This is a genomic window from Ereboglobus luteus, assembly GCF_003096195.1.
GTDB lineage: Bacteria > Verrucomicrobiota > Verrucomicrobiia > Opitutales > Opitutaceae > Ereboglobus > Ereboglobus luteus.
Window position 1 is genome coordinate 3,314,375 of sequence record NZ_CP023004.1, and the last position, 56,662, is coordinate 3,371,036.

Consider the following 56,662-nt stretch of genomic DNA (forward strand, 5'->3'; position numbering starts at 1 on the left):
ACCCGCATCTATCGCGGCACGCCGCGCAATCTTGCCATGCTTGCGTCGGCTCTTCAACGCGGCGAGCTCGTCGCCGTGCCCACCGAAACGGTTTACGGGCTCGCGGGCAATGCGTTCTCCACTGATGCCTGCGCCGCCATTTTTCGCGCCAAGGGCCGCCCCGCAAACGATCCCCTCATTGTTCACATCCACGACCTCGCGCAACTCGATCAACTTGCGCACCGCAATCCCGCCGTGGAAAAACTCGCCCGCGCCTTCTGGCCCGGCCCGCTCACGCTCGTCCTCCCGAAAAAGGACACCGTGCCCGACCTCGCCACCTCCGGACTGCCGAGCGTTGCCGTTCGCATGCCCGCGCATCCGCTCTTCCGCGCGCTCCTCAAAAAGTGCGGCCTGCCGCTCGTCGCCCCGAGCGCAAACCCCTTCGGTTACATCAGCCCCACCTGCGCGGCGCATGTGCGCGACGGCTTGCGTGGAAAAATTCGCCACATTCTAAACGGTGGCGATTGTGACATCGGGCTCGAATCGACAATTGTCGACCTGCGCGATCCGCGCCGCCCGAAAATCCTGCGCCCCGGAAAAATCGGCGCCGCTGAAATCACCCGCGTCCTTCGCGTGCCCGTGACCGCGGCGGCAAAAAAACGCCCCGCCAAAACCGCCCGCGCCGAACTCGCCCCGGGAATGTTGAGCAAACACTACAGCCCGAAAACCCCTGTTGTGCTGCACGCCCGCATCACGCCCGCGCTTATCGCTCGCATTCCCAAGAACGAAGCCGTTCTCCCGCTCTTCGCCTCCAAAAAACTCCGGGGCGAAAACATCTTTCCGCTCTCGGAGAAACAAGACCTAGGCGAAGCCGCGCACAACCTCTTCGCCGCCCTACGAGCTCTCGACGGTCCTGAAAAAACTTGGAAAAAAATTCACGCCGAGCTCGCCCCTGCCAGCCCCGCGTCAAAAGACCGCGCCCTCGCCGCCGCCCTCAACGACCGCCTGACCCGCGCGGCGGCTTAGGGGTGACCGGAGTCTTTGGAAGAATGTCCGAATCCACGGCATCTACTGCGTCCATCACCTTTTTTGTCCACCGCTCATCATGCGGGCTGACGACAATCACGCGAAAGCCGTGATCCCGTCCCTCCATCAAAACGCCTTCGGAATCATCAATGTGCAAATCTATGCCAAATGCAGGCGGGAACTTTGATGGCATGCGAATAAACCGGTGTTTGCTCAAATTGCGCCGATGTCGTTCGTCGTTGATCACTCCATCAATTCGAATGCCATACAAAAACATCCACAAGCGAATGCCAAATGGTGTGCGACCTGATGAAGTATAAATCCAAATGCTACATCCGCGACGGCGCAGCCCGGCCATCAGTGAACAAGTGCCTCGGCGAAGAGGCTCGCCAAACCAACGGTGAACGAAGACTGGAAAGCGTCGGGGTTCCGTCGGCGTGTTCGGGGCGTGGATGACCAAAGTGTCATCAATATCGAAAGAAATACGCATCAGGTATCCGAGTTAAACGGGTTCTTGATCCAATATTCCTCCAAGACCTGGCAGGCGGCAGCCGCAAACCCCGATTCGCTGTCAAACGCCAGAAACTCCAACACGCTGACCACAGTCCGCCGTTGCTGGTCGTTGAGCGTGTTGAAACGCGCTGGAATCCTGTCTGGTGGCCGAAGATTGCCGAGACAGGCATGAATTACGAGCGATTCGCCGCAGGACATGTGTCGAATTGAATATGCAAGGAAAGCAGGCAAATAGAAGCGCCAAGAATCGGTGTCGAGATGCGTGAATCCCCAATGGTAGGCCTCCAGATCGCCATCAGGAATATTACGCCAGTCAGCTGGCACGATATCCGGGGGAGGTGTGTTATATGAGTCAATCTCGTCGCCCTGTCGCAAGGAAAGTGTTGCATGTGTTGCACATGCAGGAAACGCATCTGAAATTGAGGCAAGAAGCCTTGTCTGCTTGGAACGCATGATGCTTAATATTCAGGTTTTTGGGAAAACAGTCTGCCAAGTTTCAAAATGAAGAATTTTTTCGTTTCGAGATCGTGCGCTACTCTGCCTCTGCGGTTTGAAATTGTGTCGTTCTTAAGCACCTCGGAGTTTGTGTCCCAATGTTTTTATTTTGAAAGATAGAGATGGGCGCTTGTGAAAGGAAGCATCCCAGCCGTCACGAAAAAGAGCAAAATTCCGGCGCCAATAAACAGCGTGGCGGATGTATGGAGTTGAATCCAATCGCCTCTCTTTTCCGGATTTCTCTTTAGAGCCGAAATGAGCAGGACGCTAACGATGATCCAGACCAACGGCAGCGTATAAATCAGCCAATATCCCTTGAGTGCCAGATGGCTTATCTGCGGAAGCAAATCCATGGGACGTGAATCATCCGGATAATGTAGGTAATTATTCCGAAGACGCTTCTGGGATGCGGAAGCCCCAAGGCTCATAATGCCAAGGATCGCTGTGTTGAGAATTATAGTGACGCGCCACATCTCATATTTTTTGAAATTAATGAAATATTATATATAAATATAAAAGAGGCAGGGTAAAACTTAAAACCGAAAGTATGAGGGGTTTTTCCCATCTCAAAAATGCTATAAATCCGAAAAATGCGGCGATGGAATATCCATAAATACGGATGACAACATGAAATATCCCCAGTCCCATTAAAGTAAACCCTTGGGATTTATTTATTTCGTAGGAAAAAAATAACGATAATCCAAAAACGGCCAGTGAGAACAGGGCTGAAATTGTTAAAAAAATGGGCCTCCTTATGGGGTCCTCCATATCGCATATTTCATCTTTGTCCAAAGGTGTTGTCTTTTTAGTCATTAATATTCGATTTATTCCACCAGCACCGGTGCGGGGCAGTTCAGCGCGGCGGCGATGGCACGGAGGAGGTTTTGCTCTTCCACCTCGATTTTTCCGTCGTCGGAGATGGTTCGCACGAGCGCGTTGATCACGGTGCGTTTTACGGCGGGCGTGCAGATGTCGAGGCGGTCGAGCGCGCGGGTCAGGGTTTTGGCGCTCATGCCGGTTGCGCTTGCCATTGAGAGCGCGATGTCCGGTTGCGTTTCGCGGATGGCGGACGCGCCCGTTTCAAATGCGTGTTGTTGCGAGGCTTCCGCCGAGCTTCCGGCGCGCGCCGCCGCGCTCAATATGAGCGCGATTTCGTCCGCGACGGCCGCGCACGCTTTGATGAGCACGCCGGGGTTTCCGGGCGGGCGCAGATTGCGGTGGATTACCTTGCGCAGGGCGTATTCGTGCAGGCTCACCTCGCCGTCGGCTTCGATGAAGGCGTCCACCGCGTCGATCGTGGCGTTGATCAGGCGCGCGTCCACGTGCCGGATCGCCGAGAGCGCAAGGTCGCCGAGTGCGATGCGCGTCCACGAGGGAACGGTTTCGATGCGCGCCACCAGGTCAATGAATGCCACGCGTTCCGTCGTGCTCAGCGCGCGCGCGACCGCGGCGTCCTGCTTGGCGGCTGCCTCGGCGTTGGTCTTGTCATACAACGTCGCCAGTAGCACTGCGCGCGCGCGTTCGGGATCGCGCGCGGCCTCGCGGAAATCCTCCGGGATTGCCGCCAGTATTTCCGCGCCTTTCTGCGCGTCGGGAGCCTCGGCGGAGGCGATTGCCGCCAGAAACGCCGCCGCGCCGACTGCCGCGGGCAATGGCGGGGGCGTGCCGGGAACGCGCGGCGGGTGCGATGCGTTTGCGCTGGCGCGGGTTTGCGCCGCCTCGGTTGCGATTGATGTTTTTTTTGCCGCTTTGAAGTTTCCGTCGAACGAGGGATCAATGGCCTTGATGCGCGCGTCGAGCGGCGGATGCGTGGCGAAGGCGCCGCCGAACGATGAGCGCAGCGCGCTCGCAAAATACATGTGGCTGGTCTCAGTGGCGTGCGGACTTTCGATGCGCGAGCCCGATGTCGCGGCGCCGATTTTTTTCAGGGCTCCCGCGATGCCGTCCGGATTGCGTGTAAACTGGACGGCGGACGCGTCGGCCAGGAATTCCCGCTGGCGCGAAACCGCCGCCTGAATCAGCCGCCCGAAAATCACGCCGATGTAACCGATGATGATGAGCGCGAGGCCGAGCAACGCCATCACGACCACGCCGCCGCTTTTGTTTTTTGACGAGCGTCCCCCCGACGAGAAACCGATTCGCACAATGACGCGCCCGATGATCGTCAGGAGCAGGATGCCGAAGAGCAATCCGATCAGGCGGATGTTGAGCCTCATGTCGCCGTTGAGGATGTGGCTGAACTCGTGCGCGACCACTCCCTGCAATTCGTCGCGAGAGAGCGAGTCGAGCGCGCCTTGCGTGACGGCCACCGCGGCGTCGTCCGGCGAGTAGCCGGCGGCAAACGCGTTGATGCCCTCCTCCGGCAGCACGTAAACTTCCGGCATGCGCACGCCGGCGGCGATGGACATTTCCTCGACGATGTTGACGAGCCGGCGGCGTTGCGGATCGCTTGTGTTTGGCGAGACAAGCTGCCCGCCCAGCGAGCGCGCGACGACGCCCCCGCCCGAGCGCAGCGACAGCGTTTTAAAAAGGCTGCCGAGCCCGATCACGGCGATGGTGATGCCCGCGGTGCCAATAAATACTTCCGGCTGCCAGATTGGAAAATACAAATCGGGATTGTTGCTCTCCGAGATGAGCAGGCGCATGCCGAATACTATGGCGAAATAAATCGTGGCGATGATCGCGATTACCGCCGCGATGTAGAAAAACACGAGTCGCGCCGATTTTTTGCGCGCGTTATCCTGAGCCTGAAAGAAGTCCATGGTGATGAAAGCGAGCATGGATAGGTTTGCGCGGGCAATCCAAGAATTGTTGGGGCGAAAATTTCATGGGTTGCGCGCGTTGCTTGCGAGACCCCTGCGCAACGAGAGTTTCGCCCGCCCGCGCACGCGTCGCAACCCGCGGACTAGGTTGCGCGGCGCCCTTGGCGCCGTGCTCGTATTCAATCATCCTGCCCGCAGCGCGATCAACCGTTGTGCGACGGTCACGGCGTTGGTGAAACTTCTCGGGTTTGCCTCGCCTTTGCCCGCGATGCCGAAGGCGGTGCCATGGTCGGGGCTGGTGCGCACGTGCGGCAGGCCGAGGGTGACGTTCACCGCCTCGTCGAAGTCGATTGTTTTCAACGGGGCGAGCCCCTGGTCGTGGTAGAGGGCGACGAGCACGTCGAATTCGCCGCGCAATGCGCGTCCGAAAATCGTGTCGCTCGGTTCGCAGCGCGAGAGTTTTGGGAAATCGCCGTCGCGCAGTGTGTCGAGCAACGGGTCGATTGTGTCGCGTTCCTCGGCGCCGAGCATGCCGCCTTCGCCCGCGTGCGGGTTGAGGCCGCACACGCCGATGCGCGGCGCGGCGATGCCGTCGGCGCGCGCGAGTTCGTCCGCGGCGCGCACGGCGCGCGAGATTTCCCCCGGCGTCAAATGTTCCGGCACTTCGCGCAGCGGGATGTGCCATGTCAGCAACACAACGCGCAGCCGGCCTCCGCAAAACGCCATCGTCGGAACACCGCCCCAGCGCGCCGCGAAAAACTCCGTCTGCCCGGGAAACGGGTAGCCCGCTTTTTGCAGCCAGCTTTTGCTGACGGGGCCGGTGACGACGCCTGAGAACTCGCCATTTCGCACACCCTCGGCGGCGCGCTCCATGGCGGCGAGCGCGATGCGCGCGCCTTCCACGGATGGGCGGCCCGGCGTCATTTCGAATTGTCCGGAGTCCGCGCTCACGAGCGTCGCATCCTTCGCGGCGGGTGTGTGCGAGGGCAGGGCGCGCAGCCATTGCGCGGGGCCGATCACGGCGACATCGCGCGCCCGCGCTGGATGCGCGGCAAGCCACGCCGCTATGATTTCCGGGCCGACGCCCGCCGGGTCTCCGCATGTGAAGGCAAGTTTCGCGCTCATTGTTGTTGGCGGATTTTTGCACGCCCTCCGTCGCCGCCGCAAAAGGAAAAGCGCGGGGCGTGCCGAAATTTCCCGATGCGTGTGACATCCGGGCGGACAACTTTTCACAGGTGTCCCAGCGCTCGAAAATCAAGTCTTTGAAAGTGCGCGTGTTGCGCGTTTCGCACATTCGGCACCGTTTCAGCTTAACAAGGAGGCATCACGGCCACGGGGCCATTCATCACATGAACAACTTTTCACCAACAACCAAAAACAGAAAGGCAACAACCATGAAAATGACACGTTACGCATATCCTTACACACTCCGCCCGGCCTCCGCGTTCGGCACCGAACTGGCGCGCAGGATGGCGGGTGATTTCGATACACAATTCGAGGATTTGTTCGGCTTGTTCTGGGGTGGCAAGGGCAACTCCTGCAACGGCGAATTCTTCCCTCTCGATATCTACGAGGACAAGGACAACAGCTATGTCCGCGCCGAGCTTCCCGGCATCGCCCGCGGCGACATCACGGTCGAGGTGGTCGATGGCTCGCTGGAGATTTCCGCGGCGCGCAAGACCGGCGACGGCGACAATTCGCAAACCGTCACGCTCAAGCGCAGCGTCCTTCTCCCCGAGAACACGCAGGCCGACAAAATCAGCGCCGCGAGCGAGAACGGCATCCTCACGATCACGCTTCCAAAACAGGAGCAGGCGAAACCGCGCAAGCTGACAATCTCCGTCAACTGACCGCGAATGAACATTAACCCGCATTTCAAACAGAAAGGAAAACACATCATGTCACTCATCAAATCCATATTCCCGGCTGCAAATCGCGCCGAGTCCGCGAACCACAACACGACCGCCGTAGTGCGGCCCCGCTACGACATTGTCGCCAACGACACATCGTGGACGCTGAAAGCGTTCCTGCCGGGCGTCGCCAAGAAGGACCTCTCCATCACCGATGAAAACGGGGTGTTGGGCATTCGCGGCGAGCGCGCGTGGAAAAGCCCGAAGGAGTGGACCACGCTCCATCGCGAAACCGGCGACGAGGCGTTTGCGCTTTCGTTCCAGCACGAGGGCCGGATCGACGTGGAAAAAATCCATGCCGAGTTTGCCGACGGCGTGCTGACCGTCACGCTTCCGAAGGCCGAGGCTCTCAAGCCGCGCAAAATCGAAATCAATTAACCGGCCATGCCGGTTTGGTTAGGAAACGATACGATCATGACAAAGGTCCCGCCTCGCGAGTGGTGGGGCCTTTCTTTTCGACAGAGAGGCGCTTTGAATAACGCCCTTCTGGATCGAAAATAATCTGCATTTTACACGACGACGGGCTTGCAGGGCATTTGTGAAAACGGCCAGTGTATGTCCGATACTGCAATTTTATGACAGATGCGCAAACATCCCGGGCTTACTGGCTGCGGGCGATCTCGGGAGTGAGACGCCGCGTAAATGCCGTTGCGTGGATGGAATGGTTTGCGCCGGGCGTGTTCGCGTGCGGAACGCTGGCGGGGCTTTTGTTTTACGCCATGCGCAGGGTGCGGGTGGACGCGACCGGCTGGATCTGGCTTGCGCTGGCGGTTGCGTTTGCGATTGCCGCGGTCGCGGCGTGGCGCATCGCGCGCGGCGCTTTTTTTTCGCGGGACGACGCGCGCGCGTTTTTGGAATACCAGTTGCGCATCAACTCGGGTCTTAGCGCGGCGGAGGCGGGAATGGCAAAATGGCCGCGGGCCTCCGCGTTTTCCTTGCGGGTATTGCGCTGGAAGCCGCGGATTGTTCTGGGCTGGCTCGCCGCCGCGGTGGTGATGTTCGCCGCGGGTTTTTGGCTGCCGGTGCCCGCGCAAAACATACGCGTGGTTCCCGTGGAAAAACCGCCCGCGCTCGCGCAAACCGAGGAATGGTTGAAGGATCTCGCGCAGATCAACGCCGTCGATCCGCAATCGCTCGAAAACATGGAGTCGCAGGCGCGCGAGCTCGCCTCAAAGCCGGCGGAGACGCAATATTCGCACTCGTCGCTCGAGGCGGCGGACGCGTTGCGCGAGCAGGCGGCGCAGGCCATGCAATCGCTTTCGCGCGAATTCGAATCCGCGGAATCGACACTTTCGTCGCTGGCATCCGCCCAGAATTCACTTTCCGAAACCGGCGAGTCGCTCTCCGAGGAACAACTGAAAAACGCCGCCGGGCAACTCGACAAGGCGTTGCACGGTTTGAGCGAGGGCAATCTTACCGCGAGCCAGGAATTGCGCGAGGCGTTGCAAAAACTCGACGCGTCGGCATTGCGCGAACTCACCGCGGAGGAGGCCGCCAGGCTCGCGCAACAACTGGGCGAGGCCGGGCGCGCCGTCCGTCTCGTCATGGGCAACGAAAACGACGACGACTCGGAGAGCATGGCCGCGTTGCTCGCTGCGCTCGACGGCCCCGGCGGCACCCCGATGCGCATGCGCGGCACCGGCGATGTTTCGCGCGGCCGCGGCGACGCGCCGCTGGAGTTTGACCAGCGTGAAAGCGACGCGGGCGGCGGCAATCTGCAAACAGTGCGCAACGACGACTATTCGCGCGCGGCGCTTGGCGACAAACTCGGCGTGCAAGTCGGCGAGCACACCGTCGATCCCAATGCGGCCCAGGGCCCCGTCAGCGCGGGCGCGATGGCGGGCTCGGCGCGGGGCGGCGAGGCCGTTTGGGTCAACAAGCTCACGCCCGCGGAGCGCGAGGCGCTCAAGGAATTCTACAAATGACACCCTCAACACCCACACTTCTCAACGATGCCGAGCTCGCCTCGGCCTCGGCGTCGATCAACCGCCTGGTCACCGCGCTTGACGGCGTGCTCTACGGCCAGCACGAGCTGATCGAGCTCGTTGTCGCGGGCGTGCTCGCGCGCGGGCACATCCTGCTTGAGGGCCTGCCGGGCCTTGGCAAGACGGAGCTCGTCAAGGGGCTTGCGCGCACGCTCGGCCTCGACGCGCGCCGCGTGCAATTCACGCCCGACTTGCTTCCGGGCGACATCACGGGAAACCCCATTTTGCAGGAGGTGGACGGCAGGCGCGCGTTTGTTTTCCAGCGCGGCCCGATTTTTGCGAACATCCTGCTCGCCGACGAAATCAACCGCGCGTCGCCCAAGACGCAATCGGCGCTCCTCGAGGCGATGCAGGAGCGGCGCGTGAGCGCGGGCGGCGAAACGCACGCGCTGCCCGATCCGTTTTTCGTGCTGGCGACGCAAAACCCGATCGAGCTCGAGGGCACCTACCCGCTGCCGGAGGCGCAGCTCGACCGTTTCCTTTTTAAGATCGAGGTGCGGCGCAACTCAGCCGAGGTGCTGCAGCGCATCGTGCTCAATCGCGAGATCGGCGTGGAACCGCGCGTGGAGCCGGTGCTGGCGCGCGAGGAGTTCACCGCGCTGCTCGGCATGGCGCGGCGTATCCACATGCCGGATACAGTTGCGAATTACATCGCGCGGCTGGTGACTGCCACGCATCCGGGCGAGTCGGCGGCGTCGGCGGGCGTGCGTTATGGCGCGAGTCCGCGCGCGGCGCTTGCGCTGGCGTCGGCGGCAAAGGCGCTCGGTTTGCGGCACGGGCGGGGGCATGCGAGTTTTGAGGATGTGCAGGCGGTGGCGCGTCCCGTGCTCGTGCACCGCGTCCTGCTGGAGCACTCGGCGCGGCTCGACGGCGCGACGCCGGCGGGCGTGATCGAAAAACTGCTCGCGGAAATACCCGCGCAGGCAAAACCGCTTCCCACTTCACTCGCCTCGGCAAAGATCAAATGAGGCGCGAACGCAATTTCAGTTTCCGCCACGGAAAGGCCGCGCTCGCCTGCCTTTTCCTCGCGCTGTTTGCGGCGGCGTCCTTGCGCGCCGATCCCGTCACGGAGCAGGTGCCGCTGGATCCGGCCCGGAAGGCGGCGTTGAGCGTGTTTTTGCCGGTCAATGAGTGGGACGGCTTCGGCTTTTTGCCGGTCATGGTGCATGCCGAGAACAAGTCGGACGCGGAATACACGTGGCGGTTTGGCTTCACCCATGGAATATCGCGCGGGCGGGATCGCGCGCTTTCATTTCAGTCGGAATTCACCGTGACGGCTCCGGCGCACACCTCGCGCTCGACGGTGTTATGGGTGCCGGGAGGGCGCGCCACGGCGGATGGAATTTGCGTTTCACTTCACATGGCCGTGCAGGGGCCGGGAGTGCAGGGGCTTCGCTGGGGCACCTCACTTATGAGCGGCTGGCGGGGGAAGGGCGTGTGCTATGCCGTCTCGCCGCAACTGGAGCGCAATTATCGCGTGAAGCACGACGACATGAAAAACACCAACACGATCGTGCCATGCACAACCACGATACGCGCGGAGGAATGGCCGGCGGACTGGCGCGTGTGGTCGCCGTTCACCGTCGTGGTGATGACCGAGGGCGAATTCAACTCGCTCGACATGGCGAGGCAGGCGGCATTGCGCGACTGGGTTTCTCTTGGGGGGCGTTTGTTTTTAAAGCCGCAGGGGAGTGTGCTGGCGCTCTGGAGCTCGACCGCGGAGAAAATCCGTCATGGCATGGGCGTCATCACAATGTCCGAGTTGCCGACGAGCATGTATGTGATGGATGACAGCCAGCGGCCCCTTTCGCGCGGGCAGCGGGTGCAGCCGTGGAAATCGCTCATAAAGCTGCTTGATCTGGAGGACGCGGAGTTGATGCGGTTGTCCTCGGTCGTGTGGTGGATGATGATCTTTTTGCTGCTCTTCGGAGTGACTGTCGGCCCGGTGAATTTGTTTTTGCTGGCGCCCGAGGGAAAGCGGCACCGGTTGTTTTTCACAGTGCCGGTGATTTCGATCGGCGCGTCGCTGCTGTTGGTGGGCGTGATTGTGTTTAGCGACGGTTTCGGAGGGCAGGGCATGCGGCGTTCGCTGGTCGTGCTGATGCCCGGTGAAAACAAGGCCGTGGTCGCGCAGCAGCAGGTGTCGCGCACGGGCGTGTTGATCGGGAAAAAATTCTCACTGGCGGACGACACGGTGATGGGAAAGGTCGGGATCGATTCCGATGGCGACATCCCAGGGAAAAGCGCGGCGCGCGACACTGGCGCCGCCTCGGGCGACTGGTTCACTAGCCGCGCGGTGGAGAGCCATGTGTTGATGCGCGTGACGCCGACGCGCGAGCGCGTGGAGCTAGTCGCCGGCGGCAAGTCGGGCGTGGCACCCATCGTGCAATCGAGCATGTCGGGCGTGTTGCGTGACTTTCTTTACATGGATGAATTCGGGCGCGTATGGAGGGCGGCCGAGGTGTCCCCTGGGCGCCGCGTGGCGCTTTCGCCCCATGGCAAGCACGAAGGCGCGCTCGAAGTCTTGCGCTCACTGGCGAGGAAGGACGGGCGCGGTTGTTTTCACGCCACGATGGACGGCGGCGAGCTCGGACTGGTTTCCACGCTCGGCGCAATCGATTGGGAGGACGACCGGACGACCGTGATCGGTTACATGGAAGGAGGGGCTCGCAATGAGTGATCCGATTGTGAAAGTGCGCGGGCTTGAGCGGGCGTTCGGCAGGGTGCGCGCCGTGGACGGCATTTCGTTCGACCTGGCGCGCGGGCAGGTCGTGGGGCTGATCGGCGCGAACGGCGCGGGCAAGACGACGGCAATGCGCATCATGGCCACGCTCGACATGCCTGACTCGGGGGCGGTGACGATCGGCGGTGTTGACATCGTTGATTATCCGACGCGCGTGCGCCGGCACATCGGCTGGATGCCCGACCACTTCACGCCCTACTCGGACACGACGGTGGGCGACTATCTCGATTTCTTCGGACGCGCGCACGGCTTTGCCGGCGCGGAACTGGCGCGGCGTGTTGATGAGGTGCGCGATTTCACGGACCTTGTTTCGCTGAATGACAGGCCGACGACGGGGCTTTCAAAAGGGCAGTCGCAGCGTCTCTGCCTCGCGCGCACGCTGCTCAACAACCCGGAGTTTCTCATCCTCGACGAACCCGCCGCCGGACTCGACCCGAAGGCGCGCCTGGAGTTCAAGAACCTCGTGCGCGTGCTGCGCGAACGGGGCAAGACGCTGCTCATCAGCTCGCACATTTTGTCGGAGCTTGGCGAGATGTGCGACTCGCTCATCTTCATGGATGCGGGACGGCTCGTGCACCACGGCGACACGGACAGCCTGCAACGGCGCGACGCGCGCACGGGCATTGTGTTCGAAATCGAAATCCACGGGCCGGTGGCGGCGCTGCTCGACTGGCTCGCGGTGCGCCCGGGGTGGCGCGTGGTTGAGCAATTGCGCGACGGCGCGCGCGCCGAGTTCGCAAGCGGCGAGCCCGGGGCCGTCGCGGCGGAGTTGCGCAGGATGTCGGCGGAGTTGCAAATCGTGGAATTCCGGCGGCAGGAGCGCAGGCTTGAGGAGGCGTTCGTGGAAATGTTGCGAGCCGGCAACGGGGCCCCGCCGCCGCTGCCCGTCGCGGGAAACGGAGGTGATGCGCAATGAGCGAGACCGCAAACCAGGCCGGACAAACGGCTAAAACAAAACCGAAATTCGACTTTCCGACATGGCTGCCGCCGATGCTCGTGAAGGAGCTTCGCCAGGGACTGCGCACGCGCGCCTTCGTGCTCAGCCTGATCGGGCTGCACACGGCGCTGGTGCTCGCCTTCGGATGGGCGCTTGTCATGCAGATCTTCGACAAGAGCGCGGGGCTGAACATGGCAAACAACTTCTTCTGGATGCTGACGTTTGTGATGCTCGTGTTCGCGATGCCGTTGCGCGCGCTGGGCGGATTGCGCTCGGAAATCGACGCGCGAAACATAGACCTGCTCATGCTCACGCAGCTGACCTCGTGGCGCATCGTGTTTGGCAAATGGACGTCGCTTGTCACGCAGACGGCGCTGCTGCTGGTCACGCTGCTGCCATACGGCGTGATTCGCTACTTTTTCGGGAGCGTGGATTTGATCCAGGACATGGTCACGTTTGCGTGGCTTTTCGCCTTCAGCAGCATGGCGACGGCGCTGTTGTTGTGGGTGTCGGGGCTGCATCGATTCCTGCGAGTGCTGTTGGTCGTGGTCGTGCTGATACTTTTCAACGGCATGCTCGGATCGTCGTTTTACGGAATGTTGCGCTACGGTTTCGGCGGCAGCCGGGGAATGTTTTCGGGCCTCCAGTCGGGACCCATCGCCATCCAGCTGTGCCTGCTTTTCGACATGGCGATATTCCTCGTGTTTTGCCTTGTGCAGGCGGTTCGGCGAATCGCTCCGCCCTCGGAAAACCACTCGATGGCCACGCGCCTGATTTCGCTGGCGGCGCTTTTGCCGTTGCCGCTGCTCATGCTCATGCGCCATGCGAGCCGCGGTGTGCGCGACGCGATGGAGATGCAGTCGGTGCTGGCGCTGGTTGTGTTCATGCTGGTGTGCGTGCTGGAGCTGGCGTCGACGGAGCTGCCGATGGCCGTTCAAGTGCGGCAGCTTTATGGCAAGGGCGGAGCGGTGCGCCGGTTCTTCACCAGAATATTCCTGCCGGGCTGGTCGAGCGCGGCGCAATTCACGTTTGTCGGATTGTGCCTGTTTGGCGCGCTGGTGCTCGCAGGCGCGTTTCCCGACGAGTTGCCGCATGCGCGGTTTTTGCGCGTGCTCGCGCTTGTGTGGGTGGCGGTGGTGACACCCGCTGCGCTGATCTCCCTGTTCCTGCGCCGCGTGAGAGTGTTTCCGTTGATCATCTACGGGCTGCTCCAAAGTGGAATCGGGCTTCTGTGCATTTTCGCCGCGTTCGTCATTCACGAAACACAGGCGTCGGGAAACATAAGCCGCACGATCGACAACCTGTTTCGCGTGATGCCGGTGACCGGTTTTTGGTTCGAGCTCGGCTATATGACGCGACGCCATGGCGACTGGAGCACGATGGTCACGGGACTGCAGTTTCTCGTTTTTGTGGCGGCGGTGGGTTTTGCGTGGTGGTGCAGCAGGCCGTTTTTCGCGGCGGTGCGCTCGGGGGTGCGGAGCATCAAGCCCGAGCCGGAAACAAATGACGACAAATGAGCAACGCGCCCGCACCCACCCTGAACGCGCAAACGACCGCCTCGCCGCATCGCGAGGGGATCGAGGCGGCGCGGCGCTACCGGCTGCCTTTCGGGCGGCAAAGCTGGCGCGGTTATCAGGGCGCGTGGCAGGGCGCGGGCACGGGAAGCTCGATTGATTTTCAGGATCACCGCGCGTATGCGCCGGGCGACGATCCTCGCTACATTCACTGGGCGGCGTATGCGCGCACCGGGCAGTTGACGATGAAACTTTATCGCGCGGAGGTGTCGCCGATGGTGGATGTCGTCGTGGATGTGTCGGAGTCGATGACGTTTGACGCGGCGAAGGCGGCGCGCATGGAGGCGCTGGTGGCGTTTGGCGTGGCGAGCGCCGACGCTGCGGGCGCGCCGGTGCGCGTGTTTGCCTCGCGCGGGCGCGAAACGCGCTCCGTGCCCGTGGAAAGTGTGCGCGCGGGCGACTGGCGCGGGAGGCTGGCATTCGGCGCGCCCGGCGAGCGCGCCCTGCCTTCTGTGCCGTCGCATTTGCCGTGGCGCGCGGGCGCGTTGAAGGTGCTGGTGTGCGATTTGCTTTTTCCGGGTGATCCGTCGCCGCTGTTGTCCGCGATGTCGGCGGGCGGCGGCTCGGCGGTTGTGTTTGCGCCGGCGCTCGCGACGGAGGCGGAGCCGCCGCTGCGCGGCAATGTGGAGCTGGTCGATTGCGAGAACGGGGAAAAGCGCCACCAGCGCATCGACGACGATCTGGCGGCGCGTTATCGCGTGGCCTACGAGCGGCATTTTGAATTGTGGGACGAGGCGGCGCGGCGTTGCGGCGCGACGCTCGTGCGCGTGCCCTGCGAGGGCGCGCTCGTGAATGTGCTTGGCGGCGAGGCGCTCGTCCGGGGCGCGGTGGAGGTGGCAAGATGATTCCGACCCTTTCCAACCTTGCCGGGCTTTGGGCGCTGCTGGGGATTCCGGTGGTGGTGGCGATTCATTTTTTGCAACAGCGCTCGCGCACGGTTCGCACAAGCACGCTGTTTTTGATGGAGGCGCTCGCTCCCGAAAGCCGCGAGGGCCGGCAGTGGGAGCGGTTGCGTTTCTCGCGGGCGTTTTGGCTGCAAATCGCGGCGGTGCTGCTCGCGACGTGGGTGCTCGCGCAGCCGCGATGGACGCGCAACGAGTCGGCGCAAGTGGTCGTGGCCGTGCTCGACGATTCGGTGTCGATGCGCGTGTTTCGCGACGGGACGGCGCGCGCCGTTGAGAAGGCGTTTTCGCAAAACGAGGGGCGCGCGGCGCACACCGAGTGGGTCGTGATGACGAGCAATCCCCGGCATCCGGCGCTTTATCGCGGGGCGGACAAGCGCGCGGCGCTGGCCGCGGTGTCGGCCTGGACTCCGTCGAGCGGAACACACGAGACGGAAAGCGCGCTGCGGCTTGGTCGCGCGTTGGCGGGAGCTTCGGGCGCGACATGGTTTTTCACGGACAGGCGCGGGCGCGCCCCGGCGGACCAGCCGACGGCGGGCGTTGGGCGGCGGATAAACAACGTGGGATTTGCGGGGGCGCGTGTCGGGCGCAACGAATGGCGCGCGCTGGTGCGGAATTATTCCAGCGAGGCGTTGAGCCGCGAGTGGTGGGTTGAGAGCGGCGGGCAAAAAAGCGCGCCTCAACGAATCGAGATCGAGCCCGGCGGATTGATCGAGCTGTCCGCAAAGTTTCCCGAAGGCGCGGAGTCGTGCGAGCTCGTGCTGGCGGGCGACGAGTTCACCTTGGACGACCGGTTGCCCATGGTTCGGCCCGTTCCGAAACGACTTTCGGCGAGCATGGAAATGAACGGCGAAGGCGCGCGCGTGTTTTTCCGCAAACTGGCGGAGAGCGTGGAGGGCGTGGAGTTCGTGCCGCGCGACTCGGGCGCGCTGAGGCTGGCGGATTTGCAGGACGGGAGCGTGCCGCCGAAGGGCGCGGCGATTTTTGTGGCGCGCGCGCCGGCGGGCGATGATGCGCGGCGCACGGTGCGGACCGCGCCCGCGGTGGCGGAGCGCCATGCGCTGACGGCGGGGTTGAACTGGCAGGGCCTGGTGGGGACGGGCGCGGCGGGATTGCGGCGCGCTGAGGGCGCGGAGGTGTTGCTGTGGCAGGGCGGCGAGGCGCTGGCGTGGGTGGCGGACAGGCAGTTGTTTTTGAATTTCGACTGGGAAACAAGCAACGCGGCGCGCCTGCCGTCGATGGTGCTGCTCGCGCGGCGTTTCATCGAGGAGACGCAAGCGTATCAGGATGCTGGATACACGGCGAACTTTGACGCGGGCTCGCGAATCCGCACCGGCGGAGGCGGTCTCGCGGGCGCGCTGACAATCGAGACGGGCGGCGGGACGCGCGAGCTGACGGTTGCGGAGGCGGGCGTGTTGCGCGCGCCGGACGAGCCGGGATTTTTCACGATCAGGCGCGGCGACAAAATTTTGGTGCGCGGCTCGGCGCAGTTTGCCGACGCGCGCCAGGGGGATTTTCGCGAGTGCGAAAGTTTTGTGTCGGGCGCGCGTGATGCGAGGGCGGAGCGCGAAGTGTGGATGCTCAATTCGCGCGGCGATCCGCTGGCGAATGCGTGGCTGCTGCTCATGGGCGGGCTGCTGATGTGGAGCTGGTGGCCGCGCGCGGGCGCGCTCCGCGAAACACGCGTCAATGAAGGGAGGACCGCATGAGTTTTCACGCGCCGGAATGGTTTTTTCTTGTGCCGCTGCTGATTGTGATCGGCTGGCGGTTTCGCGCGTTGCGACTGTTTGAGCCGGCGAGGGCGGCGGCGCTGCTGGCGTGCGTGCTGGCGCTGGCCAATCCACAGGCGCGCATGGGCGGAAGCGGGTTGGATTTGTGGGTGCTGGCGGACAGGTCGGACTCGGCGGCGGCGGTGACGGCGGCGCAGGCGCCGGAGGTGGAATCAATTTTGAGGAGATCAAAACGCGCCGATGACCGGGTGTTTTTTGTGGATTACGCCGTCGACGCGGTGAGACGCGACCAGGGCGACCCGGTGTTTCGCGGGGGCACGCATTTGACGCGCACGGGCGCGGCGCTGGATTTTGCCCTGGCGCAAATCGAGACGGCGGGGCAACGCCGCGCGTCGAGATTGCTGCTTCTGGGCGACGGGTTTTCGACCGAGCCGCTTGGCGACGCGGCGGAGCGCATGTTGCGCAGCGGCGTGCCTCTTGATTACAGGCTGGCTGGAGCAGGGTTGGAGCAGGATTTTCGCGTGGAGCGCGTGTCGGTTCCGAACCGGGTGCTTCCGGGCGAGGCGTTTCTGGTGGAGTTTTTTATTGTCGGCTCGGGGCCGGGCGCGGACGGCGCGGCGCGCGTGCCTTGGGAGGTTTTTCGGGGCGGCCGCGTGGCGGCAAGCGGCGAGGCGGTGTTGCGCAACGGCGCGGCGCATGTGCAGTTGAGCGACCGGCTCGCGGCCGGGGGGCGGGGCATTACGAGGTGCGGATTCGGCCGGCGACGGACGCGCATCCCGAGAACAATTCGGGCGAGGCGTGGGTGGAGGTCACGGGCGGGCCGCGGGCGCTGCTCGTTTCAAATTATCCGGACGACCCGCTGGCGGGTTTGCTGGCGGCGATGGGTTTTGAGGTGGAGCACGCGGGCGATCCGGCGGCGCTCACGGAGACGGCGTTCGCGGGGGCGCGGCTTGTGGTGATCAACAACGTGCCCGCGCACAGGGTGGGCGCGCGGTTTTTGCGCGGACTGGACTTTTTTGTGAGGGAGCAGGGCGGCGGATTGTTGATGGCGGGCGGTGAAAACAGTTTCGGCGCGGGCGGTTATTTTGCGTCGCCCGTGGACGCGCTGCTGCCGGTGTCGATGGAGTTGCGCAAGGAACAGCGGCGGCTCGCGACGGCGATGGCGATTGTGATGGATCGCTCGGGGAGCATGGCCGCGAGCGCGGGCGGCGGGCAGACAAAGATGGACCTGGCGAACACGGGCGCGGCGCGGGCGATCGAGCTTTTGGGCGACCATGACGCGGTGTCGGTGCACGCGGTGGATTCGACGGCGCACGAGGTCGTGCCGTTGATGCAGGTGGGGCCGAACCGTGACAAGTTGATCAGCGCGGTGCGGCGTGTGGCGAGCGAAGGCGGAGGGATTTTTGTGGGCGAGGGATTGCGCGCGGGTTGGGCGGAACTGCGGAAGGCCCGGACCGGACAGCGGCATTTGATTTTGTTTGCCGACGCCGCGGACGCGGAGCAGCCGGATGATTACAAGGAGACGCTCGCGGAGATGCGCGCGGAGGGCGCGACGGTGAGCGTGATCGGCATGGGAACGCGCATGGACAGCGACGCGGCGCTGCTGGAGGAAATCGCGGCGCTGGGCGGCGGGCGGTGCTTCTTCGGCGAGACGGCGGCGGAGCTGCCCGCGATTTTTGCGCAGGAAACGGTGTCGGTCGCGCGCTCGGCGTTTGTGAAGGAGCTGACCGAGGCGGCGGGCACGGCGGGGTGGGGCGAGATCGCCGCGAAGACCCCGGAGTGGCCGCCGGCGGTGGACGGTTATAATTTGAGTTATTTGCGCGACGGCGCGACGGCGTCGTTTGTGACGACGGACGAGTATCAGGCGCCGCTTGTCGCGGTGTGGTCCCGGGGCGCGGGGCGCGTGGGCGCGATTTCGTTTGCGCTCGGCGGAAACTATTCCGGGGCGGCGCGCGCGTGGAGCGGACTGGGCGATTTTGAGCAGACGTTGTGCCGCTGGCTGGCGGGCGAGGATGTGCCGCAGGGGCTGGGCTTGCGCACGGAGACGAGCGGCGGGCGGCTTGCGGTGGACTTGTTTTACGACGAGTCGTGGGCGTCGCGTATCGCGCGCTCGGGCCCGGTGGCGATGCTGGCCGAAAGCGGCGCGGGGCTTGGAAGTGAGAACGTGCGCGAGCTTGTGTGGGAAAAAATCGAGCCGGGGCATTTTCGGGCGACGACGGAGCTGACGCCGGGGCGCCTGGCGCGCGGCGTGGTGCGCGTGGGCGGGAGCGGGCGAGGCGGGCGCAGCGCGACGCTGGTGTTCGGCCCGGCATCGGTGAGCGGGTCGCTCGAATGGAATTTCGACCGCGCGCGCGCGCAGGAATTGCGGCAGTTGTCCGTGCGCAGCGGCGGCGTGGAGCGGCTGGACCTTGCAAGCGTGTGGGACGCGCCGAGACCCGCGACGGTGCGCAGTGTGCGCGGCTGGGTGATCGCCGCGTTTATCGCGCTGGCGTTGCTTGACGCATTGCTGACGCGAATCGGTGTGCGGCTGGTGCGGCGTCGCGTGTAGTCGCGGCGCGTGCTTTTGCGGTTCGCTTACATCCTGAATCGCAGGCGCAGGAGGTCGCGATACATTTGGAGACCGTGGCGAAATGCGCGCACGGTTGAATACGGGGAGTCCGTCCAGTGGACGGGGATCGTGCGCACTTCATAACCGAGGCGGTGCGCGAGTAGGAAAATCTCGATGTCGAAGGCAAAGCCGTCGATGCGGGCGCGGGTGAAGATTTCGCGCGCGGCGTCGGCGCGAAACATTTTGAAGCCGCATTGGGTGTCGCGGACTTTTATGCCGCCGGGGAAAAGCATGCGCGCGGTGAGGTTAAAAACCTTGCTGAGCAGGGGGCGCGATTTGCCCTGATTGTGGGTGACCACGCTTTCGGGATGCCTGCGGTTGCCGGCAACGACGGTCGCGGACGTGGTTTCGATGACTTTGAGCGCGTCGTTTACGGCGGCGGGATCGCTGCTCAGGTCGGCGTCCATGAAACAAATAAAATCCCCGGTTGCTCGCAGCATGCCGGAGCGCACCGCGTAGCCTTTCCCGCGATGAACCAGGTTGTCGATTGCCCGCCAGTTGGGATGCGCGGCGGCGATTTTTTGGGCGAGCGCGAGTGAATCGTCCCCTGATTTTTCAACGACCAGAAGGACTTCGTGTGAAAAGGAGAAAGTCTCGAGCACCGCCGCCAGTTTTTGCATCGCGGAGGCCAGCCGGCGCGTTTCGTTGTAAGCGGGGATGACTATGGAAAGATGCACGCCGCGCGTAGATTTTTAGGGTTTAGGGTTTGGCGTTTGGGATTGCGGCGGAAAAAAGGGGCAGGGGACGCATCGTGTGACATTTGCCCGCCCTGAAATAAACAAGGGGCTTGGACAGCTGCGCGCGTCCAAGCCCCAAATGTTAAACTGAAAACAATGATTCCCGGGGGATCATTATTTTCCCCAGACTTCCACTTCGATGTAGTGGTTGGCGGCGTTGGCGGTGTTGCCCTTGCTGTAGAGGCGCACGTAGCGGCCGCTCACGCCGTCAACGGGGAGCACGCGGCCCCTGCTGGTGTCGGTGTAGGCCTTGTCGGCGCCCTTGCCGAGTCCGCTGGAGTTGTCGTGGTCATTGTTGAAGACAGTCGTCACTCCGGTGAGGAAATCGGCGTCGTTGGAGATTTGCACGATGACGTCGTGGTAGGCGCGTTCCTGCGAGTGGAAGTGCCAGAGCGCGATGGCGTAGATTTTGTGCGCTTTTTCGAGGTCGATCTGCACCCATTGCTTGCCGTCGCCGAGCTCGACGAAGCAGCCCTCGTCGGAGTCTTTGTCACCGTCGGTGATTTGCTCGAGCATTCCGATGATGGGCATCGAGTCGCTGGAGGTGACGGGTTTTTCGAGCGCGAGGTTCTTGGAGCCCTCGGGCACCTTCACCGGTTTGCGCGCGTCGATGTCGGCGGCGGTTTCGAGATGGGGCACGCGGATGGCCACGGGTGTGCCGGCGAGCTTGGGCTTGGGCAGCGTGGTCTTGAACGGCACCATTTTGTCCTGGGCGCTGAGCGTGACGCAGGCGGCGAGGGCGAGTGTGGAAAGGAGGATGGTTTTAATTTTCATGGTGATTATCAGGCGATGTAATCTTCTGGTTTGAACTGGATGACTTGCTTGGCGGCGACCGAGTCGTTGACCCGGTAGATGGGCACCTCGCTTTCGAAGGCGTGGCGTCCGTCGCAGGTGAGCTTGCCCTTGCCTTGGACGGCGGCAAAGAAATTCTCAAGGTGCGGCTGGTGAATCGGCTTGTTCAGCACAACAGGAATCTCGTAGGCGGCGAGGGCCTTTGTTTCGCGCACGTCGATGACGGATTTCGTCTCGGGTTCGGGCGGGGCCGCGGTTTTGCGAAGGTAGTTTTTCTTCACCCATTGATCCCATTCGGGGGCGCGATCCTCGCGGTAGGCCGCGGTGAGTTTCGGGTTTTCGGAAATGCTGATGCTGCCTTCGTCACCCATGAAGTTTTCGAAATAACCGCCGCCGGAGCTTGTGGCCGTCTGCACTTGGTAGAAGGCGCGGACGGTGCCGTGCGCGAGCGGGTATTCGTAAACGACCATGACGTTGTCATACCACTCGTGGTTCTTGTAGTAGTCGATGCCGCCGGAGGCGAAGACGGTGGAGGGATTCGCGCCGAGGAACCAGGCGAAGATGTCGATCTGGTGGGAGCCGAGGTCGGAGATGGGGCCGCCGGAGAGGTCGCGGAACCAGCGCCAGTTGCGGAACTGGTGCATGTCGCGATAGCCGTATTTTTTAAGCGTGGCGGCGTCGATGGTGTAGGCTTTCGGGAAGCCGAGGTCGTCGGTGACGGCGCGGTTCCACTGGCCGTTGGCGGCGACAAACTTGCCCTGGAGTTTCGCGTTCCTGATGAGGTTGTTGTAAACGTGGAGGTAGCGCGGGTTGCTGCGGCGCTGGTGGCCGATTTGGAGGAGCTTGCCGGCGGCCTCGGAGGCCTTGACCATGCTGCGCGCGCCTTCGATGGTGTTGGACATCATCTTTTCGCAATACACGTGGAGGCCGGCCTTGTGGCAGGCGACGGTGTGCGGTGCGTGCCAGAAATCGGGCGTGGCGATGATGGCGACGTCGAGGTCCTTTTCCTTGGCGAGCATGTCCTCGATGTCGGTGTAAACATTAACGTCGTGCCCGGCTTTCTTGAGCTTGTTGCGTCCGTATTGGAGGGCGTATTTCCAGATGTCGCACACCGCGCGGAACTTGAGGCCGGGGATGTTGAGCATCGACTCCAGAAGGATGCGTCCTTGCGAACCGAGGCCGACGAGGGCGACGTTGATCTGGGAGTTGGGCGACTGGCCGGGCTGCGCGATGGCGAAGGGGGCTGTGCGCGAGAGCACGAGACCCGCGGTCGCGAGCGAGCTGGCGGCGAGGAATTTGCGGCGGGTGAAAATGGGAGTGTTGCTTGTGTTACTCATGTCTATTTGGAAAACAAAAAACGGAATCGGTTCGAATTAGTATTTTGCGCAGCAGCCGCAGACCGACCAGCGATTGTGGTCAACCCACTTGAGCGCGAGCGCGATCATGATGACATGCACACCAAGCATGGCGGTGCCGAGAATTTCGTTTTGGGCGCCAAGCATAATCATGCCGACGGTGAGCGACATATAGATGAGGCCCTGGACAAAAAGAGTGATGCGGGGGGCGATGCCGAGAAAGAGCGCGATGCCGGTGATGAGAAGAAGCGGCCCAAGCGCGTAGCCGTAGGCGGTGAGCATCCAGCCGGGCATGAGCGGTTCGGCGCGGAATGATTCCTCCATTCCGGGGGCCATGCCGTGGTAATGTTCAAGCCCGTAAACCTTGGTTTTGACCTCGACCATCGCGCCGTTGATGTCGGGCTCGCCGAATTCATCGAGCAAGGGTTTTTGCAGCATTTTGGTGCCGGTGAATTTCTCGACGGCCGTGACGATGGCACGGATGGCGATCCAGAGGCGCAGGACGATGAAGCCGAGCGAGGCGCCGGAGGGCAGCCAGGCCGGGCAGGCACAGGCGCGCGCAGTTTTGCTTGAATCAGAGGCGGAGTCAGATTGTTTAGTCATGGGTGTTTGCTTGAAACTAAAACGGCAAATTGAAATAAAAGGAAATAATTATAAAAGCCCAAAAATGCGGAATAATTATGCGACGCCTGGCATTCCTAAATTTTAGGGGAAGTTTTGGTTGAAGTTGTGGCTACCGGCATATCTTTTTGCACATTGCACAAACAGGCATGGGCACGCACGCATTCAATCATGAGGCAATGAACACGTTGTTCGACTTCCGCATACGTCATGCGGACGCGGACTACGCGCGCCAGGCCGCGCAGGCCGCCTTTGCCGAAGTTGACCGGCTTGAAAAACTCCTGAGCCGTTTCGAGGAGGGCAGCGATGTGTGGCGGATCAATCACGCCGAGGATGGCGAGACGATCATGATCAGCGAGGAGTGCCACGCGTGCCTGCAACAAGCGGTGCAGATATCGCTGGCGACGGAGGGCGCGTTTAACGTGTCCGTCGGCGACGCGGCGGACATCGCGAAACAGCACGAATCGAAAAAGGCGCCCATGGCGCAACTGCGCGCCGCGCTCAAGCGGAGCGCGAACGCGCTTGTTTCAATGGCCGAGGATTCGCTGGCGCTGCGCGTGGAGCACAAGGGAATTTCAATCGACCTCGGCGCCATCGGGAAAGGCTTTGCGGTCGACCGTGCGCGGGACTTGTTGCGCGAGTGGGGAATCAAGCACGCGCTGCTGAGCGCGGGCAACAGCTCCGTGCTTGCGACGGGCACTTGCTCGTCCAGAAAACACGCGGTCACTGCGGGCGCGAAGCACGCGTCCCCCTACGAAAACATCATCACGGCCAAGCCGAAACCCGGCGGCTGGGTGGTCAACATCGCGGGCGACAAACAATCGACCCCCGTGACGCTGCACGAATGCTCGCTGAGCAGCTCGGGCACGTCGGAGCTGGGGCGCCACATCATTGATCCGCGGCGGGGCGGGCAAAGCTACACACATTTGCGCACGTGGGTGCTCGCGCCGAACGCCGCGGCCGCGGACGCGCTCTCGACTGCGTGCATGACGATGATGCCGGAGGAAATCGCGCGCGCGCTGCGCGAGCTCGGCAAGGGGCATGCCGCGATCACCGAGGACACAAACGGACGGCTCCACATCTGCCGCCGCTCGGGTGTGTGGACGCAAATCAAACGAACCCACGCGCTCAGCTGGCCCGCATGAAAAACAACCCGCGCGCTTGGCTTGTTGTGCTGCCGCCGGTGCTGTTGCTGGCGCTCGCGGCGGTGTTGCGTTTCGCGGACCTGGGCTCGCGGCCGATGCACGCAGACGAGGCGGTGCAGGCGTATATTTTCGCCGATTTGCTTGAGGAGGGAAAATACCGCTACGACCCGTCGCACTACCACGGGCCGCTGCCGCACTTTATAAACCTGCCGCTGATGCGCGCGCTTGGTATCCGTAAATTGGATACACTTCAGGCGTGGCAGTTTCGCCTGCAGCCCGCGCTCGCGGGGCTGTTGCTCGCGGCGCTTGCGGGCGCGTGCGCCGGCGGGGATTCGCGCGCCCGCTGGCGGGCGATGCTGCTCGCGGGCATCGCGCCGATGCTGTTGTATTTCAGCCGCATGGCGATTCACGAGACGCTGCTGGCCCTGTGCGCGCTCGCTGTGCCGTTTGCCGTGGCGCGTTGGCTGGAGACGCGCCGCGCGCGCTGGCTGATTGTGACCGCGCTGGCGTTCGGCTGCATGCACGCGACGAAGGAAACCTGGTGCATTATCGCGTTCAGCTGGGCGGCGGCCGCCTTTGCGTTGTGGCCGAAAAAAACATGGCATGCCGTGCGGGGCGCGGGGGCGGCCAGGATTGCCCTGGTCGCGACGGCGGCGATGGGGATTTCGTTTTTGCTGTATTCCAACTTCGGAAAACATCCCGGCGGCTTTGCCGACGCGTGGCGCACGCTGTTTTCCTATCGCACGGGCGGCGGGCATGAAAAGGGCTGGTGGTATTACGCGGTGGAATGCCTCGGGTTTTACCGGCCCGGAGGCTGGCCGGTCGGGGAGGGCGTTGTCGGCCTGTTCGCGATCGCCGGCGGCGTCATGGCGTGGCGGCGGAGGAAAAACCGCTATGTGGGGCACCATGTGCCGGCGCTGCCGCTGTTCCTGGCGGTGTCGGGCGCGGCGCAGGTTGTTGTGTATTCAATAATCAAATACAAGACACCGTGGCTCATGCTGGCGCCGCTGGCGTCGTTTGTGCCGCTGGCGGCGCACGGCTGGATTTGGGCGCTGGGGCGGCGCCCGCGCTGGTGGCGCGCCGCGGCGTGCGCGCTTGTCGTGGCCGCGGGGCTGCTGGCGCCCGCGCTTGTGTCGAGTTTCAAGGCGCCCACGAGCGCGGCGTTCCCTTTCGTTTACGTGCCCACGCTGCCGGATGCGGACGCGGAGCTCGACCGCGTCGCCAGGGCGCTGCCCGCGGATGCGATGACGGCGGTGATTGGCAACGACTACTGGCCGCTGCCCTGGTATTTTCGCGCGGCCCGGGAGCGGACGGGATTTTTCTCGGAGGCCGGCGCGCCCTCGTCGGAGGAGTTGAAGGAATTCGCGCTGGTGATTCACACGGGCTACCAGCTCGATCCCTCCGCCACGGGCGCGGGCTGGCGCGTGTTTGAACTGCGCCCTGGATATTTTGTGAGCATTTCGCGTTGATGCCCGGACGTCCCAGCGGTTGAGAAAAAAGATTGTTGCCCGGGGGACTTTCGCCTCAGTCTTTCTGTTTTTACTTATGGAACAGATCAACATCGGCATGATTGGCGGCGGCACTGTGGGGAGCGGAGTTTTCCGCGCCCTTGAAAAAAACAGCGCCCTCATGACGGCGCGCCTCGGCGTCAAACTCAAGGTCGCGAAAGTCGCGGTCAAGGCGTTCGACGAACCGCGCCCGTATAAAATCCCCGTCGCAACCATGACGACCGATTGGACGACTGTCGTGAACGATCCCAAGATTCAGGTCGTCATCGAGCTGATGGGCGGCACCGGCCTGGCAAAAACCGTCGTGCTCGCCGCGCTCAAGCTCGGCAAGCCGGTCATTACCGCCAACAAGGCGCTCATTTCCAAGTGCGGCCCGGAGCTCTTCGCGGCAGCCGCCAAAAACAACACCAACCTTTATTACGAGGCCAGCGTCGCGGGCGGCATTCCGATCATCAAGACGATCCGCGAGGCGCTCGTCGGGAACCGGTTCACGCAGATCTACGGCATCGTGAACGGCACCTGCAATTACATCCTCACGCGCATGAAAAACGAGCGCGCCGAGTTTGCCGAAATCCTCGGCGACGCGCAAAAGCTCGGTTATGCCGAGGCCGAGCCCTCGCTCGATGTTGACGGTTACGACGCGATGCACAAGACGCACATCCTCGCCTCGCTCGCGCACGGTTTTTGGGTTGATGAGAAAAAGATTCTCGTCGAGGGCATCCGCTCGATTTCGCAGACCGACATCCAGTTTGCCGAAAAACTCGGCTACACGATCAAGCAGCTCGGCATCGTGAAGGCGGCCGGCGCCGGCAAGTCTGAGAAGGTGCAAATCTCGGTTTATCCCGCGCTCATTCCCCAGCAGCACGTGCTCGCCAATGTGAACGACGTGTTCAACGCCGTGTTTGTGCGCGGCGACATCGTGGGCGACACGCTTTATTACGGACGCGGCGCGGGCAAGGACGCCACGGCCAGCGCCGTGCTCGGCGACATCGCCGACGCCGCCACGGACCTCGTCAACGGGACGCCGCGCCGCGTGCCCGCGTTTGTCGATTACGGCAGGCGCGCCAGCGTGATGCCGGCGAGCGAAAGCGTTTCGCAATTCTACATCCGCCTCGGCGTGCAGGACAAACCCGGCGTGCTTGCGCGCGTGGCCGCGATTTTTCGCGACAACAAGATCAGCATCGCATCGGTCGTGCAGCCCGAAAACCCGGCGGCGCAGCCAAACGTGCCGCTCATCATCATGACGCACGCATGCAAGGAAGCCTCGTTGCAAAAAGCGCTCAAACGGATCGCGCGTCTTTCGGAAGTGAAGGCGAAACCCGTGCTGTTGCGCGTGGAGCATTTCGAATAAGAAACGCGCGCGCGCCGTTTTTTGGGGGACGCCAAGCGCGGCTGTTTCAGCGCTTCGAGCGCTGGCGACAGTCTGGCAGCCGTCCCACCAAAAACGGCCGCGCTATTTTTATAAAAACGCTCAGCTGGGATTGGCGCCCTGCTTTTTCGCGAGGCGCTCCTTTACGCTGGCGATATTTTCCCGGAGGTCTTTGCCGCCGGTGATCTCGGTGTAGATTTTGTAGATGGCGCCCATGTTGAACGCGGGGCTGTTTTGCGCGCGCATGCGCTCAAACAGCGGGGGAATCCAGTCCTCGCCGTTTTCCTTGATCGCGTCGAGGATGACGAGCATCGCCAGGTAGGAGTAGGAATCAACCGCGGCCTTCGGCGTCGCCGCGGTGCGCGTGCCGATCCATGTGTCGAGGTTGATGCCCGCGGCGTGCGTTTCGAAGTCGGACGGTCGCGCCGTGTGCGCTTGGAGAAGTTGCTCGTAACTGAGATTGGCATTGTGCGAGCGCAGGATCGAGAGCGGGATGATGTTGACCATGCCATCGACGATCCAGAGCGGGAAGCTGGCCTTGTCGATGGTGGAGATGATGGAGGGACGCGCGATTTCGTAGAGCTTGCCGCAGTAGGCGTTGTAGATCGCCTCGTCGAGTCGCCAGCGCATGTCGCGGATGGTGGCGTTGAAGAGGCGCATTTTTTCATCGGTCATGCCGGGGTCCTTTTTCATGAGGACGATGGGGACGACGCGAGCGCGGGCGCGTCCGGCGCGCGGTGCGGTGATGTGGTTGGCGATGCTGAGCGCCTCGTTTTCCGGGTTGTAGCCGAGACCGTCGGGCAGGGCGCCGGATGCCTGCGCGGCCTTGATGTCGGAAAAGTGGTAGATGCGGACCTCGCCGATTTCCTCGACAACGGCGGGGCGGCAGATGTCGCGGAATTGGTCGAAGGAGGCGCTCATGGCCTCGGTGGGTTTTTCGAGCGCGAGTTTTTTTGCGATCAGCGCGAGGTCATTCTTTTTCCATCGGGCGAGCTGGGCGTCAAAACTGGTGTCGTCAAGAATGCGCAGGGGGAGTTGGTAGCTCAGCAGGATTTCGTCCGCGAAGGTTTGCTCGTCGGCGGGGTAGGTGATGGTGACGTTGTTGGTGATTTTTGTTTTGTAGGCTTCGAGCGGGTTTGCCGGCGGGGCGGATTCACCGGCGCAACGCATATCGGCCGGCAACAATGCCAGCAGGAACGACAGGAGCGGTAAAAGTGAAGTTGGGCGTTTAAATATGGTCATGCGATATGCGCGAAATATGACAATCAAACGGAAGCGGGGGATGTGTGCAAGCGGGCAGGGGCGGATTTGCACACAAAAGAGATGCTGTCTCGCGGCCCTATTCACGGCCCTGTTTTTGTGGCGCGCGTATGGGGTGTGAGAGGAAAACGGTTTGATGTTTCTCGATTGTATTTCGGAAAACGTCGGGCTGGACATGAATTACAAACATCGTTCGTGACGAACATTGTTCTTGACGAACAGTGTTCGTTGATGTTTTTCGTTTCTCATCATGACTACCGAATCACCGCATTTGCCCTCACGCCGTCAGCGCATTTCCCGTCGCGAGCGTCCTGCGAAAGCGCCGCTCAGTGTCGATTCGATCGTTTCCGCGGCGCTCGATATCATGATGCGCGAGGGGCTTGACGGGCTGAGCTTGCGCAAGGTCGCGGCGGCGCTCGATACCGGCCCGGCCTCGCTTTACGTTTACGTGGACAACCTCGACGCGCTGCTTTCGCTCATGCTCGAGCGCGCGCTTGGCAAGGTCGTCATCCCGCCCGCGTCCAAGGGCGATTGGCGCGAGCGTCTGGGCGCGGTTTTGTTTTCGTATCTCAAAATCCTCATGTCCATGCCCGGCCTCGGGCAGCTTGCGCTCACCAGTGTTTCCATGGGACCCAATTCCTTGCGCATACTCGAAACCATTCTTGCGCTTCTGCGCGAGGGCGGCGTGGACGATGATCGCGCGGCCTGGGCCGTGGATTCGCTTCTGCTCCAATTCACCGCGATCGCCGCCGAGCAGGATGTCCGCCGCCGTCATGCGCGGTCGTATGGCTCGGTGCAGCAAATAATGGATGAAATTTCCGAGGAAAATTACCCGCGCGTTTACGCATTGCGGGAAAAACTTCTCGAAGGCACCCCGCGCGAACGCGTGCGCTGGACAATCGACACCATGATCAACGGCGTCCTCAGCACTCCGCGCGCAAAGACCGAATAACCAGGAAAGTTCGCCATGAGCTTTACGAAACACAGTGCCGCCGCTTTGGAGTGCGGTGGCAAAGGCCGCAGGCCGGCGACACCGTTTTCGAGCGTTTTGAGAAATCACAAGAATCTCAAAGCGGCGTCGCCGCTTCGCTCTGCCGCCGCACTCCAAATAGTCGCCCTTATTTTTGGCGGCATCACCTCCGTCCACGCCGCCGCTGAATCGCAAACGCAATCCGCTTCGTCTGCCAAAAGTGTTCTCGCCGTTTCAGTCGTCACGCCCGAGCAATGCGAGTGGGATGTTTCCGTTCCCGCCAGCGGTTGGTTCGCGCCGTGGCAGGAAGCCGTTGTCGCCTCCGAAATTGACGGGCTGCGCATCACAAAAATCCTCGCGGATGTCGGCGATGTCGTGAAACAAGGCCAGCCGCTGGCGATGCTTTCGCAGGATGCGGTTCGCGCCGATTTGCGCCGCCTCGAAGCCGCGGTCGATTCCGCCGAGGCCCTGCACGCCGTCGCGCGAGCCGACGCCAACCGCGCGCTTCGGCTCAGGCCCTCCGGCGCGCAAACCGAGCAGGAATACGACGAGCGCATCAACGCGGAGAAGACCGCCGCCGCCGCGCTCGCGATGGCGCGCGCCGATCTCGATAACCAGCGCATCCGCTTGCAACAGACCACCATTGTCGCGCCGGATGACGGCGTCGTTTCCGCGCGCACCGCGACGCTCGGTTCGGTTGCCGGCATCGGCTCGGAGCTGTTTCGAATCATCCGCAGGCAACGCATCGAATGGCAGGCGGAGGTCGGCGCGCAACACGCCCGCGACATCCGGCCCGGGCAAGCCGCCGTCATCAAACTTTCAGATGGCGCGCGCATCACCGGCACCGTCCGCGCCCTTGCGCCCGCCGCCGCGAGGGACACCGCGCGCACGCTCGTTTATGTTGATGTGCCCGCGTCGGCAAACGCGAGGGCTGGCGTTTACGCCAGCGGCAATATCATTCGCGAAACAACGCCCGCGCTCACCGTTCCCGAGACCGCGCTCGTGCTGCGCGACGGGTTGCATTACCTCTACACGCTTCCGCCCGAAAACGATCGCACCGTCACGCGCATCCGCGTCGAGACGGGACGACGCCGCGACGGACGCGTGGAAATCATCAGGGGCCTCGCGCCCGGCGCGCGCGTTGTGCGGTCCGGAGGCGCGTTTTTGTCCGACGGCGCGACTGTGACGCTCGTCGCCAATGCAAACTAAAACCGAAAATCGAAATCGGATCGTGTGGCATGGGCGACTCGCCCATGTGGTTTTTCACTGATGCACGCGCCATTTCAAACGCCAGAAACACGGGCGAGTCGCCCGTGCCACTCAATCCGCCAATCGCAGCACTCCCATTTCGCATTTTTTCAACATGAACATTTCTTCCTGGGCCATTCGCAACCCCGTGCCCGTTGCGCTTCTGTTTATCCTGCTCACGATTCTCGGCATCTTTAGTTTTCGCGCGCTGCCTGTGCAAGGCATGCCCGAGGCGGAAATGCCCGTCGTCTTCATTTCCGCCGCGCTCGAGGGTGCCGCGCCCGAGCAGCTCGAGACCGCGGTCGCCCGCAAAATCGAGGACAGGCTCGCCTCGCTCAGCCGTCTCGACTACATCCAAACAACGATCACCAACGGCCTCGTCAGCATTGTCGTTGTCTTTGAAATCGAAAAAAATTCCGAGGCCGCGCTGAACGAGGTTCGCAACGCCGTCGAAAGCGCGCGCAACGATTTGCCCGCGGACATGACGCCGCCGAATGTCTCCAAGGAAACAACGCAGCCCGACATTCTGGCCACCTACGCCGTCCGCTCGGGCAAGCTCGACGAAACCGAGCTCTCATGGTTCGTTGACAACGAGCTCACCAAAACCCTGCTCTCCGTGCGCGGTGTCGGCGAGGTCGCGCGGCTCGGCGGCATCGACCGCGAAATCCACGTCGATCTCGACCCCGACGCGATGACCGCCCTCGGCATCACGGCGACCGACGTTTCCGCCGCGCTCGGCGCCACGCAAGCCGACTTCTCCGGCGGGCGCGCCGAGATTTCCGCGAACCGCCAGAACGTGCGCGCACTCGGCGCGCCGCGCACGCTCGACGATATCGCCGCGCTCCACGTTCCCGGGCCGAAAAGCAACATCCCCGTGCGGCTCGGCGAGATCGCCGCCATCACCGACACCTTCGCCGACCGCACCTCGCTCGCGCATGTTGACGGCCTGCCGGTCGTCGCCGTGCAAATCAAGCGCGCCTACGGATTTTCCGACATCGACGTCCTCAACGGCGTTCGCGCCGCGCTCGATTCCCTTCGCGAAAAAACTCCCGATGTCACAATCGCCGAGGCCGCCACCACCATCGGGCCCACCATCGAGGACTACGACGCCTCCATGCGCATGCTCTGGGAAGGCGCGCTCATCGCCATCGTGGTTGTTTTCATTTTCCTCAAAAGCTGGCGCGCCACGCTCATCGCCGCCACCGCGCTTCCGCTCTCCATCATTCCCGCGTTCATCGCGATGCACGCCTCCGGTTTCAGCCTCAACGTCATCTCGCTCGTCGCCCTGTCGCTTGTCATCGGTGTGCTTGTTGACGACGCCATTGTCGAAATCGAAAACATCGCGCGCCACTCGCGCCTCGGAAAAACCCCGGCGGAAGCCGCGCGCGAGGCCACGTCAGAAATCGGCCTCGCCGTCGTCGCCACCACGCTCACGCTCGTCGCCGTTTTTCTGCCGACCGCGTTCATGGGCGGCATACCGGGGCTCGTCTTCCGCCAGTTTGGCATCACCGCCGCCGCCGCCGTGCTCGCCTCGTTGCTCGTCGCGCGTCTCCTCACGCCGGTGATGGCCGCCAAGTGGATGAAACCGGCCTCCGCGGGCGGGGAGGAAAAGGACGGCCGGCTAATGCGCGCCTATCTCGCCCTCGTGCGAAAGGCCCTCGCGCATCGCAAAACCACCGCCGCCGCGGTCGCGCTCTTTCTCGCCGTATCCCTCTCGCTCGCGGCGCTTCTGAACGGCGCGATGGTGCCGCCGCAAGACCGCGCCCAGACCAGCGTGCTCCTCACGCTTCCCCCCGGCTCCTCCCTCCGGCAAACCGAAAAAATCGCCGCCGAGGCCGCCGCGCGAATCGCGCGCATACCCGAGGTGAAAACCACATTCGCCGCCATCGGCACCGCGGCGAGTGGTGACGGCCCCGACGCCTCCGTTTTCGCCGACTGCGCGTCGGCCACGCTCACCGTCACGCTCACGCCCCTCGACACCCGCAAGCGAAAGCAGAGTGAAATAGAAAACGACATTCGCGACGCGCTCGCCACTCTTCCCGGCGTGCGCGTCGAGGTCGGCGTCAGCGGCGAAGGCGCCAAGCTCGACATCACGCTCGCCGGCGACGACCCCGCGCAACTCGAAACCACCGCCGCGCTCCTCGAAACACAACTCCGCACGCTCAAGGGCACCGGCGCGGTCATTTCCACCGCGGCGCTTGAGGCGCCGGAAATCCAGGTCACGCCCGATTTCGCCCGCGCCGCCGCGCTCGGAGTCACCACGCAGGCAATCGCCGACACCGCCCGCGTCGCCACCAGCGGCGACTACGCCGCGCGCCTCGCCAAGCTCAACCTGCCCGAGCGCCAAATCCCCATCCGCGTCGGATTCGCGCCCGGCGTGCGCGCGGATATCGACGCCCTCTCGCAACTCCGCGTCCCCGCCGCCGATGGCGCCACCGTGGCGCTCGGCGACGTTGCCCGCGTCGCGCTCGGCAGCGGCCCCGCCATGCTCACGCGCCTCGACCGGTCGCGCAACATCACCGTTTCGGTCGAGCTCAACGGACGCAGTCTCGGCGAGGTTTTAAACGAGGCGATGGAGCTCCCCGTTCTCAAAAATCTCCCCGAGGGCGTCTTCATCGCCGAGCAGGGCGAGGCGCAGCGCATGTTGGAAATGTTCGAAAGTTTCGGCATCGCCATGCTCGTCGGCCTCTTCTGCGTCTACGGCGTCCTCGTGCTCCTCTTCCACGATTTTCTCCAACCCGTGACAATCCTCATGGCGATTCCGCTTGCGCTCGGCGGCGCGCTTCTCCCGCTCGTTGTCACCGGAAACAGTTTCTCGATGGCCGCCGCCATCGGCCTGCTCACGCTGATGGGCATCGTCACAAAAAACTCCATCCTGCTCGTCGAATACATAATCATGTCGCGCGAGAAAGGCATGGCGCGCCTCGCGGCGATACTCGACGCCTGCCACAAACGCGCCCGCCCCATCATCATGACAACCCTTGCCATGACTGGCGGCATGCTCCCCGTGATCCTCGGTCTCGCCGGCGGCGACCCCAGCTTCCGTTTCCCAATGGCCATCGTCGTGGCCGGCGGCCTGATGACCTCCACGCTCCTGAGCCTCGTCGTGATCCCGGTGACCTACACGCTGGTCGATGACGTGTTCGCATTTTTTAAGCGATTGGTTTTACGCGGAAAAATAACGGCACTTGCATCCGCGTGATTCGCGTTTCTCATTTTCAGTTGTGCCTCTTCGCGCCTTGGTCGTTGATTTTAATTCCTTCTTCGCTTCCGTCGAGCAACAGGAGCGGCCGGAATTGCGCGGACGGCCGGTGGGAATTGTGCCGGTGATGGCCGAGACGACCGGGTGCATCGCCGTGAGCCTTGAGGCAAAAAAGGCCGGACTGACGCGCAATGTGCGCGTGGCCGAGGCGCGCCGCATGTGCCCGGGGCTTCACATCGTCGAGTCGCGACCGGAGGTGTATATCGATTATCACCGGAGGCTCGTGGACATTATCGAATCGTGCATCCACGTGAGCAAGGTGCAGTCGATCGACGAAGTGACGTGCGAGTTGCGCGGCACGTGGTCGGAGCCGGCGAAGGCGGTTGCGGTGGCGAAAAAAATAAAGGCGGAGATTGCGAGAAGGGCGGGGGAGTGCCTGCGCAGCAGCATCGGCATCGCGCCAAACTGGCTGCTGGCAAAGGTGGCGTCGGACATGCAAAAGCCGGACGGCCTTGTGGTGCTGAACGACGACGAAGGCGACATCCCCGCAAAATTGCTGCACCTGCGGCCATCGGATATTTCAGGGATCGGGCGCGGCATGGACGAGCGGTTGCGCATCCGTGGCGTGGATACGGTTGCGAAGCTTTACGCGCTGTCGCGCGACGAGATGCGCGCGATCTGGCGCGGCGTTGTCGGCGACCGGTTGTGGCGGCTGCTGCATTGCGAGGACCTGCCGTTTTTCGAGCAGGAGGGCGACAAGTCGGTCGGGCACGGGCATGTGCTGCCGCCGGAGTTGCGCAACAACACCGCGGCGCTCGCCGTGCTGCACCGCCTGCTGCAAAAGGCGGCGATGCGGTTGCGCGACTCGGGTTTGTTCGCGGGCGGCCTGCAGGTTTACGCGGCGCACGGCGACGACACGACATGGAGCGACGCGCTGCACTTCAACGAGACGCAGGACACGATCGCGCTGACGCGCGCGCTTTCGCAATTATGGGCGCGCCGCATGGCGAAGCCGGGTGTCGCGAAAAAAGCGCCGGTGCGCATCGGCGTGATGCTGTTTCGGTTGTTGAAGGCGGAGGCGCACACGCCCGATTTGTTTGAGGCGGCGAACGAGCGGGCGCGCGGGCGTTTGCTCGGCGCGATGGACGAGATCAATCGCGTGCTCGGCAAGAACACGGTTTATTTCGGAGGCGCGCACGGCGCGACTGCCGACGCGCCGATGCGGATTGCATTCACGCGAATCCCGAAGCCGGAGCTGGAGGAGATCGACAAGTCGCTGAAAGGGCGCTTTCGGAGGGGGAATCAGTGATGGGGTGTTTTTGTAAACAGCATGGCGGCCGGTTGGCGGACTGTCTTTCGTAATTCTCGGCGAGCTCGGCGAGCATGCACTACCTAATGCAGATGCAGTTTTATTTAAACTGCTCTGGTTTTGGACAGGATGATGATGCAGCGCTTGGGTTCGATGTTTTTGAAAAAGACGCAAAAAAGCCGCGATGTTTCCATCGCGGCTTTTTGTTGATCGTATGGCGTTTTAAACCCTGGCGTTGTTTTTTTGCTCCGCTGGTGGCGGCGCGAAATTATTTGGCGAGACCTTTCGAGTAGCGTTCCTCGGCGAAGGTCCAGTTGACGATGTTCCAGAATGCGGCGATGTAATCCGGGCGGCGGTTCTGGTAGTTGAGATAGTAGGCGTGCTCCCACACATCGAGGCCGATGACGGGATAACCTTCGATGCCGGCGACGGCTTTGCCCATGCGGGGGCTGTCCTGGTTGGCGGTGGAGCCGATGGCGAGTTTGCCCTCGGGCGTGACAACGAGCCATGCCCAGCCGGAACCGAAGCGACCCGCGGCGGCCTTGGCGAATTCCTCCTTGAACTTGTCGAAGCCGCCGAATGTGGCGTTGATGGCGTCGGCGAGTTTGCCGACCGGCGCGCCGGTTTGTCCGCCGGGCGCGATCACTTTCCAGAAGAGGCTGTGGTTGGCGTGGCCCCCGCCGTTGTTGCGCACAGCGGTGCGGATCGACTCGGGAAGTTTGTTGAGATCAGAGATGAGTTCGTTGACACATTCGGGACCGGTGATGTTTGCGCCGGCGAGTGTGTTGTTAAGATTGGTTACGTAGGCTTGGTGGTGCTTGCTGTGGTGAATTTCCATAGTGCGCGCATCGATGTGCGGCGCGAGGACGTCGTATGCGTAACCGAGTTTTGGTAATTCGTATGTCATGTGATTGTCCTTAGTTTGATTTTAGCAGGGTGGAGCAATCAATAGTTTTATCGGAGCGATGCAATGAAATGCGTGAGGTATTAGGATAAATGATTGTGAAACGTTTGCTAAAAAGAGGGCTATTTACATCCGTTTGCATTTGCGCGCTTAGAGATTGCCTTGGACGGTTTTTTTAACGAAGCTCGGGTCGTGATTGCCTCAGTTACCATTCGCAATTTCAGGGCGCTCAAACACGCGGAGCTTTCGCTGATGCCGTTTAATCTGCTGATCGGTCCAAACGGGTCGGGGAAAACGAGCCTTATTGATGCGGTGCAACGATTAAGCTCACTTGCCAAACTGCCGCTTTGCGGCGTGAAATCGGAGGAGGCGCGCGAGGGCATCGCGGACGGGCCGGAGCTTTATTGGTATTTCACACCGCCGTTTGACGGGTTGGAGGCGGTCATGAAATGCACTTCGGAGACGGAATGTGATTTTCTGGACGTGGTATCGCTGCCGTCCGGCTCGGGCCAGAAGGATTGGCCCAAGCTGAGATCAGAATTGATGCGGGTTCGCTGTTATGTGCTTGATCATCGGGCATTAGCGGAGAAAAGCATGTCTCGCGAAGGCGCGGACTTAAAGAGCGACGGGGAGAACTTGGCAACGGTGCTGGCTTCGTTGCAAATGCGTGAACCGAAAGCATTTGAGGAAATGCGCGCGGAATTGTGCCGAATTTTGCCCGAGTATGATGATGTGCAGTGGACGTTTACCAAGGATGGCGGCACGGAGCTGTTGCTGCGCCTGACGGGCACCAGCGAATTGATCGGCGCGGCGCATCTTTCGCAGGGCACTTTATATTTGCTGGCGTTTTTGGCGCTGGCGTATGACCCGAAGCCGCCGTCGATCGTGTGCATCGAGGAAATTGACCGCGGGTTTCATCCGCGGTTGTTGCGCGAGGTGCGCGATGTTTTGTATCGGCTGTCCTATCCGGAGGCGTATGGGCTGGATCGCCCGCCGGTGCAGGTGATCGCCACGACGCATTCGCCGTATTTGCTGGATTTGTTTGGCGAGCATCCCGAGGAGGTGGTGCTGACCGAGAAACACGGACTGACGGCGCGGTTCATGCGTTTGTCGGATCGCAAGGATTTGCGGGATTTGATGGCCGAGGGGGGACTTGGTGACATGTGGTTTTCGGGAATCCTCGGCGGTGTGCCGCAGGAGGGGATGCCTTCCGAAGACGTCAACGAGAGCAACCCTGACGACACCCGCGGATGAAGCTTGGAATCATTAGTGAGTCACCCGCTGACGAAATGGTCATACGCGTGCTGGTCGAGTCGGTGCTCGGCGAGAACGTGAAGCTGGTCTCGCCCTCGTTGCGCGCGCGCGGCTGGCCGTCGGTTGCGCAAGTGCTGCCGGCGGTGATCCGGCATTTGCATTTCAACACGGACGCGACGGGGCTCGTCGTGGTCGTGGACGCGGACGACTCGGTGGTGCACACCGCGGAGCACGATCGCGAGGGTTATTATCATCCGCGCTGCCGGATGTGCCAGTTGCGCGGAGTGTTCAGGCAGACGACAAAAAAACTGCCGCCCGCGCGCGGTCGCAAGCACCTGCTGCGTTGCGTGGGTGTGGCGGTGCCGGCGGTGGAGGGTTGGTATTTGTGCGGACGCGACGAGACCGTGTCGGAACGCGCATGGACCGACGGGCAGGCCTCGGGCTCGATGCCTTACACGCGCAAGGAATTGAAATGGCGCGTGTATGGAACGGATCGTCCGAGCCTGGCGCACGAGATTGATTGCGCGATGAGGGAAGTGCAGCGTCACCGGCGCGACACGCGGCGCTTGGAGCACGATTTCCCCGGCTTTGAATCGTTGGCGAAAGACTTGCGCAGTTGGAAAAGTCAGTTAGCAACAACGGCTTCCCAATAAACTGTTCCGCGCCCGGCGCCCTCACTTTCGACTCCTGTATTCTTACTTCCGACTCCTTTTTTCATGGCAACCAAACTTTTTCGAAAACGTTCGTATCTGCCTTTGCCGCTTGAATGGCTGCTGCTTCCGATTGTGCGGCTCATGTATCGCGTGAAGACGAGGCGCCCAGAAAACGTGCCCGAGCGCGGCGGGGTGATCTTGATTGCGAACCATCTTTCATTTGTGGACGCGATCGTGCTGCAACTAGCGTGCCCGAGGCCGCTGCGATTTCTCGGCTACGAGGGGCTGAAGGCGAATGTGTTTTTCGAAAAACTTTTCCGCTGGTCGGGCATGATCGGGTTTTCGCCGCGCGACCCGGTGGGCAGCACGAGGCGCGTCTTGCGTTCGTTGCAGGACGGCGAGGTGCTGTGCATTTTCGGCGAGGGGCACATCTCGCGCATCGGCGAGTTGATGCGCATCAAAAACGGGTTCGAGGCGATTGCGAAACGCGCGGGCGTGCCGGTCGTGCCCGTGGCGCACGACGGCTTGTGGGGCTCGGTCTTTTCGTTTTCGGGGGACCGCTGGATTTTCAAGTCGCCGCGCATCATGCCCACGCATGTGTGCGTGTGCTTCGGGCGCCCGATGCTTCCGAGCGAGGCGACGGCGGAGAAGATGCGCCGCGAGCTGCTCGACTTGGGGGCGGAGGCGTTTTCGGCGCGGCCCGTGCTGCGCAGGCATCTCGGCGCGGAGGCGGCGCGCGCGCTTGTGAAGCATCCGAGTTTTATCCAGGTGATCGACCGCACCGGCGACCGCGCCGAACTGTCGGCGGCGAAACTTTTTGCCGTGGCCGCCGCGCTTTCGCGCCGTCTCAAAAAAACAGTTCCCGAAAAGCGCGTGGGCATTGTGCTGCCACCGGGCGCGGGTGCGTATATCGCGAATCTCGCCGTGAGCTTTGCCAACAAGATTCCCGTGAACCTGAACTTTACCGCGGGCAAGACGACCTCGGAGGCCTGCATGAAACTCGGCGAAATATCGACGGTCATCTCGGCGCCGGCCATGCAGGAGCGGGTTCCGAATTTTCCCTGGCCCGCGGGCACGAAGGACCTGAAGGCCGAGATCATGGCCATCAGCAAAGTGCGCATCCTGTTCTGGATCGTCGTCGCCTACATCGTGCCCAACCAGCTCGTGCCGCGCCTGCTCGGCCTGCCGCGCCGCGGCGACAACGACGAGTGCTCGCTGCTCTTCACCAGCGGCACCTCGGGCGAACCCAAGGGCGTCGTTTACACGCATCGCAACATTCTTGCGCAGTGCTGGCAAATTTCGTCCATCGCGGTGCTGCCCGCCAGCGCGCGCATGCTCGCGTGCCTGCCGTTGTTTCACAGCTTCGGTTATTCGATCACGGTCTGGTATATGATCCTACGCGGCTGCACCACGATCACGGTGCCGAGTCCGCTCGACACGCGCCGCGTGGTGGACTCGATTCGCGATGAAAAAGCCACGGTGATCATCGGCGTGCCCTCGTTCCTGAGACCCATCCTGAAACGCGCCACGCACGGCGAACTCAAGTCGCTCGAGCTCGTCGTCTCGGGCGCGGAAAAAATGCCGATGGATCTCTACGACTCGTTCATGAACCAGTTCCACATCGACATCATGGAGGGCTTCGGCCTGACAGAAACGAGCCCCGTGACCAATGTGAACCAGCAGCACCCGCCGTCGATTTCGCGTTTTTCGGTGCCGCAATACGGCAAGCGGCTCGGCTCGGTCGGCCGCCTCCTGCCGGGCATGAGCGCGCGCATCCTCGACCCGGACACGCACGAGGACCTGCCGCTCACCTCAACGGGCCTGCTCCTGTTCAAGGGCGACAATGTTTTCACCGGCTACTTGAAGGACGCCGCCAAGACGGCCGAGGCGCTTCGCGACGGCTGGTTTTTCACGGGCGATCTCGCGCGCTTCGACGAGGACGGGTTTCTCTTTATCGAGGGCCGCCTTTCGCGCTTCTCAAAACTCGCCGGCGAGATGGTGCCGCACGGCACGATCGAGGAGACGATCGTCAAGACATTCGGCTTTGGCGAGGAGGAGGGTTACGTGGTCGCCGTCACCGGCGTGCCCGACGAGGCGAAGGGCGAGATTCTCGTGCTGCTCTCCACGCGCGACATCGAGCTCGCCGACCTGCGCCAAAAACTCACCGACGCCGGACTTCCCAACCTTTGGGTGCCGCGCATCATTCTCAAAGTGGACCAAATCCCCGTGCTCGGCTCCGGCAAACTGGACCTCAAGGCGCTCAAGGAAGCCGCCACCAGCGGCATCCACCGCCACGGACACGGCGCGCTGTAAACCGGCCTCGCAATTTCAACCTCACTCCAATGAAAAAACACATTCGCAAATTATCCGTCGCCCTCCTTCTTCCGATTACGCTCGCCGCCGCCGGACCGGCGGTCATTCCGCTCTGGCCCGAGGGTGTTCCCGGACTTCGCGCCGACGCCGCGCCCGACAAGGACACGCCGACAAGCTCCAGCGTCATCCACACGCCGACGATGCTGTTTTATCCAGCGCCGAAGAAAAAAGCCACAGGCACCGCCATTGTCGTGTGCCCCGGCGGCGGCTACGCGCGCCTCTCCATGGAAAACGAGGGCCGCAATGTCGCGCAATGGCTCAACTCCATCGGCGTGTCGGCGTTTGTGCTCAAATACCGCCTCAAGGAATACGGACAACCCGCCCCGCTCCGCGACGTGCTACGCGCATTGCGCACCGTGCGCTCAAAAGCGGCCGAGTTTGGCGTGAACCCAGACCGCGTCGGCGTGCTCGGTTTTTCCGCCGGCGGGCACCTCGCGTCAACCGCGACCACGCTCTACGCCCATCCCGACGGCAAGACCGGCGCGGCGATTGACGAAGTGAGCGCGCGCCCCGATTTTTCCGTGCTTGTCTATCCGGTGATCTCAATGCGCGGGATCGCGCACAAGGGCTCGCGCGAAAATCTCATCGGCAAAACCCCGTCGTCCAAACTGGTGGGTTTGTATTCGACCGACGAACAGATCACGAAGGACACTCCTCCGGTGTTTCTCGTCAGCGGCACGGACGACAAAACCGTGCCCGTTGAAAACAGCGTGCGCTTTTACCTCGCGCTGCGCAAAGCCGGCGTGCCCGCCGAAATGCACCTTTATCAAAATGCCCGGCATGGTTTCGGAATGAAACCCGACATGGGCCCGCCCTCCGGCTGGCCCGTGCGTTGCGAGGAATGGATGCGACACAACGGCTGGCTGACGATTTCGAGAAGCCGATAAAACCGGCCGGCGGCGCGTTCAAGGTTGGGCACCATGCTCATCCAGCACGGAGGCGTCTTTTTCGGCGTTCCTGGCCTCGGCCAGCAGCCGCGTTGCCTGCTCCCCGTCCGCGATGCGTTGCACGGCCCAGACCGCGTGCGCGCGCACGAGCGGCGATTCGTGCGCGGCGAGGCGCGCAAGTTGCGGAAGATGCTCAGCGGCGCGCGCCCCGGTGTTGCCCGCGACGATGCACGCGTTGCGCAACAGCCCGGCGAGCTTGATGCGTTTGATCGCGGTTTTGCGGAAATGCGCGGCAAAACTTTCTGGTGTCAGCGCGAGCAATTCGCCCAGTGACAGTTGCCCGATTTCCGGGCGCGCTTCGAGGAGCAGCCCGCGGCTTGCTTGCGCGAAGCGATTCCACGGGCAGGCTTCCGCGCACGCGTCGCAGCCATAAATGCGCGCGCCGATTTTTGCGCGCAGCCCGCGCGGGATTGCGCCCTTGTTTTCAATGGTCTGGTAGGAAATGCACAGGCGGGAATCAACCGTGCCGGGGCTCACGATTGCGCCGGTCGGGCACGCATCGATGCAACGCGTGCATTTGCCGCAGTGGGAGCGCGCGGGGAGCGGTTCGTCCGCCTTGATTTTTGCGCGGACAAAAATCGCGGCAAGAAAGAGCCAGTTGCCAAAGTCGCGCGAAACGAGCATCGCGTTTTTGCCGGCGAAACCCGCGCCCGCGCGTGATGCCCAGGCGCGTTCGAGGACGGGGCCCGTGTCCACGTAATAACGATAATCGGCGGATGTGATCCCCAGTGTTTCCTCAAGCACGCGGCCCGCTTTTTCCAGCGCCGGCTTGATCGTGTCGTGATAATCCGAATACAGCGCGTAACGCGCCCAGCGCGGGTGCTGCGAATCGGATGATGCACCGGCTGCGCCTTGAAAATAATTCACGCCGAGCATGATGACCGACCCGGCTTCGGAAAGAACGAGGGTGGGGGAGGCGCGCTTGGCAAAACCGCGCTCGATCCAGTGCATGTCCGCCTGATATCCGGCGTCGAGCCACTTGCGAAGGGCGTTGACTTCGGGCAGTGCGCCGCCGTCGTCCCTTGCGGGGATGCTCGCGAAACGCGCCACGTCAAAGCCAAGGGCGAGCAGGCGCTTGCGCAGTTCAGCCGGCTCGATCATCGGGGGCGGCGGGATTTGTCGCGGGAGGTTCCGCGAGCCTGTGCGTGCGCAAAAAATCGGCCGCCTCGCGTTTGTAAACGCGCATGGCGTGCGCGATGACGTCGGGGAGCGAGCGGTTGTCCGTGAGCAGAAGCGTGCCCGCTTTTCGATAAATGGGTTCTCGCACCGAGTAGATTTCGCGCATCCGGGCGAGGGGATCTTCCACGTTCAAAAGCGGGCGCGACTTGCTGTGGCGCGTGCGCTTGAGGACGGTTTCGAGCGAGGCGTGCAGGCAGATGACGACGCCTCGCGAGTCGAGCAACTCAAGCATTCCCGGCTGCACGACCAGTCCGCCGCCGCACGCGACGATGCAGCCTCGCGCGGGATGCCCGCTCTCGATGAAGTCGCGCTCCAGCTTGCGGAAAACGGGCTCGCCGTCCTCCTCGAAAATTTTTGAGACGGGTTTGCCTTGCTCGCGTTCGATTGTCGCGTCGACATCGATCAGCTTGGCGCCGAGCCGGTATGCGATGGCGCGGCCCACGGTGGTTTTTCCCGTGCCCATGAAGCCGACCAGGTAAAGGTTTACAACCGGTGTTGTCATTGTGCTGTCCGGCACCTTGCGGCAGCCGCGCGGGTTTTGCAAAACAAGAAATGCGCGACGGGATTGCGCACCGGAGAACGCCGTTCCGATGATTGAAAATTTTGCGCTTCTCGGCGGGCGGGGTTTTTGCGAATACTTCGGGCCGCATGTCTGACAATCCATCCACGCCAATCCCAGCCTCCGAATCCGCGCAGGCGCCCGCGCTCAAACTCAAAATGAACGCCAAGGCGCGCGCCCTTAACGGCCACCCGTGGGTGTTTGCCAACGAAGTCGAGGCGTTGCTTCCCTCATCGTTCGACGGCGAGGTGGTCGAGTGCCGCGATCGCACGGGGCGGCGCATCGGCTCGGGCATCTACAACAGCCGCTCGCAAATCTGCTGGCGCAGGCTCAGTCGCGGGCGCGTGGCGCTCGACGAGGCCTATTTGCGCGAGGTGATCACGCGCGCGATCGAGCGGCGCGAGTCCGCGGGCTGCGACAAAAACGTAAGGCGCCTGATCTGGTCGGAGTCGGATGACCTGCCGGGCGTGGTGCTCGACCAGTTTGGCGACACGCTTGTGTTGCAAATCCAAACACTCGCCATGGAAAAACGGCGCGATGTGATCGCGCGTTTGTTGATGGAGATTGTGAAACCCGCGCCGGTTGAAATCATATTTCGCAACGACGCGCCCATCCGGCGGCTGGAGGGGCTGGAGCAGACGACCGGCACGCTTTCGGGAAAAACCTGGGAGCCGCGCTGGCTGCGCATCGACGGATTTGATTACTGGCTCGATTTGCAGGGCGGGCAGAAAACGGGTTTTTACCTCGACCAACGCGCGCAGCACCTGGCCGTGGCGCGCCACGCAAAAGGCCGCCGCGTGCTCGACGCGTTTTGCAACCAGGGGCCGTTCGCGCTGCATTGCGCGCGCGCCGGCGCGGCCAGCGTGCTCGGCATTGACAGCGCGGAGGACGCGATTGCGCAGGCCCGGAAAAACGCGGGGCGCAACAGCGTGGGCGCGGAGTTTTTGGCGGCCAATGTGTTTGATTTTTTCAACAGCCCGTCGCCGGAGCAGCGCGCGGAGACGTGGGACTTGATCATTCTTGATCCGCCGCCGTTTGCGAAGTCGAAGAGCGCGCTTGCGGGCGCGATGCGCGGTTACAAGGAGATCAATTTGCGCGCGATGCAGCGGCTTTCCCCGGGCGGGATTCTGGCGACCTACACTTGCTCGCATCACATGCACGAGGCGGAGTTGCGGCAGGTCCTCGCCGAGGCGGCCTCGGACGCGCGGCGGCGCGTGAGCGTGCTGGAGTTTTGCCACCAGCCGCCGGACCATCCCGTGCTCGTGACAATGCCCGAGAGCGAATACCTGCGCGGCTACATCCTGCGCGTGGAATAATTGCGTGGCGCCGGTCATGCGGTCGCCCTTGTTATTTTTAAAAGACATCCTATTGTGCCGCGCATGGATTTGTTAACCGTAGTCGTCATCTACTGCTTTGCCGTTGGAGGATTCTTCATGGGCTTGTGGTTGTTTTACGGACGGCGCGAGTATTCGCTTTTCGAGCAGGCGCGCCGCAAGACGACGTTTCTTTGCGCGCGGTGCAACAAGTTGTATGCGGCGGCGGGAAGCCCGGAGACGTGCGTCTGCCCGCGTTGCGGCCACGAAAATGCGCGGCTGAAATTCTAGGGTTCAAACCGGTTTCATCATGCGATCCTTTTTATCCGACACCTCCGGGCAGCAAAAGATTTTGCGCGTGCTGAACGCGGTGCTGGTTTTGTGCGCGCTGGGCTCGTGCGCGCTTTTTGTGCTGCTGATCGGCTGGCCGCTTTCCAGTCAGAAGGAGTTGATGCTGCACGTGCTCACGCGCGTTGTGCTGGGTGTTTTTGTGCTGCAGGAAATCGTGCGGCTGCTGATCAACCCGCACCGGATGCAGCACCTTCGCGAGCGGAAGCTGGAGTCGGCGCTGGCCGTGCTTGTGCTGCTGGAGTCGCTTTTCAGCCACCACGTGGACGGATTGATCAGCGGCTGGATTCCGGATGCGAAACCGGGCACGATCGCGCTGTTCGTGCTGGCGTTTTCGCAGCTCACCTTGATCGGGCTCATTTGTTTGCGGGGGCTGAGGCGCATTCCGGCGCTCGCGTCGAGAAACCTCACGCCGGGCGGCGCGCTCATCCTGAGCTTTGCGCTGATTATCACGGCGGGCATGCTGCTTTTGAAAATGCCGCGCGCGACGCTCGACGGGATTTCCTGGATTGACGCGCTCTTCACCTCGACGAGCGCGGTGTGCGTGACGGGGCTGACGGTGCTGGACACGTCGCAGGCGTTCACCCAGGAGGGGCAGCTCATAATTCTCGGGCTCGTGCAGGTGGGCGGATTGGGAATCATGACGCTCACGTATTTTTTCGCGCACTTCCTGACCGGCGGCGTGTCGTTTCGGAACCGCATCGCGCTGCAGGATTTGTTGAGCGAGGAAAACCTGGGGCAAATCGGCATGGTGCTGGGCATCATTGTCGGTTTCACATTTTCCTTCGAGCTGGCGGGTGCGGCGGCGATTTACTGGTCGGTGGATCACCTGCCCGGGACGGGGACGATCGACCGCCTGTTCTTCGCGGGGTTTCACTCGGTCATGTCGTTTTGCAACGCGGGGTTCAGCACTGTGTCCGACGGGCTGGCAAACACCGCGCTGCGGGGCAACGTGGGCCTGGTCACGGCGGTGATGCTGCTTGTGACCGCGGGTGGCATCGGGTTTCCGGTGGTGAAAAATTTCTGGCAGGTGGCGGTGGCCGTGGTGCGGCGGGCGTTGCGTTTGCGCGTGGCGGTGCCGCCGCGACTCACGATCAACAGCCGCGTGGTGCTGGTCACGTCGCTATGCCTGACCGTTGGCGGCGCGGTGTTTATTTTCTTCTCGGAGTTTGTTTTTGCCGGGAGCGACACCGGCGGGCTTCCCTCGTGGCTGGCGGCTTTGTTCCACTCGGTCACGGCGCGCTCGTGCGGTTTTAACATTACCGACACGAGGATGCACGCTCCCGCGACGATTGTGATTTTGCTGTTCCTGATGTTCATCGGCGGCAGCCCGGCGAGCACGGCAGGCGGCGTGAAAACCTCGACGCTGGCCGTTGCGGTGCTGGCGCTGCGCCGCGTGCTGCTCGGGCGCGCCGAGATCGAGGCGTTTGGCCGCCGCGTGAACGACGAGACCGCGAATCGCGCGCTCGCGGTCATGCTGCTGGCGGGGGCGTTTTTCACGCTGGTGCTGGTCGTGCTGTGCATGCTGCACCCCGAGCTATCGACGATGGACATGGCGTTCGAATCGATAAGCGCGATAAGCACGACGGGACTGACGCGGGGCATCGCGCCGCTGCTTGGCGGCGCGGGTAAATGCGTGATGGTGCTGGCGATGTTCGTCGGACGCATCGGCGTGCTGATGGTGCTGCTGGCGATCATGCCCCGGCGCCCGCAGGCGGCTTTCCGCCTGCCGGAAGGCCACATTGTGATCACTTGATTTTCAAACAATCCTCAACCCAACAAAATCCAACTTTATGAAATGCTGCATTATCGGACTTGGCGTTTTCGGAAAAAACCTGGCGCGCGATCTCGCGCAACTCGGCGCGGACGTGCTGGCGATCGACCGGCGCGATGACAACATCGCGCAAATCAAGGACGAGGTCGGCGCGGCCGTGGTGATGGATTTCGAGGACCCGACGCCGCTGGCGCATTTTCCGATCGCGGAAATGGACGCGGTGATCGTGGCGATCGGCGACGACTTCGAGCACTCGATGGCACTGACGATGAAGTCGCAGGAGCTCGGCGCGAAACGCATCGTGTGCCGCGTGCTCTCGCCGATGCACGAGCGGCTTTTGCGGTTGCTCAAGGTTGACCGCCTCGTGGTGCCCGAGGAGGTCGCGGCGCGCGGGCTCGCGCATTCGCTGCTGATGCGCGGCGTGCTGGACGGCTTCGACATGGGCAACAACCATTCGATCATCGAGGCCACGGTGCCGGCAAAGCTGGCCGGCAAATCGCTCACGGAAAGCGCGGAGGATTTTAAGGTCGCCGGCGTGCGCATCGTGACGATCAAGCGCATCGAAAAAGGACTGCTCGATGGATTGCGAAAAATATCGGACCAGACCGTCAAGCGCCGCACGCTTGGCGTTGTGACGATGTCCGAGATTTTCCAGGCCGATGATATTTTTGTGCTCTTCGGCCCCGAGAAGAACCTGCGTTCATTTCTGGAAACGTATTCGGGCGATTGAGCAGGGCGTGTTTGTGACAGCCTTGCCGAACGCGACATGCTCAAGGCTCGCGTTGCCTCGGGATCGAAACCCCCAACGGGGTTTTATAATATAGATGCCATGGAAGCCCTTCAGGCTTCGTGCCGGCATGCCGTCCCAATGGACGTTCGCGGCAATCGGATGGTTATTGCGTCGTTGCGCCGCTGACGAAAAACACATCGCGGATGGTTTTGAGTATTTCGGGGTCGGTGGCGATGCTGACCGCGCCGTTCACCACAAACTGCACGCCCATGCACATGAGGAGCAGCCCCATGATTTGTGTCATGGCGCTGATCGCCGTGGGGCCGAGAACTCCGTTCATGCGAATGGCGAGCCGTAGAAAAAGATAACACGCCAGCGCGACCACGCAGATGCCAAGAATGATGGCGACGTAGTGGAGCCACGAGGTCGCGAGCGAGGCAAACCCGATGGTGACGCTGATGGAGCCCGGGCCGCCGAGAATCGGCATCGCGAGCGGCGAGAATGAAACGTCGTTTTTCGCGAGAGCCTCCTGGTGGGCTTTCCTGTTGCGGGCTCCCTCCGGGCGATTCGGGGAAAGCATCCGCATGCCGATGCCCGCGACGATGATGCCGCCCGCGATGCGGAGACCGGGAATCGAGATGCCGAAAAAGTTCATCACAAACGAACCGCACAACAGCGAGCCGCTCAAAATGAACACCACGTAAATGCAGGCCTTGCGGACTTGCTCGATGCGGCGCGCCTCGGAGTCGCCCGTGGTGATGGCGAGAAAAGTGGGCGCGGCGGCGAGCGGATTCATGATGGGCAGGATGCCGATGATCGTGCCCAGAAACAGCCCCCAGAGCTTGAAAATGCTTTCATGCATGAGCAACGGGTGTAGTCAGCCATTCCGCCCGCGTCGAGCGCGGACTGGCTGGGTGCGCTCAAAACGACAGGGCGGGGCAAACCGTCCCCGATGTGCCGCGAATGGTTTTTGTTTCAACCGAAGTTTTGTTCGCAAAAACAAGAAACGCCAGGCGCCTCAAAGCGAATCCAGGTCGGCGATGATTTCGCGGGGTTTGGAGCCGTTTTCAGGGCCGACGATGCCGCGCTCCTCCATCATGTCCATCATGCGCGCGGCGCGGTTGTAGCCGATGCCGAGTTTGCGCTGAAGCGCGGAGGTCGAGGCGCGGCGCGTATGCTTTACGACGGCGAGCGCCTCGTTGTAGAGCTCGTTGTCGTCCATGTCGGAATAGTCTTTTTTGCCGTTGTCGTCCTCGCCGTCGATCGGGGCGGATTCGATTTCGTCCTGCACGTCCTGCGCGTATTGCGGGGGACCGTTGAAGCGTTTGAGGTAATCGACGAAACCCTTCACTTCCTCGTCGGAGACGAAGGCGCCCTGCGCGCGCACGACGCGCGAGGTGCCGGGGGGCGTGAAGAGCATGTCGCCGCGGCCGATCAGGGATTCCGCGCCCTTGCCGTCGAGGATGGTGCGCGAGTCGATTTGCGAGGCGACTTGGAACGCGATGCGCGAGGGAAGGTTGGCCTTGATGAGACCGGTGATGACGTTCACCGAGGGGCGTTGCGTGGCGATGATGATGTGGATGCCCGCGGCGCGCGCGAGCTGCGCGAGGCGCGCGATGGAGGTTTCGACCTCGGCGGCGGCGACCATCATAAGGTCGGCAAGCTCGTCCATGATAACCACGATGTAGGGCAGGTGGTCGGGCACTTCGAGTTCGTCGAGCGGATCGACGCCCTCGAGCTTGGCCTGCTCCTCCTCGTTTGGAAGAAGGTCGTCTTTTTCGTCGATCGGGAACGCGGGGGCCTCGTGTTTTTTGCGGTTGTTGAAGCCGGTGATGTTGCGCACGCCCGTCTTGCCGAAAAGCTGGTAGCGCTGGGCCATTTCCTGGAGCAGCCACTTGAGCGCGGCGGGCGCGCGCTTGGGCGCGGTGACGACCGGGATGAACATGTGGGGCAGGGCGTTGAAGACCTGGAGCTCGACGACCTTGGGATCGACCATGATGAGGCGGACATCCTTGGGGCTCTTGCGAAACACAATCGAGGCGATGATGGAGTTTACGCACACGGATTTGCCCGAGCCGGTCGCGCCGGCGATGAGGAGGTGGGGCATGCGCGTGAGGTCGGAAATGAGCGGGCGGCCGGAGACGTCCTTGCCGAGCGCGATGGGAATCTCGGCCTTGCTGTTCGCCCAGTCCTCGGATTCGAGGATGTCCCTCATGCCGACGGGCATGGGGATTTTGTTCGGCATTTCGATGCCGACCGCGGCCTTGCCGGGAATCGGGGCGAGAATGCGCACGGATTGCGCCTTCATGTGCAGCGCGATGTTTTTGTCGAGGTTGGCGATTTTCTCGACGCGCACGCCCGCGGCGGGAACCACCTCGTAGCAGGTGATGACAGGGCCGACGTGAATCTCGCCCGGCGAGACGGTGATGCCGTATTCGCCTATGATGCGCACGAGGTCGGCCATGTTGTTGGCGTATTCCTCGTCGGTGTCCGTGTCCGAGCTTTTCGGGTATTCCTTGAGGAGCGCGAGCGGGGGGAATTGGTAATTGTCCTCCGTGGCGGGAACGGCGGCGTTTTTGGCTTTTTTGGTTTCCTCGGGTTTGACGATGGAGAGCGCTCCGGGCTTGGTGGCGGCGGAATCCGTGCCGCGGAAAATTTTCGGCGACAATTTGGGTTGTTCGGGATCGTCAACAGGCGGCGGATCGTCGTCCGCGTGGCCGCCCGCGTCGGTCGCGGTGGGTTGGGGCGGGGCGTCCGTGTCGTCATCGCGCGCCTTGCCGTTTGCCGCGCCGTCTTTTGTTTTTCCCTCCAGATCAAAGGGCGTGTGCGTGACCGCCGGGTCGTAGCCGCCCTTGGCGCGGGCCTTCGCGCGGGCTCGATCCTCGGCGGCGATGCGGCGGATTTCGGCGCGCTCGGCGCGGATTTGCGCGCGGCGGGCGCGCCACGCGGCGAACATGGCGGCGACTTTTTCGAGCTCGGCGAAAATATCCTTCGTGAAAATGAGCATGAGCCCGATTGCGTAGAGCAGCACGAGCACGACCCCGGCGCCGGCGGGGCCGATGGCTTCCGAAAGGAAATCGCCGTAGAGCGCCTTGCCGAGCATGCCGCCGGGGCCGGACGGGAAATAGTCGGTGGGGTTGCTTTTGCCGAAGAGCTCGCCGAAAAGCGTGGCGAGGCTTGAGAACGTGACGACGCACAGGACCATCGCCAGCGCGCGGGTGAGCGCGAGGATGCGGGCGTTGCGAATGGAGGTGAAGGCCATCCAGAAGAAAAACAGCGGCAGGTAAAAAGTGCTCAGGCCGAGAAACGTGAGTGTCCAATACGAGCCCTCCGCGCCGAGCATGCCGACGAGGTTGTGCTCTCGCACGGGATCGTTGATCTGGAGGCTCTGGTGCGGCGCGTAATCGAGGAGCGCGATGGAGGCCAGCACGCCGGCGACAATGCACACGACAAAGACAACCCAATGGCGCGGATGGCGCGCGGTGCCGAGCTGCTCGGCTTGGGCGGCGGATTGTTTTTTATTTGTGTTTGAACTCGCGGAACTGGCCATGTGTTTTATCGGACCTGCTTGGACGATCTGACTGCGCAGGGGAAGTGCATTTCCTGATGCAACGCCAGAGCGGTCAAATCCAATATTTCACCACCGAAACAAAAACACACGGCAAAATTATCAACATGACCCAATTCCTTCGTTTTCGACCCCTGTATCAGGACCGTGTTTGGGGCGGTCGCGTTCTCGAAACCTCCCTCGGGCGCAAGCTGCCCGCGACCGGCAAGCCCGTCGGCGAGAGCTGGGAAATTGTGGACCGGCCCGAGGCGCAATCCGTCGTGCAAGGCGGCAAATACGACGGGCTCGCGATTCGCGCGCTGATCGAGCGGCACGCCGCCGACATCATGGGGCCGAAATGGGACGCCTCGCGCGCGTTTCCGATTTTGGTGAAGTGGCTGGACTGTCGCGAGCGACTGAGCCTGCAGGTGCACCCGCCCGCGTCGGTCGCGCCGGAATTGAAGGGCGAGCCGAAAACGGAAAACTGGTATATCGCCGATTGCGCGGAGGGCGCGAACCTGATCGTGGGGCTGCGCCGCGGTGTGACACGCGAGGAGTTTGAGCAGGCGGTCAAAAACCTGACGCTCGAAAACTGCGTGCACCGTTTCCCTGTGTCGAAGGGCGACTCGATTCTCGTGCACAGCGGGCAGATTCACGCCATCGACGGCGGCAACCTGATCCTCGAAATCCAGCAAAACTCGGACACCACTTATCGCGTTTACGACTGGGGCCGTGTGGGGCTCGACGGAAAACCGCGCCAGATGCACGTCGACGAATCGATCAAATCGATCAAATGGGACGACTTTGAGCCGAAGCCCGTGCGCGGCGAGCGCAAGAACGCCGTCATTGCCGATGCGAACGAATTCCGCATCCGCCGCGTGCCGCTGGCAAAGGGCGAGAAGCTGCGCGTCGCCGCGGGCGAGCAGGCGCGAATTCTGAGCGTCGTGGACGGCGCCGTGCGCGAAACGCTCTCATCGTCCGCGGACGACACCGCCGCCACGCTCACACGCGGCGAAAATGTGGTGCTGCCCTACGCGGGTGGTTTCGCCTTCGAGGCGACGGAGGACAGCCTGCTGCTGCTGACGGAAAACTTCGGGTAAAATATCCCTGCGAGAACCGACCAAGTTTGCGATTAGGTCGGCGGCAGCTTTTTCAGTTTTATCAAGAGACGGCGTCGTTTGTTTTGGAGTGCGGTGGCAGAGGGCGAAGCCCGGCGACACCGCTTTTGCGCGCAGTGAAAATCCGTGAATCGCTCAAAGCGGTGCCGCCGCTTCGCTTTGCCACCGCACTCCAAAAAGAATCGGTTTCGCGGGCAAGGTCAGTTTGAAATAATTGGAAAATCAACAAACAGCGTCCCGACCCTTCGGCTATTCCTATTCCTTCAACAAACAGCGTCCCGACCCCTTCGGCTATTCCCCCCTTCGGCTATTCCCTCCCCTTAGGTTCGCCTACACCGCTTCAGGCATTGTCATAGATTAACCCGGAGACCTAATTCGGTATCAGGAGTGACGGTAAATTTACGACCTATAGAAACCATAGCCAGGCGTGATAAAGAGCACTCTTTATTAGTATGATCAAACTGAGTGAATATTTCCATGGCACTTTGAAAATCTCTGGCGGATTCTCCGGCTTTTGCGGTGCCAAGCTCTGTCAAAAGCCAAAGCGATAGCGGTAGCCCTTGATCAAAGACACCACTCTGGTTGGTAGCGAATGACTCTGTCGATTCCTTAGAATTGCGCAGAGACTCAAAATTTGTTGCTCGCATTACCATCGGCGGCCCGAGTGTGGAGAAATCACAATCGTAGAAGAGGTAAGTAGATGCGTTTCCAAAATTTTTGGTCAACGTATCGAACTGCAACTTGTTAAGAGATGTGCTACCGCTACCATTCAGACGCTTTGATTGAAAGGCGGCATATCGCGTGATCTTGGGGCGATCGGGCAAGTCAACCACTAGAATCAGCCCAAAATCACCTCCGGTCATCTTTTCTAAATGGCCGCCGCGAGACAGATCCGAGTAAACGAAATCAATGTGTAACGGTTCGTTATAGCGAGTCACAGCCTCTCTCGTGAATAATTCAGAAGACATTTGAATAGCAGCCTCCAACTCTGAAATTAGGTGCCCAGTGAGACGCTCTTCGTGACTTTTTTGAGGAACGAAACGTAGCCCGAGTCGCACCTCAGCTCGTGCAAACGCTTCGAACGCAATATCGAGTAGTGGATGCAGTCCGAGTCCGTTTTCGAAAAGGCGCTGAACTAGCTCGATAGAGTCAACAGCCTCACCACATATTGGGCAATTTTGCCAGTAACGGCGAGGCAAAGCACGATGAAGCTGCCATCGCACTTTGCGCGCCCAGCCATAGTAACCTTTATTCTCTCGAGCTAACGCCCAGAAATCGTTTTTGAACACAGGTGTCATAACATTTTTTTAACAGTGTTATTAATTCAAACTAATTTAGAGTGTTGAGGAAGTTTCAGCTGATTTCCTCAACAGTCGCTTCCACGCGGCGGTCGCCGATGGTCATGGCGTATTTTAGGACGTTGCCGGCGGTGCCTGACTCAGCCGCGGGTGCGGGGGCGGGCGCGGAGGCTTTTGCGGCAGGCGCGGGGGCTGTCGGTGCTGCGACAGGAGCCGCGGGTGCGGGTTGCGCGTAGAGTTCCTTGAGTTGTTGCGGGAACATGGCGTAGATGACGCAGTGTTCGTCGTCGGTGGGGAGCTTGTTTTGCGCGAGTTCGGCGCGGAGGGTTTCCATCCTCGGCTTGATGAGGTCGGCGGGACGGCAGGTGATTGGGTCTTTTTTCGCGGTCGCGGCGGCGAGTTTCTGGATTTCGGGATCGACGGGCGCGGGGGTGCGGCCGAAGTAACCGAGCGCGATGTTCATTGCGCCGGGGATGAAGTTTTTCCAGCGGCCAAACTTCACGTTCATCACGGCTTGCGTGCCGACGATTTGCGAGGTGGGCGTGACGAGCGGGATCCAGCCGAGTTTTTCGCGCACGTAGGGGATTTCGGCAAAGACTTCGTCGAAGCGGTCCTCCATTTTCATCTCGGTGAGTTGCGAGCGGAAGTTGCTGAGCATGCCGCCGGGGACTTCGTAGGTGATGGCGTCGGTGTCAACGACTTCGTTGGCGTGGCGCGTGAACTTGGAGAGTTGCGCGTAGACGGGTTTGAGGGCCTCGGAGATTTCGCGGACTTTTTTGAGGTCGTAGTCGGCGGCTTTGCGGGGGGCGTTTTCGAGGAGGGCGGTCATGCGCAGGTGGTCGGGTTGCGCGGTGCCGTCGGCGAAGGGGCGGATGCCGACGTCGATGGTGTCCACGCCGGCTTCGATGGCGGCGAGGTAGGCGGCGGAGCCGAGGCCGGCGGTTTCGTGGGTGTGGAGGATGACGGGGATTTTGATTTGCGCCTTGAGGCCCTTGATGATGGCGGAGGCGATGTAGGGGGGAATGAGGCCGGCCATGTCCTTGATGCAGATGCTGTCGCAACCCATGGCGGCGAGTTCGGCTCCCATTTTGACGAAGCCTTCGATGGTGTGGACGGGGGACTTGGTGTAGCAGATGGTGCCTTGGGCGTGGCCGCCGGCTTTTTTGGTGGCGGCGATGGCGGTCTGCATGTTGCGCGTGTCGTTGAGCGCGTCGAAGATGCGGAGAATGTTCATGCCGTGCGCGATGGATTTTTGCACGAAGGCGGTGACGACGTCGTCGGGGTTTTGGTCGTAGGCGACGATGTTTTGTCCGCGCAGGAGCATCATGTGCGGGGTCTTGGTTTTGGCGCGGATGGCGTCGAGGCGCTTGAAGGGGAACTCCTTCAGGAAGCGCAGGCCGGAGTCGATGGTGGCGCCGCCCCAGGTTTCGAGCGCGGCGTAGCCGAGGGAGTCGAGCGGCTCGAGGAGGGGGAGCATTTGCTCGGTGGCCATGCGGGTGGCGGCAAGCGATTGGTGTCCGTCGCGCAGGACGGTGTTGTTGAAGGTGACGGGTTTGCTCATGGTGTTTGTAAAAAAATGACTGCGGTTGGTGGCGGCGAAATTGCCGGTTTCAACTTTGAAAACAGTTTTTGCGCGGGTGGCGAGTGTTCGTTTTGAGGGCGGATGATTTTTCAGTTCGGAGCATCAATTTTCCAATCCGTTTAGCCGCTCTATGAGTCCGCGAGTGGCCTGACATTGCACAGATGAGAACTTCGTCTTCTGGTATTTATCCGGGTTAATCCGTAATACTAACCCTGAAACCGCTCTATTTTTTGCGCGATCTTTCCATGTCGCGCCCCACTAAAATCAAAGACAAATTCAACCGCAGATGAACGCAGATTTTCAAACCATCGATTCACAAATTCATTGTTTTCCGTATCTGCGCATATCTGCGTTCATCTGCGGTTAAGAAATCTTTGGGTGCGGCAAAGCCGCTCTGGGCAATCCGTGGTCAGTTGCCTGGTTCGAAGATTGCGATGTTTTTGGTGGCGCTTCGCGTTTTGCGGGGTTTAGTTGCGGGCCAATTTGTTCACTTTTACATTCAAAACCATGAGCACAAAACCCAAGAAGTCCAAAACTCCGTCCAATGCGGTCGCCGCCTCCAAGAAGGGGCCGATCTCGAAATTTATCGCGCACAACTACCGCCACTTCAACGCGGCGTCGCTCGTCGATGCGGCGCGCGGTTACGAGGATCATCTCAAGAAGGGCGGCAAGATGGTCGTCACGCTCGGCGGCGCGATGTCCACCGCGGAGCTTGGCATCACGCTCGCGGAGATGATCCGCAAGGACAAGGTTCACGCGATCGTGTGCACGGGCGCGAATCTTGAGGAGGATGTGTTCAATCTGGTGGCGCACGATTATTACGAGCGCGTGCCGCATTACCGCGACCTCACGCCGGCGGACGAACAGGCGTTGCTGGAGCGGCACATGAACCGCGTGACCGACACGTGCATTCCCGAGATGGAGGCGATGCGCCGCATTGAAAACGTGGTGCTCGACGAGTGGATGAAGGCCGACAAGGCGGGCGAGCGATTTTTCCCGCACGAGTTCATGTATAAGATTCTGCGCGGCGGAAAACTGAAGAAGTCGTATCAGATTGACCCGAAAAATTCGTGGATGCTGGCGGCGGCGCAAAAGAACCTGCCGATCATCGTGCCGGGCTGGGAGGACGCGACGTTGGGCAACATGTTTGCGAGCCATGTGATCACCGGCGAAATCAAGAACGTGCACACCGTGCGCACGGGCATCGAATACATGATGTGGCTCGCCGACTGGTATACGAAGACGGCGAAAAATCTGCGCGACGGCAACGGCTCGATCGGCTTCTTCCAAATCGGCGGCGGCATTTCGGGCGACTTCCCGATTTGCGTGGTGCCGATGCTGCATCAGGACTTGCAGCGTCCCGACGTGCCGCTGTGGGGCTACTTCTGCCAGATCAGCGATTCGACGACGAGTTATGGCAGCTACTCGGGCGCGGTGCCGAACGAAAAAATCACCTGGGGCAAGCTCGGCGAAAAGACGCCGAAGTATATCATCGAAAGCGACGCGACGATCGTGGCGCCACTGGTGTTTTCGTGGGTGCTTGGGCGCTGACGAAGCGCGCGCGTTGAGCGCGCGGTTTTCATTTTACAGCTTGCTGTCCACTGATGGGCGCCGCCGCTTTCTTGCGACGGCGCATCAGGCGCGGTGTGCGAGGCGGGCCTTGGTTATGCGCTCGCGGATGCCGCTGTGCTTATCTCTGGTAATTCTCGGCGCGCTCGGCGAGCACACCCTACCTGTTAACGCCGAAAACTCCGCAGGGTGGGGCGCATGCGCGCCGCACCCTTACATCCCGCCGTGGCAGTTTTTGTATTTTTTGCCGCTGCCGCAGGGGCACGGGTCGTTGCGGCCCACTTTCGGGGTCTCGCGACGGATGGTGACCTTCGGGAGCTTGATTTCGCCTTCGGGCGAATTGGTCGAGAGCTGTTGTTGCGCGGGGCCGCTGTGCGTGACAGTGGTGCGCACGCTCGGGCCGGAAGCCTCGGCGTTTTCGGGGCCTTGCAACTTTGCGCCGCGCGAGAGCATCGCGAGCATGTTTTCGAAGGCTTGCAGGTTGCTCGCGCTGCGGAAGAGGCCGGTGCAGATTTGCAGGCGCACGGCGTCCATGAGCTCCTCGAAATATTTGTAGGCTTCGTTTTTATACTCCACGAGCGGGTCCTTCTGGCCGTAGCTGCGGAGGCTCACCGACTGGCGGAGGCTTTCCATCTCGGTGAGATGCTCCTGCCAGTGCTGGTCGATGGCGTTGATGATTGTGTAGCGTTCGAGTCCGCCGAGGGCCTCGGGGACTTCGGCGGATTCCTTTATTGCGTAGGCGTCCTTGATGCGGTCAACGATGAGCGTCCTTGATGCGGTGGCGTCGAGGTTTTGGATTTCCGCGGGCTTGATGGAAGTGCGGAAGTGCTGGTT

General features: G+C 62.0%; 50 protein-coding genes (2 of these 50 cut by a window edge). 28 read left to right on the forward strand and 22 right to left on the reverse strand.

Going from position 1 to position 56,662, the window contains the following annotated elements:
• Window positions 1-1,005, forward strand: the 3' portion of a protein-coding gene (locus CKA38_RS12120) for an L-threonylcarbamoyladenylate synthase (RefSeq protein WP_108825709.1). 15 nt of this gene lie to the left of the window's left edge; the window shows 1,005 of its 1,020 coding nt (coding positions 16-1,020); the start codon falls outside the window, past its left edge; it ends in the stop codon at window positions 1,003-1,005.
• On the opposite strand, the gene CKA38_RS15505 is transcribed toward CKA38_RS12120, so the two are convergent.
• The 6 genes from CKA38_RS15505 to pdxA form a co-directional block, all read right to left on the reverse strand.
• Window positions 974-1,495, reverse strand: a complete 522-nt coding sequence (locus CKA38_RS15505; RefSeq protein WP_152032843.1) for a hypothetical protein — start codon at window positions 1,493-1,495, stop codon at window positions 974-976. The genes CKA38_RS12120 and CKA38_RS15505 overlap by 32 nt on opposite strands.
• Window positions 1,495-1,971 (reverse strand): DUF6714 family protein, encoded by a 477-nt coding sequence (locus CKA38_RS15510; protein ID WP_152032844.1) that lies wholly within the window; start codon window positions 1,969-1,971, stop codon window positions 1,495-1,497. The genes CKA38_RS15505 and CKA38_RS15510 overlap by 1 nt, the downstream gene beginning before the upstream one ends.
• Before the next feature lie 146 nt (window positions 1,972-2,117).
• Window positions 2,118-2,366: a hypothetical protein gene (locus tag CKA38_RS12130; RefSeq protein ID WP_152032845.1), complete on the reverse strand. Its 249-nt coding sequence runs from the start codon at window positions 2,364-2,366 to the stop codon at window positions 2,118-2,120.
• A gap of 136 nt (window positions 2,367-2,502) precedes the next feature.
• Window positions 2,503-2,826: a hypothetical protein gene (locus CKA38_RS15515; RefSeq protein ID WP_152032846.1), complete on the reverse strand. Its 324-nt coding sequence runs from the start codon at window positions 2,824-2,826 to the stop codon at window positions 2,503-2,505.
• An 11-nt stretch (window positions 2,827-2,837) separates the two neighbouring features.
• The gene (locus CKA38_RS12135; RefSeq protein ID WP_108825712.1) at window positions 2,838-4,793 is read right to left on the reverse strand and encodes a M48 family metallopeptidase; all 1,956 of its coding nucleotides are present in this window, start codon (window positions 4,791-4,793) and stop codon (window positions 2,838-2,840) included.
• Window positions 4,794-4,958: 165 nt separating this feature from the next.
• The gene (pdxA, locus tag CKA38_RS12140; protein ID WP_108825713.1) at window positions 4,959-5,900 is read right to left on the reverse strand and encodes a 4-hydroxythreonine-4-phosphate dehydrogenase PdxA; all 942 of its coding nucleotides are present in this window, start codon (window positions 5,898-5,900) and stop codon (window positions 4,959-4,961) included.
• Window positions 5,901-6,169: 269 nt separating this feature from the next.
• Between pdxA and CKA38_RS12145 the strand changes: the two genes are divergently transcribed.
• From CKA38_RS12145 to CKA38_RS12185, 9 genes are all read left to right on the forward strand, one after another.
• Window positions 6,170-6,625, forward strand: coding sequence for an Hsp20/alpha crystallin family protein (locus CKA38_RS12145; protein ID WP_108826573.1), 456 nt, complete (start codon window positions 6,170-6,172; stop codon window positions 6,623-6,625).
• Between the two features lie 48 nt (window positions 6,626-6,673).
• Window positions 6,674-7,063, forward strand: a complete 390-nt coding sequence (locus CKA38_RS12150) for an Hsp20/alpha crystallin family protein (RefSeq protein WP_161554884.1) — start codon at window positions 6,674-6,676, stop codon at window positions 7,061-7,063.
• A 197-nt stretch (window positions 7,064-7,260) separates the two neighbouring features.
• On the forward strand, window positions 7,261-8,610 hold the full coding sequence (locus tag CKA38_RS12155; protein WP_108825715.1) for a hypothetical protein: 1,350 nt from the start codon (window positions 7,261-7,263) through the stop codon (window positions 8,608-8,610).
• Window positions 8,607-9,638 carry an AAA family ATPase gene (locus tag CKA38_RS12160; protein ID WP_108825716.1) on the forward strand — a complete coding sequence of 344 codons (1,032 nt, stop codon included), beginning with the start codon at window positions 8,607-8,609 and terminating at the stop codon, window positions 9,636-9,638. The genes CKA38_RS12155 and CKA38_RS12160 overlap by 4 nt, the downstream gene beginning before the upstream one ends.
• Window positions 9,635-11,350, forward strand: a complete 1,716-nt coding sequence (locus CKA38_RS12165; RefSeq protein ID WP_108825717.1) for a hypothetical protein — start codon at window positions 9,635-9,637, stop codon at window positions 11,348-11,350. Before CKA38_RS12160 ends, CKA38_RS12165 begins: the two co-directional genes overlap by 4 nt.
• Window positions 11,343-12,329, forward strand: coding sequence for an ABC transporter ATP-binding protein (locus CKA38_RS12170; RefSeq protein WP_108825718.1), 987 nt, complete (start codon window positions 11,343-11,345; stop codon window positions 12,327-12,329). Before CKA38_RS12165 ends, CKA38_RS12170 begins: the two co-directional genes overlap by 8 nt.
• Complete coding sequence (locus CKA38_RS12175) at window positions 12,326-13,867, forward strand: hypothetical protein (protein WP_108825719.1); 1,542 nt, start codon at window positions 12,326-12,328, stop codon at window positions 13,865-13,867. Before CKA38_RS12170 ends, CKA38_RS12175 begins: the two co-directional genes overlap by 4 nt.
• Entirely contained in the window at window positions 13,864-14,769 is a 906-nt protein-coding gene (locus tag CKA38_RS12180; protein ID WP_108825720.1) for a DUF58 domain-containing protein, read from the forward strand. The genes CKA38_RS12175 and CKA38_RS12180 overlap by 4 nt, the downstream gene beginning before the upstream one ends.
• Window positions 14,766-16,535: a BatA domain-containing protein gene (locus CKA38_RS12185; protein ID WP_108825721.1), complete on the forward strand. Its 1,770-nt coding sequence runs from the start codon at window positions 14,766-14,768 to the stop codon at window positions 16,533-16,535. Before CKA38_RS12180 ends, CKA38_RS12185 begins: the two co-directional genes overlap by 4 nt.
• A 4-nt stretch (window positions 16,536-16,539) precedes the next feature.
• Here the strand turns inward: CKA38_RS12185 and CKA38_RS16505 are convergent, their stop codons facing one another.
• The 3 genes from CKA38_RS16505 to CKA38_RS16515 all read right to left on the reverse strand — a co-directional run bounded on the left by CKA38_RS16505 (window position 16,540) and on the right by CKA38_RS16515 (window position 17,295).
• Window positions 16,540-16,680 (reverse strand): hypothetical protein, encoded by a 141-nt coding sequence (locus tag CKA38_RS16505; protein WP_236919026.1) that lies wholly within the window; start codon window positions 16,678-16,680, stop codon window positions 16,540-16,542.
• 138 nt (window positions 16,681-16,818) lie between these two features.
• Window positions 16,819-17,013, reverse strand: a complete 195-nt coding sequence (locus CKA38_RS16510; RefSeq protein WP_236919027.1) for a hypothetical protein — start codon at window positions 17,011-17,013, stop codon at window positions 16,819-16,821.
• Window positions 17,014-17,037: 24 nt separating this feature from the next.
• Window positions 17,038-17,295: a hypothetical protein gene (locus tag CKA38_RS16515; protein ID WP_236919028.1), complete on the reverse strand. Its 258-nt coding sequence runs from the start codon at window positions 17,293-17,295 to the stop codon at window positions 17,038-17,040.
• Between the two features lie 6 nt (window positions 17,296-17,301).
• Between CKA38_RS16515 and CKA38_RS16520 the strand changes: the two genes are divergently transcribed.
• Window positions 17,302-19,104 (forward strand): vWA domain-containing protein, encoded by a 1,803-nt coding sequence (locus CKA38_RS16520; protein WP_261341372.1) that lies wholly within the window; start codon window positions 17,302-17,304, stop codon window positions 19,102-19,104.
• A gap of 26 nt (window positions 19,105-19,130) precedes the next feature.
• On the opposite strand, the gene CKA38_RS12195 is transcribed toward CKA38_RS16520, so the two are convergent.
• From CKA38_RS12195 to CKA38_RS12210, 4 genes are all read right to left on the reverse strand, one after another.
• Window positions 19,131-19,841, reverse strand: a complete 711-nt coding sequence (locus CKA38_RS12195; protein WP_108825722.1) for a dolichyl-phosphate beta-glucosyltransferase — start codon at window positions 19,839-19,841, stop codon at window positions 19,131-19,133.
• A 174-nt stretch (window positions 19,842-20,015) separates the two neighbouring features.
• Complete coding sequence (locus CKA38_RS12200) at window positions 20,016-20,675, reverse strand: discoidin domain-containing protein (protein ID WP_108825723.1); 660 nt, start codon at window positions 20,673-20,675, stop codon at window positions 20,016-20,018.
• Between the two features lie 8 nt (window positions 20,676-20,683).
• Complete coding sequence (locus CKA38_RS16785) at window positions 20,684-22,030, reverse strand: Gfo/Idh/MocA family protein (RefSeq protein ID WP_108825724.1); 1,347 nt, start codon at window positions 22,028-22,030, stop codon at window positions 20,684-20,686.
• Between the two features lie 36 nt (window positions 22,031-22,066).
• Complete coding sequence (locus tag CKA38_RS12210) at window positions 22,067-22,651, reverse strand: hypothetical protein (RefSeq protein WP_108825725.1); 585 nt, start codon at window positions 22,649-22,651, stop codon at window positions 22,067-22,069.
• A gap of 197 nt (window positions 22,652-22,848) precedes the next feature.
• On the opposite strand from CKA38_RS12210, the gene CKA38_RS12215 reads away from it, so the two are divergent.
• The 3 genes from CKA38_RS12215 to CKA38_RS12225 all read left to right on the forward strand — a co-directional run bounded on the left by CKA38_RS12215 (window position 22,849) and on the right by CKA38_RS12225 (window position 26,673).
• Entirely contained in the window at window positions 22,849-23,814 is a 966-nt protein-coding gene (locus CKA38_RS12215) for an FAD:protein FMN transferase (protein WP_161554885.1), read from the forward strand.
• A complete protein-coding gene (locus CKA38_RS12220) occupies window positions 23,811-25,283 on the forward strand; it encodes a flippase activity-associated protein Agl23 (protein WP_108825727.1) in 1,473 nt (490 codons plus the stop codon). The genes CKA38_RS12215 and CKA38_RS12220 overlap by 4 nt, the downstream gene beginning before the upstream one ends.
• 76 nt (window positions 25,284-25,359) lie before the next feature.
• Window positions 25,360-26,673 carry a homoserine dehydrogenase gene (locus tag CKA38_RS12225; protein WP_108825728.1) on the forward strand — a complete coding sequence of 438 codons (1,314 nt, stop codon included), beginning with the start codon at window positions 25,360-25,362 and terminating at the stop codon, window positions 26,671-26,673.
• Window positions 26,674-26,793: 120 nt separating this feature from the next.
• Here CKA38_RS12225 and CKA38_RS12230 read toward each other — a convergent pair whose 3' ends face one another.
• Window positions 26,794-27,933 carry a hypothetical protein gene (locus tag CKA38_RS12230; protein ID WP_236919029.1) on the reverse strand — a complete coding sequence of 380 codons (1,140 nt, stop codon included), beginning with the start codon at window positions 27,931-27,933 and terminating at the stop codon, window positions 26,794-26,796.
• A gap of 268 nt (window positions 27,934-28,201) precedes the next feature.
• Here CKA38_RS12230 and CKA38_RS12235 point away from each other — a divergent pair, with 268 nt between their 5' ends.
• From CKA38_RS12235 to CKA38_RS12250, 4 genes are all read left to right on the forward strand, one after another.
• Window positions 28,202-28,903, forward strand: coding sequence for a TetR/AcrR family transcriptional regulator (locus tag CKA38_RS12235; RefSeq protein WP_108825730.1), 702 nt, complete (start codon window positions 28,202-28,204; stop codon window positions 28,901-28,903).
• 15 nt (window positions 28,904-28,918) lie between these two features.
• On the forward strand, window positions 28,919-30,130 hold the full coding sequence (locus CKA38_RS12240) for an efflux RND transporter periplasmic adaptor subunit (protein ID WP_108825731.1): 1,212 nt from the start codon (window positions 28,919-28,921) through the stop codon (window positions 30,128-30,130).
• A gap of 154 nt (window positions 30,131-30,284) precedes the next feature.
• On the forward strand, window positions 30,285-33,371 hold the full coding sequence (locus CKA38_RS12245) for an efflux RND transporter permease subunit (protein WP_108825732.1): 3,087 nt from the start codon (window positions 30,285-30,287) through the stop codon (window positions 33,369-33,371).
• 22 nt (window positions 33,372-33,393) lie between these two features.
• On the forward strand, window positions 33,394-34,680 hold the full coding sequence (locus CKA38_RS12250; RefSeq protein ID WP_161554886.1) for a DNA polymerase Y family protein: 1,287 nt from the start codon (window positions 33,394-33,396) through the stop codon (window positions 34,678-34,680).
• Between the two features lie 268 nt (window positions 34,681-34,948).
• Here CKA38_RS12250 and CKA38_RS12255 read toward each other — a convergent pair whose 3' ends face one another.
• Window positions 34,949-35,587, reverse strand: coding sequence for a superoxide dismutase (locus CKA38_RS12255; protein WP_108825734.1), 639 nt, complete (start codon window positions 35,585-35,587; stop codon window positions 34,949-34,951).
• 189 nt (window positions 35,588-35,776) lie between these two features.
• On the opposite strand from CKA38_RS12255, the gene CKA38_RS12260 reads away from it, so the two are divergent.
• The 4 genes from CKA38_RS12260 (at window position 35,777) to CKA38_RS12275 (ending at window position 40,751) form a co-directional block, all read left to right on the forward strand.
• Window positions 35,777-36,838: an AAA family ATPase gene (locus tag CKA38_RS12260; RefSeq protein WP_108826574.1), complete on the forward strand. Its 1,062-nt coding sequence runs from the start codon at window positions 35,777-35,779 to the stop codon at window positions 36,836-36,838.
• Entirely contained in the window at window positions 36,835-37,491 is a 657-nt protein-coding gene (locus CKA38_RS12265; protein WP_108825735.1) for a hypothetical protein, read from the forward strand. The genes CKA38_RS12260 and CKA38_RS12265 overlap by 4 nt, the downstream gene beginning before the upstream one ends.
• 63 nt (window positions 37,492-37,554) lie before the next feature.
• Entirely contained in the window at window positions 37,555-39,804 is a 2,250-nt protein-coding gene (locus tag CKA38_RS12270; RefSeq protein WP_108825736.1) for an AMP-binding protein, read from the forward strand.
• Between the two features lie 29 nt (window positions 39,805-39,833).
• A complete protein-coding gene (locus CKA38_RS12275; protein ID WP_108825737.1) occupies window positions 39,834-40,751 on the forward strand; it encodes an alpha/beta hydrolase in 918 nt (305 codons plus the stop codon).
• 18 nt (window positions 40,752-40,769) lie between these two features.
• Here the strand turns inward: CKA38_RS12275 and queG are convergent, their stop codons facing one another.
• Both queG and CKA38_RS12285 read right to left on the reverse strand, forming a co-directional pair.
• The gene (queG, locus tag CKA38_RS12280; RefSeq protein ID WP_108825738.1) at window positions 40,770-41,912 is read right to left on the reverse strand and encodes a tRNA epoxyqueuosine(34) reductase QueG; all 1,143 of its coding nucleotides are present in this window, start codon (window positions 41,910-41,912) and stop codon (window positions 40,770-40,772) included.
• Window positions 41,896-42,492 carry a shikimate kinase gene (locus CKA38_RS12285; protein WP_108826575.1) on the reverse strand — a complete coding sequence of 199 codons (597 nt, stop codon included), beginning with the start codon at window positions 42,490-42,492 and terminating at the stop codon, window positions 41,896-41,898. The genes queG and CKA38_RS12285 overlap by 17 nt, the downstream gene beginning before the upstream one ends.
• Before the next feature lie 146 nt (window positions 42,493-42,638).
• Here CKA38_RS12285 and CKA38_RS12290 point away from each other — a divergent pair, with 146 nt between their 5' ends.
• The 4 genes from CKA38_RS12290 to CKA38_RS12305 all read left to right on the forward strand — a co-directional run bounded on the left by CKA38_RS12290 (window position 42,639) and on the right by CKA38_RS12305 (window position 46,714).
• The gene (locus tag CKA38_RS12290; protein ID WP_108825739.1) at window positions 42,639-43,865 is read left to right on the forward strand and encodes a class I SAM-dependent rRNA methyltransferase; all 1,227 of its coding nucleotides are present in this window, start codon (window positions 42,639-42,641) and stop codon (window positions 43,863-43,865) included.
• 63 nt (window positions 43,866-43,928) lie between these two features.
• Window positions 43,929-44,153 (forward strand): hydrogenase nickel incorporation protein HypA, encoded by a 225-nt coding sequence (locus CKA38_RS12295; RefSeq protein WP_108825740.1) that lies wholly within the window; start codon window positions 43,929-43,931, stop codon window positions 44,151-44,153.
• Between the two features lie 67 nt (window positions 44,154-44,220).
• Window positions 44,221-45,966 carry a TrkH family potassium uptake protein gene (locus CKA38_RS12300; RefSeq protein WP_161554887.1) on the forward strand — a complete coding sequence of 582 codons (1,746 nt, stop codon included), beginning with the start codon at window positions 44,221-44,223 and terminating at the stop codon, window positions 45,964-45,966.
• A gap of 37 nt (window positions 45,967-46,003) precedes the next feature.
• On the forward strand, window positions 46,004-46,714 hold the full coding sequence (locus CKA38_RS12305) for a potassium channel family protein (protein WP_108825742.1): 711 nt from the start codon (window positions 46,004-46,006) through the stop codon (window positions 46,712-46,714).
• 163 nt (window positions 46,715-46,877) lie between these two features.
• Here the strand turns inward: CKA38_RS12305 and CKA38_RS12310 are convergent, their stop codons facing one another.
• Both CKA38_RS12310 and CKA38_RS12315 read right to left on the reverse strand, forming a co-directional pair.
• Entirely contained in the window at window positions 46,878-47,576 is a 699-nt protein-coding gene (locus CKA38_RS12310) for a MarC family NAAT transporter (protein WP_108825743.1), read from the reverse strand.
• A gap of 156 nt (window positions 47,577-47,732) precedes the next feature.
• Window positions 47,733-50,264 (reverse strand): DNA translocase FtsK, encoded by a 2,532-nt coding sequence (locus CKA38_RS12315; RefSeq protein ID WP_108825744.1) that lies wholly within the window; start codon window positions 50,262-50,264, stop codon window positions 47,733-47,735.
• A gap of 125 nt (window positions 50,265-50,389) precedes the next feature.
• On the opposite strand from CKA38_RS12315, the gene CKA38_RS12320 reads away from it, so the two are divergent.
• Window positions 50,390-51,361: a type I phosphomannose isomerase catalytic subunit gene (locus tag CKA38_RS12320; protein WP_108826576.1), complete on the forward strand. Its 972-nt coding sequence runs from the start codon at window positions 50,390-50,392 to the stop codon at window positions 51,359-51,361.
• 368 nt (window positions 51,362-51,729) lie between these two features.
• Here CKA38_RS12320 and CKA38_RS12325 read toward each other — a convergent pair whose 3' ends face one another.
• Window positions 51,730-52,677 (reverse strand): hypothetical protein, encoded by a 948-nt coding sequence (locus CKA38_RS12325; protein WP_108825745.1) that lies wholly within the window; start codon window positions 52,675-52,677, stop codon window positions 51,730-51,732.
• A gap of 55 nt (window positions 52,678-52,732) precedes the next feature.
• The gene (locus CKA38_RS12330; protein WP_108825746.1) at window positions 52,733-54,238 is read right to left on the reverse strand and encodes a pyruvate carboxylase subunit B; all 1,506 of its coding nucleotides are present in this window, start codon (window positions 54,236-54,238) and stop codon (window positions 52,733-52,735) included.
• 528 nt (window positions 54,239-54,766) lie between these two features.
• Between CKA38_RS12330 and CKA38_RS12335 the strand changes: the two genes are divergently transcribed.
• The gene (locus CKA38_RS12335) at window positions 54,767-55,810 is read left to right on the forward strand and encodes a deoxyhypusine synthase family protein (protein ID WP_108825747.1); all 1,044 of its coding nucleotides are present in this window, start codon (window positions 54,767-54,769) and stop codon (window positions 55,808-55,810) included.
• A 231-nt stretch (window positions 55,811-56,041) separates the two neighbouring features.
• Here CKA38_RS12335 and secA read toward each other — a convergent pair whose 3' ends face one another.
• Window positions 56,042-56,662, reverse strand: the final stretch of a protein-coding gene (gene secA, locus CKA38_RS12340; protein ID WP_108826577.1) for a preprotein translocase subunit SecA. Its footprint extends 2,526 nt past the window's final position; the window shows 621 of its 3,147 coding nt (coding positions 2,527-3,147); its start codon lies beyond the right edge, outside the window; its stop codon occupies window positions 56,042-56,044.

What these genes read in the sequence shown, in the direction of transcription:
- CKA38_RS16785 (WP_108825724.1), bottom strand. Translation starts at nt 22,030, where the DNA reads ATGAGTAACACAAGCAACACTCCCATTTTCACCCGCCGCAAATTCCTC.
- CKA38_RS16505 (WP_236919026.1), bottom strand. Translation starts at nt 16,680, where the DNA reads ATGCGCGCCTGTGGATTGGCCAGCGCCAGCACGCACGCCAGCAGCGCC.
- CKA38_RS15510 (WP_152032844.1), bottom strand. Translation starts at nt 1,971, where the DNA reads ATGCGTTCCAAGCAGACAAGGCTTCTTGCCTCAATTTCAGATGCGTTT.
- CKA38_RS12145 (WP_108826573.1), top strand. Translation starts at nt 6,170, where the DNA reads ATGAAAATGACACGTTACGCATATCCTTACACACTCCGCCCGGCCTCC.
- CKA38_RS16510 (WP_236919027.1), bottom strand. Translation starts at nt 17,013, where the DNA reads ATGCGCTCCGCCGCGTCGCCAAGCGGCTCGGTCGAAAACCCGTCGCCC.
- CKA38_RS12200 (WP_108825723.1), bottom strand. Translation starts at nt 20,675, where the DNA reads ATGAAAATTAAAACCATCCTCCTTTCCACACTCGCCCTCGCCGCCTGC.
- CKA38_RS12275 (WP_108825737.1), top strand. Translation starts at nt 39,834, where the DNA reads ATGAAAAAACACATTCGCAAATTATCCGTCGCCCTCCTTCTTCCGATT.
- CKA38_RS12225 (WP_108825728.1), top strand. Translation starts at nt 25,360, where the DNA reads ATGGAACAGATCAACATCGGCATGATTGGCGGCGGCACTGTGGGGAGC.
- CKA38_RS12285 (WP_108826575.1), bottom strand. Translation starts at nt 42,492, where the DNA reads ATGACAACACCGGTTGTAAACCTTTACCTGGTCGGCTTCATGGGCACG.
- CKA38_RS12180 (WP_108825720.1), top strand. Translation starts at nt 13,864, where the DNA reads ATGAGCAACGCGCCCGCACCCACCCTGAACGCGCAAACGACCGCCTCG.
- CKA38_RS12220 (WP_108825727.1), top strand. Translation starts at nt 23,811, where the DNA reads ATGAAAAACAACCCGCGCGCTTGGCTTGTTGTGCTGCCGCCGGTGCTG.
- CKA38_RS12210 (WP_108825725.1), bottom strand. Translation starts at nt 22,651, where the DNA reads ATGACTAAACAATCTGACTCCGCCTCTGATTCAAGCAAAACTGCGCGC.
- CKA38_RS16515 (WP_236919028.1), bottom strand. Translation starts at nt 17,295, where the DNA reads ATGCCCCGCCCCCCGGCCGCGAGCCGGTCGCTCAACTGCACATGCGCC.
- CKA38_RS12305 (WP_108825742.1), top strand. Translation starts at nt 46,004, where the DNA reads ATGAAATGCTGCATTATCGGACTTGGCGTTTTCGGAAAAAACCTGGCG.
- CKA38_RS12335 (WP_108825747.1), top strand. Translation starts at nt 54,767, where the DNA reads ATGAGCACAAAACCCAAGAAGTCCAAAACTCCGTCCAATGCGGTCGCC.
- CKA38_RS12290 (WP_108825739.1), top strand. Translation starts at nt 42,639, where the DNA reads ATGTCTGACAATCCATCCACGCCAATCCCAGCCTCCGAATCCGCGCAG.
- CKA38_RS12135 (WP_108825712.1), bottom strand. Translation starts at nt 4,793, where the DNA reads ATGCTCGCTTTCATCACCATGGACTTCTTTCAGGCTCAGGATAACGCG.
- CKA38_RS12255 (WP_108825734.1), bottom strand. Translation starts at nt 35,587, where the DNA reads ATGACATACGAATTACCAAAACTCGGTTACGCATACGACGTCCTCGCG.
- CKA38_RS12270 (WP_108825736.1), top strand. Translation starts at nt 37,555, where the DNA reads ATGGCAACCAAACTTTTTCGAAAACGTTCGTATCTGCCTTTGCCGCTT.
- CKA38_RS12320 (WP_108826576.1), top strand. Translation starts at nt 50,390, where the DNA reads ATGACCCAATTCCTTCGTTTTCGACCCCTGTATCAGGACCGTGTTTGG.
- CKA38_RS12295 (WP_108825740.1), top strand. Translation starts at nt 43,929, where the DNA reads ATGGATTTGTTAACCGTAGTCGTCATCTACTGCTTTGCCGTTGGAGGA.
- CKA38_RS12235 (WP_108825730.1), top strand. Translation starts at nt 28,202, where the DNA reads ATGACTACCGAATCACCGCATTTGCCCTCACGCCGTCAGCGCATTTCC.
- CKA38_RS15505 (WP_152032843.1), bottom strand. Translation starts at nt 1,495, where the DNA reads ATGCGTATTTCTTTCGATATTGATGACACTTTGGTCATCCACGCCCCG.
- CKA38_RS12160 (WP_108825716.1), top strand. Translation starts at nt 8,607, where the DNA reads ATGACACCCTCAACACCCACACTTCTCAACGATGCCGAGCTCGCCTCG.
- CKA38_RS12310 (WP_108825743.1), bottom strand. Translation starts at nt 47,576, where the DNA reads ATGCATGAAAGCATTTTCAAGCTCTGGGGGCTGTTTCTGGGCACGATC.
- CKA38_RS12155 (WP_108825715.1), top strand. Translation starts at nt 7,261, where the DNA reads ATGACAGATGCGCAAACATCCCGGGCTTACTGGCTGCGGGCGATCTCG.
- CKA38_RS12240 (WP_108825731.1), top strand. Translation starts at nt 28,919, where the DNA reads ATGAGCTTTACGAAACACAGTGCCGCCGCTTTGGAGTGCGGTGGCAAA.
- CKA38_RS12215 (WP_161554885.1), top strand. Translation starts at nt 22,849, where the DNA reads ATGAACACGTTGTTCGACTTCCGCATACGTCATGCGGACGCGGACTAC.
- CKA38_RS12330 (WP_108825746.1), bottom strand. Translation starts at nt 54,238, where the DNA reads ATGAGCAAACCCGTCACCTTCAACAACACCGTCCTGCGCGACGGACAC.
- CKA38_RS12315 (WP_108825744.1), bottom strand. Translation starts at nt 50,264, where the DNA reads ATGGCCAGTTCCGCGAGTTCAAACACAAATAAAAAACAATCCGCCGCC.
- CKA38_RS12325 (WP_108825745.1), bottom strand. Translation starts at nt 52,677, where the DNA reads ATGACACCTGTGTTCAAAAACGATTTCTGGGCGTTAGCTCGAGAGAAT.
- CKA38_RS12185 (WP_108825721.1), top strand. Translation starts at nt 14,766, where the DNA reads ATGATTCCGACCCTTTCCAACCTTGCCGGGCTTTGGGCGCTGCTGGGG.
- pdxA (WP_108825713.1), bottom strand. Translation starts at nt 5,900, where the DNA reads ATGAGCGCGAAACTTGCCTTCACATGCGGAGACCCGGCGGGCGTCGGC.
- CKA38_RS15515 (WP_152032846.1), bottom strand. Translation starts at nt 2,826, where the DNA reads ATGACTAAAAAGACAACACCTTTGGACAAAGATGAAATATGCGATATG.
- CKA38_RS12245 (WP_108825732.1), top strand. Translation starts at nt 30,285, where the DNA reads ATGAACATTTCTTCCTGGGCCATTCGCAACCCCGTGCCCGTTGCGCTT.
- CKA38_RS12175 (WP_108825719.1), top strand. Translation starts at nt 12,326, where the DNA reads ATGAGCGAGACCGCAAACCAGGCCGGACAAACGGCTAAAACAAAACCG.
- CKA38_RS12130 (WP_152032845.1), bottom strand. Translation starts at nt 2,366, where the DNA reads ATGGATTTGCTTCCGCAGATAAGCCATCTGGCACTCAAGGGATATTGG.
- CKA38_RS12150 (WP_161554884.1), top strand. Translation starts at nt 6,674, where the DNA reads ATGTCACTCATCAAATCCATATTCCCGGCTGCAAATCGCGCCGAGTCC.
- CKA38_RS12170 (WP_108825718.1), top strand. Translation starts at nt 11,343, where the DNA reads ATGAGTGATCCGATTGTGAAAGTGCGCGGGCTTGAGCGGGCGTTCGGC.
- CKA38_RS12265 (WP_108825735.1), top strand. Translation starts at nt 36,835, where the DNA reads ATGAAGCTTGGAATCATTAGTGAGTCACCCGCTGACGAAATGGTCATA.
- queG (WP_108825738.1), bottom strand. Translation starts at nt 41,912, where the DNA reads ATGATCGAGCCGGCTGAACTGCGCAAGCGCCTGCTCGCCCTTGGCTTT.
- CKA38_RS12230 (WP_236919029.1), bottom strand. Translation starts at nt 27,933, where the DNA reads ATGACCATATTTAAACGCCCAACTTCACTTTTACCGCTCCTGTCGTTC.
- CKA38_RS12165 (WP_108825717.1), top strand. Translation starts at nt 9,635, where the DNA reads ATGAGGCGCGAACGCAATTTCAGTTTCCGCCACGGAAAGGCCGCGCTC.